At 56.6% G+C, this 57,671-nt stretch carries 44 protein-coding genes (2 of these 44 only partly in view); 23 read left to right on the forward strand and 21 right to left on the reverse strand.

What is annotated here, in order from left to right:
* Window positions 1-224, reverse strand: the 5' portion of a protein-coding gene (locus tag JYB84_RS02985; protein WP_207321975.1) for a S41 family peptidase. It extends 1,345 nt beyond the left edge of the window; only the first 224 of its 1,569 coding nucleotides appear in the window; its start codon is at window positions 222-224; the stop codon falls past the left edge of the window.
* Window positions 225-240: 16 nt separating this feature from the next.
* The gene (locus JYB84_RS02990; protein ID WP_407696024.1) at window positions 241-1,083 is read right to left on the reverse strand and encodes a phospholipase A; all 843 of its coding nucleotides are present in this window, start codon (window positions 1,081-1,083) and stop codon (window positions 241-243) included.
* A gap of 402 nt (window positions 1,084-1,485) precedes the next feature.
* Here JYB84_RS02990 and cobA point away from each other — a divergent pair, with 402 nt between their 5' ends.
* The 9 genes from cobA (at window position 1,486) to JYB84_RS03035 (ending at window position 10,755) form a co-directional block, all read left to right on the forward strand.
* The gene (cobA, locus tag JYB84_RS02995; RefSeq protein WP_207321977.1) at window positions 1,486-2,295 is read left to right on the forward strand and encodes a uroporphyrinogen-III C-methyltransferase; all 810 of its coding nucleotides are present in this window, start codon (window positions 1,486-1,488) and stop codon (window positions 2,293-2,295) included.
* Between the two features lie 41 nt (window positions 2,296-2,336).
* Window positions 2,337-3,245, forward strand: a complete 909-nt coding sequence (gene cysD / locus JYB84_RS03000) for a sulfate adenylyltransferase subunit CysD (RefSeq protein WP_207321978.1) — start codon at window positions 2,337-2,339, stop codon at window positions 3,243-3,245.
* Window positions 3,245-4,651 (forward strand): sulfate adenylyltransferase subunit CysN, encoded by a 1,407-nt coding sequence (gene cysN, locus JYB84_RS03005; protein ID WP_207321979.1) that lies wholly within the window; start codon window positions 3,245-3,247, stop codon window positions 4,649-4,651. Before cysD ends, cysN begins: the two co-directional genes overlap by 1 nt.
* A gap of 65 nt (window positions 4,652-4,716) precedes the next feature.
* Window positions 4,717-6,456, forward strand: coding sequence for an SLC13 family permease (locus JYB84_RS03010; RefSeq protein WP_207321980.1), 1,740 nt, complete (start codon window positions 4,717-4,719; stop codon window positions 6,454-6,456).
* A 16-nt stretch (window positions 6,457-6,472) separates the two neighbouring features.
* Window positions 6,473-7,069 (forward strand): adenylyl-sulfate kinase, encoded by a 597-nt coding sequence (gene cysC, locus JYB84_RS03015; RefSeq protein ID WP_207321981.1) that lies wholly within the window; start codon window positions 6,473-6,475, stop codon window positions 7,067-7,069.
* A 581-nt stretch (window positions 7,070-7,650) separates the two neighbouring features.
* Window positions 7,651-8,187, forward strand: coding sequence for a uracil-DNA glycosylase family protein (locus tag JYB84_RS03020; RefSeq protein ID WP_207321982.1), 537 nt, complete (start codon window positions 7,651-7,653; stop codon window positions 8,185-8,187).
* Window positions 8,188-8,298: 111 nt separating this feature from the next.
* Window positions 8,299-9,657 (forward strand): transglycosylase domain-containing protein, encoded by a 1,359-nt coding sequence (locus JYB84_RS03025; RefSeq protein WP_228290864.1) that lies wholly within the window; start codon window positions 8,299-8,301, stop codon window positions 9,655-9,657.
* Between the two features lie 82 nt (window positions 9,658-9,739).
* A complete protein-coding gene (locus JYB84_RS03030) occupies window positions 9,740-10,084 on the forward strand; it encodes a hypothetical protein (RefSeq protein ID WP_207321983.1) in 345 nt (114 codons plus the stop codon).
* Window positions 10,085-10,170: 86 nt separating this feature from the next.
* A complete protein-coding gene (locus JYB84_RS03035) occupies window positions 10,171-10,755 on the forward strand; it encodes a hypothetical protein (RefSeq protein WP_207321984.1) in 585 nt (194 codons plus the stop codon).
* 469 nt (window positions 10,756-11,224) lie between these two features.
* Here the strand turns inward: JYB84_RS03035 and JYB84_RS03040 are convergent, their stop codons facing one another.
* From JYB84_RS03040 to JYB84_RS03070, 7 genes are all read right to left on the reverse strand, one after another.
* Complete coding sequence (locus tag JYB84_RS03040) at window positions 11,225-12,067, reverse strand: TIGR03899 family protein (protein WP_207321985.1); 843 nt, start codon at window positions 12,065-12,067, stop codon at window positions 11,225-11,227.
* A complete protein-coding gene (locus JYB84_RS03045; RefSeq protein ID WP_207321986.1) occupies window positions 12,060-13,268 on the reverse strand; it encodes an MFS transporter in 1,209 nt (402 codons plus the stop codon). Before JYB84_RS03045 ends, JYB84_RS03040 begins: the two co-directional genes overlap by 8 nt.
* 121 nt (window positions 13,269-13,389) lie before the next feature.
* The gene (gene lpoB, locus JYB84_RS03050; RefSeq protein ID WP_207321987.1) at window positions 13,390-13,983 is read right to left on the reverse strand and encodes a penicillin-binding protein activator LpoB; all 594 of its coding nucleotides are present in this window, start codon (window positions 13,981-13,983) and stop codon (window positions 13,390-13,392) included.
* 22 nt (window positions 13,984-14,005) lie between these two features.
* Window positions 14,006-15,385, reverse strand: coding sequence for a COG3014 family protein (locus JYB84_RS03055; protein ID WP_207321988.1), 1,380 nt, complete (start codon window positions 15,383-15,385; stop codon window positions 14,006-14,008).
* Window positions 15,382-15,930 carry a peptide deformylase gene (gene def / locus JYB84_RS03060; protein WP_207321989.1) on the reverse strand — a complete coding sequence of 183 codons (549 nt, stop codon included), beginning with the start codon at window positions 15,928-15,930 and terminating at the stop codon, window positions 15,382-15,384. The genes JYB84_RS03055 and def overlap by 4 nt, the downstream gene beginning before the upstream one ends.
* A gap of 17 nt (window positions 15,931-15,947) precedes the next feature.
* Window positions 15,948-16,166: a SlyX family protein gene (locus tag JYB84_RS03065; RefSeq protein ID WP_207321990.1), complete on the reverse strand. Its 219-nt coding sequence runs from the start codon at window positions 16,164-16,166 to the stop codon at window positions 15,948-15,950.
* Window positions 16,167-16,185: 19 nt separating this feature from the next.
* The gene (locus JYB84_RS03070; RefSeq protein WP_207321991.1) at window positions 16,186-17,139 is read right to left on the reverse strand and encodes a WD40 repeat domain-containing protein; all 954 of its coding nucleotides are present in this window, start codon (window positions 17,137-17,139) and stop codon (window positions 16,186-16,188) included.
* A 158-nt stretch (window positions 17,140-17,297) separates the two neighbouring features.
* Here JYB84_RS03070 and fkpA point away from each other — a divergent pair, with 158 nt between their 5' ends.
* The 4 genes from fkpA to JYB84_RS03090 all read left to right on the forward strand — a co-directional run bounded on the left by fkpA (window position 17,298) and on the right by JYB84_RS03090 (window position 22,135).
* The gene (gene fkpA, locus JYB84_RS03075) at window positions 17,298-18,068 is read left to right on the forward strand and encodes an FKBP-type peptidyl-prolyl cis-trans isomerase (RefSeq protein WP_207321992.1); all 771 of its coding nucleotides are present in this window, start codon (window positions 17,298-17,300) and stop codon (window positions 18,066-18,068) included.
* 169 nt (window positions 18,069-18,237) lie between these two features.
* A complete protein-coding gene (locus JYB84_RS03080; RefSeq protein ID WP_207321993.1) occupies window positions 18,238-19,680 on the forward strand; it encodes a methyl-accepting chemotaxis protein in 1,443 nt (480 codons plus the stop codon).
* A gap of 1,470 nt (window positions 19,681-21,150) precedes the next feature.
* A complete protein-coding gene (locus JYB84_RS03085) occupies window positions 21,151-21,522 on the forward strand; it encodes a hypothetical protein (RefSeq protein WP_207321994.1) in 372 nt (123 codons plus the stop codon).
* Window positions 21,523-21,547: 25 nt separating this feature from the next.
* Window positions 21,548-22,135 carry a hypothetical protein gene (locus tag JYB84_RS03090; protein ID WP_207321995.1) on the forward strand — a complete coding sequence of 196 codons (588 nt, stop codon included), beginning with the start codon at window positions 21,548-21,550 and terminating at the stop codon, window positions 22,133-22,135.
* Window positions 22,136-22,364: 229 nt separating this feature from the next.
* On the opposite strand, the gene pepN is transcribed toward JYB84_RS03090, so the two are convergent.
* The 6 genes from pepN to JYB84_RS03120 all read right to left on the reverse strand — a co-directional run bounded on the left by pepN (window position 22,365) and on the right by JYB84_RS03120 (window position 31,567).
* A complete protein-coding gene (gene pepN / locus JYB84_RS03095; RefSeq protein ID WP_207321996.1) occupies window positions 22,365-24,992 on the reverse strand; it encodes an aminopeptidase N in 2,628 nt (875 codons plus the stop codon).
* A gap of 90 nt (window positions 24,993-25,082) precedes the next feature.
* Entirely contained in the window at window positions 25,083-26,102 is a 1,020-nt protein-coding gene (locus JYB84_RS03100; RefSeq protein ID WP_207321997.1) for a sensor domain-containing diguanylate cyclase, read from the reverse strand.
* A gap of 113 nt (window positions 26,103-26,215) precedes the next feature.
* On the reverse strand, window positions 26,216-27,334 hold the full coding sequence (locus JYB84_RS03105) for a lipocalin-like domain-containing protein (protein WP_207321998.1): 1,119 nt from the start codon (window positions 27,332-27,334) through the stop codon (window positions 26,216-26,218).
* The gene (locus JYB84_RS03110) at window positions 27,334-29,898 is read right to left on the reverse strand and encodes an FtsX-like permease family protein (RefSeq protein WP_207321999.1); all 2,565 of its coding nucleotides are present in this window, start codon (window positions 29,896-29,898) and stop codon (window positions 27,334-27,336) included. Before JYB84_RS03110 ends, JYB84_RS03105 begins: the two co-directional genes overlap by 1 nt.
* Window positions 29,891-30,622 carry an ABC transporter ATP-binding protein gene (locus JYB84_RS03115; protein WP_207322000.1) on the reverse strand — a complete coding sequence of 244 codons (732 nt, stop codon included), beginning with the start codon at window positions 30,620-30,622 and terminating at the stop codon, window positions 29,891-29,893. The genes JYB84_RS03110 and JYB84_RS03115 overlap by 8 nt, the downstream gene beginning before the upstream one ends.
* Window positions 30,623-30,679: 57 nt before the next feature.
* On the reverse strand, window positions 30,680-31,567 hold the full coding sequence (locus JYB84_RS03120; RefSeq protein ID WP_207322001.1) for a LysR substrate-binding domain-containing protein: 888 nt from the start codon (window positions 31,565-31,567) through the stop codon (window positions 30,680-30,682).
* A 492-nt stretch (window positions 31,568-32,059) separates the two neighbouring features.
* Here JYB84_RS03120 and JYB84_RS03125 point away from each other — a divergent pair, with 492 nt between their 5' ends.
* Window positions 32,060-37,357 carry a PAS domain S-box protein gene (locus JYB84_RS03125; protein WP_207323075.1) on the forward strand — a complete coding sequence of 1,766 codons (5,298 nt, stop codon included), beginning with the start codon at window positions 32,060-32,062 and terminating at the stop codon, window positions 37,355-37,357.
* The gene (locus JYB84_RS03130; protein WP_207322002.1) at window positions 37,344-38,375 is read left to right on the forward strand and encodes a response regulator; all 1,032 of its coding nucleotides are present in this window, start codon (window positions 37,344-37,346) and stop codon (window positions 38,373-38,375) included. The genes JYB84_RS03125 and JYB84_RS03130 overlap by 14 nt, the downstream gene beginning before the upstream one ends.
* Window positions 38,376-38,433: 58 nt before the next feature.
* Here the strand turns inward: JYB84_RS03130 and ygfZ are convergent, their stop codons facing one another.
* Both ygfZ and serA read right to left on the reverse strand, forming a co-directional pair.
* Window positions 38,434-39,396: a tRNA-modifying protein YgfZ gene (gene ygfZ / locus JYB84_RS03135; protein ID WP_207322003.1), complete on the reverse strand. Its 963-nt coding sequence runs from the start codon at window positions 39,394-39,396 to the stop codon at window positions 38,434-38,436.
* A gap of 140 nt (window positions 39,397-39,536) precedes the next feature.
* A complete protein-coding gene (gene serA, locus JYB84_RS03140) occupies window positions 39,537-40,766 on the reverse strand; it encodes a phosphoglycerate dehydrogenase (protein ID WP_207322004.1) in 1,230 nt (409 codons plus the stop codon).
* A gap of 162 nt (window positions 40,767-40,928) precedes the next feature.
* Here serA and JYB84_RS03145 point away from each other — a divergent pair, with 162 nt between their 5' ends.
* From JYB84_RS03145 to exeM, 3 genes are all read left to right on the forward strand, one after another.
* Window positions 40,929-41,528 carry a DUF2238 domain-containing protein gene (locus JYB84_RS03145; RefSeq protein ID WP_207322005.1) on the forward strand — a complete coding sequence of 200 codons (600 nt, stop codon included), beginning with the start codon at window positions 40,929-40,931 and terminating at the stop codon, window positions 41,526-41,528.
* A gap of 252 nt (window positions 41,529-41,780) precedes the next feature.
* Complete coding sequence (locus tag JYB84_RS03150; RefSeq protein WP_207322006.1) at window positions 41,781-42,440, forward strand: helix-turn-helix transcriptional regulator; 660 nt, start codon at window positions 41,781-41,783, stop codon at window positions 42,438-42,440.
* A 400-nt stretch (window positions 42,441-42,840) separates the two neighbouring features.
* On the forward strand, window positions 42,841-45,456 hold the full coding sequence (exeM, locus tag JYB84_RS03155) for an extracellular exonuclease ExeM (RefSeq protein ID WP_207322007.1): 2,616 nt from the start codon (window positions 42,841-42,843) through the stop codon (window positions 45,454-45,456).
* 137 nt (window positions 45,457-45,593) lie between these two features.
* On the opposite strand, the gene pntB is transcribed toward exeM, so the two are convergent.
* Window positions 45,594-47,036 carry a Re/Si-specific NAD(P)(+) transhydrogenase subunit beta gene (gene pntB, locus JYB84_RS03160; RefSeq protein ID WP_207322008.1) on the reverse strand — a complete coding sequence of 481 codons (1,443 nt, stop codon included), beginning with the start codon at window positions 47,034-47,036 and terminating at the stop codon, window positions 45,594-45,596.
* 11 nt (window positions 47,037-47,047) lie between these two features.
* Window positions 47,048-48,571 carry a Re/Si-specific NAD(P)(+) transhydrogenase subunit alpha gene (locus JYB84_RS03165; RefSeq protein WP_207322009.1) on the reverse strand — a complete coding sequence of 508 codons (1,524 nt, stop codon included), beginning with the start codon at window positions 48,569-48,571 and terminating at the stop codon, window positions 47,048-47,050.
* Between the two features lie 357 nt (window positions 48,572-48,928).
* On the opposite strand from JYB84_RS03165, the gene JYB84_RS03170 reads away from it, so the two are divergent.
* The 3 genes from JYB84_RS03170 to JYB84_RS03180 all read left to right on the forward strand — a co-directional run bounded on the left by JYB84_RS03170 (window position 48,929) and on the right by JYB84_RS03180 (window position 53,278).
* On the forward strand, window positions 48,929-50,737 hold the full coding sequence (locus JYB84_RS03170) for an assimilatory sulfite reductase (NADPH) flavoprotein subunit (protein WP_207322010.1): 1,809 nt from the start codon (window positions 48,929-48,931) through the stop codon (window positions 50,735-50,737).
* A complete protein-coding gene (gene cysI, locus JYB84_RS03175) occupies window positions 50,737-52,452 on the forward strand; it encodes an assimilatory sulfite reductase (NADPH) hemoprotein subunit (RefSeq protein WP_207322011.1) in 1,716 nt (571 codons plus the stop codon). The genes JYB84_RS03170 and cysI overlap by 1 nt, the downstream gene beginning before the upstream one ends.
* Window positions 52,453-52,549: 97 nt before the next feature.
* On the forward strand, window positions 52,550-53,278 hold the full coding sequence (locus JYB84_RS03180; protein WP_207322012.1) for a phosphoadenylyl-sulfate reductase: 729 nt from the start codon (window positions 52,550-52,552) through the stop codon (window positions 53,276-53,278).
* A 129-nt stretch (window positions 53,279-53,407) separates the two neighbouring features.
* Here the strand turns inward: JYB84_RS03180 and ccoG are convergent, their stop codons facing one another.
* Both ccoG and JYB84_RS03190 read right to left on the reverse strand, forming a co-directional pair.
* Entirely contained in the window at window positions 53,408-54,811 is a 1,404-nt protein-coding gene (gene ccoG / locus JYB84_RS03185) for a cytochrome c oxidase accessory protein CcoG (RefSeq protein WP_207322013.1), read from the reverse strand.
* Between the two features lie 162 nt (window positions 54,812-54,973).
* The gene (locus JYB84_RS03190) at window positions 54,974-56,389 is read right to left on the reverse strand and encodes a sigma-54 interaction domain-containing protein (protein ID WP_207323076.1); all 1,416 of its coding nucleotides are present in this window, start codon (window positions 56,387-56,389) and stop codon (window positions 54,974-54,976) included.
* A gap of 211 nt (window positions 56,390-56,600) precedes the next feature.
* Here JYB84_RS03190 and JYB84_RS03195 point away from each other — a divergent pair, with 211 nt between their 5' ends.
* Both JYB84_RS03195 and ung read left to right on the forward strand, forming a co-directional pair.
* Window positions 56,601-57,224 carry a LysE family translocator gene (locus JYB84_RS03195; protein WP_207322014.1) on the forward strand — a complete coding sequence of 208 codons (624 nt, stop codon included), beginning with the start codon at window positions 56,601-56,603 and terminating at the stop codon, window positions 57,222-57,224.
* Between the two features lie 139 nt (window positions 57,225-57,363).
* A protein-coding gene (gene ung / locus JYB84_RS03200; RefSeq protein ID WP_207322015.1) for a uracil-DNA glycosylase crosses the window boundary here: on the forward strand, window positions 57,364-57,671 show its beginning. 373 nt of this gene lie beyond the right edge of the window; 308 of the gene's 681 nt are visible here — the first part of the coding sequence; it begins with the start codon at window positions 57,364-57,366; the stop codon falls past the right edge of the window.

Raw genomic sequence — 57,671 nt, forward strand, 5'->3', positions numbered from 1 at the left:
CCATGGAGTGCCAGAAAGGCCGAGTGTCTGGTCAATTTTTGCTGCAGCAGATAGAGATCTTCGGCTATGTCGGCGCTTGTCAGTTGCTGCGGTTTGGCCGGCTCAGGCCAGCTGAGCTGCAGCAGGGCAAGGGTGCTCAGGGTGATCAGCAGGCACAGGCAAGCGGTAACGCCCCGAAAACTCAGGGGGCGTGGGTCTTGCACCGGTTCACTGCTTCCCGCCATCACGACTCCGGTCTGCCTAGAGAATATCGTTGAGGGACACGCCCAGGCCGATGCGCTGGGTGTGGGCGTTGTAATCTATCAAACTTTCGCCGTAGCCATTGAAGTATTGCGCATAGAACCTCAGATTGCCCACCAGGGGATAACTCCAGGTCAGCTCCACTGCGCCGCGGTTGGGGTTGTCGAGATTGTTGCGCAGCAACAGGGTGTAGCGCTGTTCATTGAGGCCATAGACGGCATGGAGCTCAAAATTGCCCAGATAATCTTCGATATCCGGATTGTCGTCACCGCGGGGATCGCCCTCATATTCCTTTTCGCTTTCGGGTATGCGCCACCACACCCTGGCCGCCAGTGCCAGTGGGCCAGAATCAAACACCATGGTGCCATAAACCCTGTTCCAGCTGCGGGACATGTCTCCGGCCTTGCCGTTGGACTGGTGGACAGCACCAAAGCCCCAGAGCGAATTGGTCATGCCAAACAGCTTCCAGTCGTTGTTGAACAGCATAAACAGCTCGGGCTCATGGTTGGTCTCGCGGAACGGAGACGATATGTCCTGGTTGTACACCTGCCAGTAGGACTGATTGGTATAGGCGAAAAACAGATGACCATTGTCACCAAAGACATTGTACCAAAGCGGAAACTTGAAGCTTATCTGAAACTTGGCTTCGGCATTATCCAGTGTGGCCCCATGTTCGCGGGCCTCGTCCTCGAAGGGGGCCATATTGGGGGAACTGTTGTAGGTAAAGGGCAACAGGTAGTTGACCTTGTGCGGGGTGATCACAAAGGGTTTGTCCGAAGTGGCCAGTTCTTCCTTGACCCTGTCTTTTACCAGCGAGTCTTCGGCCTGGGCATGGATGGCCATGAGGCTACACAGGCAAGTCAAAAGTGTTCGGATCCGCATCTTGCTGTCCCTGTAGTAATGATTGCGGCCCCAAGCTTACCCCAGTGGCCACCTGCTTGACCAGTTAAGGAGCGAGAGCAACGCGCGCGCGCCACCATGGCTAGATTTTTTTGCCATATCTTATAGTAGTGACAGTGCCGAAATCTGCTCCAAGTGCTTGAATGAAAGCAGCCTTGACAAGTTTGAGTGCTTAAGAGTCAATGGATTAAGCACTTTTCCCCCAAGTTTGTTATGCCGTTGCGGGGATAAGTCCTGGTGTCCTGCCGGTAAATAACTATTGGTTATAAAAACTAACTATTTACTATTTATTATGGAATATGAGTGCCGCTATATTGCCAACATAGCAGATAGAGGGGAACGGGTATGGACATAGTGACACTGCCGGGGCAACAAACGGCGGGCAAGGTATGGTTGGTGGGCGCAGGACCCGGCGACGTGGACCTGCTCACTCTCAAGGCCGCCCGGGTGCTGGCCGCTGCCGATGTCGTATTGTACGACGCCCTGGTCAGCGATGACATACTGGCGCTGATCCCGGCCTCGGCGGAAAAGATCGCCGTAGGCAAAAGGGCCGGTGCCCACAGCGCCCGCCAGGAAGAAATCAATCAATTGTTGGTGACCAAGGCCTTTACCCGCCGCAATGTGGTGCGCCTCAAGGGCGGCGACCCCTTTATCTTCGGCCGCGGTGGTGAAGAGCTGCAGACCCTGGCGGAAGCCGGGGTGCAATTTGAAGTGATCCCCGGGATCACCGCCGCCAGCGGCACCTCGGCCTATGCCGGCATTCCTTTGACCCACAGGGATCATGCCCAGGGCGTGACCTTTATTACCGGCCATTGCCAACTGGACAGCCGCCCCATGGATTGGCAGGGCTATGCCAACCCGGCCAACACCCTGGTGGTGTACATGGGCATACTCAACGCTGGCCTTATCCAGCGTGAACTGATTAATCATGGCCGCAGTGCCGACACCCCGGTGGCAATAGTATCCAGAGCCACCACGGCCCAGCAGCAGAAGGTTATTGGTACCCTGGGTGCCCTCGAAGCCCTGGCCAAAGATCCCAGGGTGGTGATGCCGGCGCTGATGATAGTGGGCGAGGTGGTCAGCCTGGCCGACAGCCTGAACTGGTTTGAACCCGCCGCCGTCAGCGAGACGCCGGCCAAACAGCTTGTGAAATAAGCCGGCCCTTGGCCGTAAACAGAAAGAATCGGAGAAATATGATGTCAGGGCCCGTCCTCAGTCATTTGCAACAGTTGGAAGCGGAGAGCATTCAAATCTTCCGTGAAGTTGCCGCGGAGTTTGATAACCCTGTGATGCTGTATTCCATCGGCAAGGATTCATCCGTGCTGCTGCACCTTGCGCGCAAGGCCTTTTATCCGGGCAAGATCCCTTTCCCGCTGCTGCACGTGGATACCGACTGGAAATTCCGCGACATGATCACGTTCCGGGATGAGGTGGCCAGGAAATACGGTTTTGACCTGCTGGTGCACAAGAATCCCGAAGGTATTGCCATGGGTATGAATCCCTTCACCTTTGGCTCTTCCAAGCACACAGACGTGATGAAGACCGAGGGCCTGAAGCAGGCGCTCAACAAGTATGGCTTTGATGCCGCTTTCGGTGGTGCCCGCCGCGACGAGGAAAAATCCCGCGCCAAGGAGCGGGTCTATTCCTTCCGCGATCAGCATCATCGCTGGGATCCCAAGAACCAGCGCCCGGAGCTGTGGCACACCTATAACGGCCAGGTGAACAAGGGCGAGAGCATCCGGGTCTTCCCGCTGTCGAACTGGACCGAGCTGGATATCTGGCAATACATCTATCAGGAAAACATCGACATAGTACCCCTGTACTTTGCCGATTACCGCCCCGTGGTGGAGCGCAACGGCACCCTGATCATGGTGGATGACGAGCGTATGCCACTCAATGAGGGCGAAGTGCCTGAGCTGAAGCGGGTGCGCTTCCGCACTTTGGGCTGCTATCCGCTGACCGGCGCCATAGAGTCCAGCGCCTCCTCCCTGACCGAGATCATTGAGGAAATGCTGCTGTCCCGCTCCAGCGAACGTCAGGGGCGGGTGATAGATCATGACTCATCCGGGTCAATGGAAAAGAAAAAACGTGAGGGCTATTTCTGATGTCAGTCGCACTGCAAGTCAAAGATCTGGGTATTGAACAGTACCTGGAAAAGCAACAGCACAAGTCTTTGCTGAAGTTCCTGACCTGTGGCTCGGTGGACGACGGTAAATCCACCCTCATAGGCCGTTTGCTGCACGACAGCGCCCAGATCTATGAAGATCAGCTGGCGGCGCTGCACAAGGACTCCAAGTCCCACGGCACCACAGGCGAAGCCATCGACCTGGCGCTGCTGGTGGACGGTCTGCAGGCGGAGCGCGAGCAGGGTATCACCATAGATGTGGCCTACCGCTATTTCTCCACCGAGAAGCGCAAGTTCATCATTGCCGATACCCCGGGTCACGAGCAGTACACCCGCAACATGGCCACAGGCGCTTCCAACTGCGATCTGGCCATTATCCTGATTGATGCCCGCCACGGGGTGCAGGTGCAAACCCGTCGTCACAGCTTTATCTGTGCCTTGCTGGGTATCAAGCAGTTCGTGGTGGCGGTCAACAAGATGGATCTGCTGGGCTTCGACGAGGCCCGCTTTGAAGAGATCAAGCGCGACTACCTGGCCTTTGCGGCCCAGCTGCAGGTGCCGGACATTCGCTTTGTGCCCCTGTCGGCACTGGAAGGTGACAACCTGGTGAACCGCTCCGAGCGCAGCCCCTGGTATCAGGGCCCAACCCTGCTGGAGCTGCTGGAGCAGGCGCCCGTAACCGGCTTCAATCACGGCTTTGAGGCCCGTTTGCCGGTGCAGTACGTCAATCGCCCCAACCTGGATTTCCGTGGCTTTGCCGGCACCATAGCGTCCGGCAGTTTCAGGGCCGGGGATGAGGTCAAGGTGCTGCCCTCCGGCAAAAGCTCGCGCATCAAGAGCATAGTGACCTTTGATGGCGAGTTGCCCGAGGCCTTTGCCGGCCAGGCGGTGACCCTGACCCTCAATGATGAAATCGATATCAGCCGTGGCGACGTGATAGTGCCTGCCGACAGCCGGGCGACTGTGTCGAACCGCCTGCTGGCCAAGGTGGTGTGGATGCACGAGCAGCCTTTGGTTGTCGGTCGTCAGTACAACATTAAGCTCGGCACCAAAAAGGTGCCCGGTACGGTCAAGCACCTGGTGCACGGCATAGATGTGAACAGCCTGGCGGAAACCAGCCTGAGTGAATTGCCGCTCAATGGCATAGCCCTGGTGGAGCTGGAACTGAACGAGTCGGTGGTGTTTGACGCCTACCGCGACAACCGCGACACGGGTGGTTTCATCTTTATCGACCGTCTGAGCAATATCACTGTCGGTGCCGGTATGGTGGAAAGCGCCCTGGAAGCCAAGGCGCAGAAGACGGATTTCAGCGAGTTTGAACTTGAACTCAATGCGCTGATCCGCAAGCACTTCCCGCACTGGCAAGCGCTGGATATCAGCAAGTGACCCCGGCCGGTCCAGGCAGGACCGGCAGTGCTTTGATAACTTTGATTGGCTAAAAGGATAAGCAGATGACGCTGGAGCAATATTGGGTGTTGGGACTGGTGCTGGGCCTGGTGGGCCTGCTCAGCTGCACCCGGCTGCCGGCCTCCTGGGCTTTTGCCAGCGTCGCTTTGCTGTCCTATGTGAGCAACTCACTGAGTCTCAATGAGTTGTCATCTTCCTTTACCGACTCATCCCTGCTGACCCTGGTGCTGCTGTTGCTGTCATCGGTGGCGCTGGAGAAGACCCGGCTGATAAGCTGGGTGGGGCTGCAGCTGAGCCGTGGCGGTCTGCGCTCGGTGCTCACCAAGCTGTGGGTGTCCACCTCGGTATTGTCTTCCTTTACCGCCAACACCGCCGTGGTGGCCAGCCTCATTGGTGCCATCAAGCGCAATCAGCGTTATGCGCCCTCCAAGCTGATGCTGCCCATGGCCTTTGCCGCCACCTTTGGCGGTACCCTGACCCTGATTGGCACCTCTACCAATTTGGTGATCAACAGCTTTCTCGACCGGGCCGGTTTGCCGCTGCTGCACTTTTTCAGTACCACTGGGGTGGCGTTGGGGGTAGTGCTGGCGGGTATGTTGATGCTGTGGCTGATTGCCGATCGCCTGCCCATCACCGAAAAGCCCGATGAGGAAGGGGCCTTGCCCTATTTTCTCGAGGCCAGGATCAAGGCCGGTTCCAGCCTGATTGGCAAGACGGTGGCGGAGGCGGGGCTAAGGCATCTGCGCAAGCTGTTCCTGGCGGAAATCCAGCGCGGGGATGACACTATCATCCCCGTCACTCCTGAGACGGTGCTGCAGCAGGACGATATCTTGCTGTTTGCCGGCGACATGGAGTCGGTAGCCGTGCTGCAGGAAATCGAGGGCCTCAGCCTCTACGGCCACCACACAATGAACGGTCAGAGCCTGGCGGAAGCCATCATCAGCCACTCCTCGTCACTCAATGGCATGAGCCTCAAGGATGCCCGCTTTCGCGAGCGCTTTGATGCCGTGGTGGTGGCGGTGCGCCGCGGTCACGAACGGCTGCAGGGCGGTCTGGGCTCCATAGTGCTGCAGGCCGGTGATGCCCTGTTGCTGGTGCCGGGCAAGCAATTTTGCAGCCGCCAGCAGGTGCTGGAAAAAGAATTTTTGTTGGTCAACGGTGTGGACTCGGCCACCCGTCTGTCTTCCCGTCGCAGCGGCTGGGTCTTGGCCGGCTTTGCCACCGTGGTGGGGCTGGCCATGTTCGAGCAGCTGCCGCTGCTCAAGGGCCTGACCCTGTTTGTGACCGGTCTGCTGCTGACCGGTGTGGTCAGCCTGTCGGAGCTCAAGCGCCGCTTCCCCATAGACATAGTGCTGATTGTCGGTGGCGCCCTGGCTCTGTCCCAGGCCATGGGCAACAGCGGCATCTCGGCGCTGCTGGCGAAAGAAATGGTGCTGGGCTTCTCCGGAGTGCAACTGACCCTGGTGGTGTCAGGTATTTACCTCTTGACCCTGCTGCTGACGGAACTGATGTCGAACAATGCTGCCGCGGCCCTGGTGTGCCCAATCGCCATCAGCCTGGCCCAGGGCCTTGGCATAGATCCCATGCCCTTTATCATGGCGGTGCTGTTCGGTGCCAGCGCCAGTTTTATCAGCCCCTGGGGCTACCAGACCAACCTCTTGGTATTTACCGTGGGCAATTACCGCTTGCGCCAATACGTGGGTGTGGGTATACCCATGGCCATAGCCTACAGCCTGGCGGTGCTGGTGCTGATCCCACTGTTGTTCCCGTTTCAGCCTTTGTGAGCGGGCAAGGAGAATTATGAATAATATCGTTTGGCACCAGCATGCCGTCACCCGGGAACTCAGGGCCGGCCACAAGGGCCACAGGGGCGCCATTCTCTGGTTTACCGGTCTGTCCGGTGCCGGCAAGAGCACCCTGGCGGGGGCTTTGGAAAGCGCGCTCCATGAGCGCGGGGTGCACTCCTATCTGCTTGACGGTGACAACGTCCGTCATGGTCTGTGCAAGGACCTGGGGTTTTCCGCCGACGACAGGCGCGAGAACATTCGCCGGGTCGGCGAGGTGGCCAAGCTGATGCTGGACGCCGGGCTGATAGTGCTGAGCGCCTTTGTGTCACCCCAGCGGGCAGAGCGGGAGCTGGTGCGCGAGCTTGTGGCCGACGGGGAGTTTATCGAGGTACATGTGGCAACGCCGCTTGAGGTGTGCGAAAGCCGAGATCCAAAGGGCCTTTACCAGAAGGCCCGGGCCGGTGAGATTAAGGACTTTACCGGGATTTCCGCGCCCTATGAGGCACCTGTCGGTGCTGAGTTGGTGATAGACACCAGTGAAGGGGACCTGGAAGCCCAGGTCGGCAGGCTGTTGGATTATCTTGCCAGCGGTGGGTATATTCCCGCCTGATTGGGCTTTTAGGCTTTTGCCTGTGTGTCAGTGTACCACTGGCAGTAGTGGGTTAGCTGACACCGGAAATCTTAGTTAAAACCTTGCGGTTTTGTCGCTTTGCAAGCGACTCAAGTCGTGGGGTTTCACCCCACACCCGAGGAAAGGGGGTCGTTTCGACAGACCCCCTTGTCCAATCCCCCTGCGACCCGCGACGAAGCGGACGACTCCTTCGGTCTTATGCTGAAAATTGGCTAACGCGCCAGACGCTCATCCCTGATTCGACTGGCGCTGCTTCGGCATCCATGCCTCGCCACGCCATTTTCAGCAACACCCTCAGCCGCTTCGAGCGGGACATAGCACCGCGCAACCTTCAGCCAAAGAGTTATGGCTATCCTCTCTATCCCCGACAACCCAGCATCGTTGCAACGCAAACCTACTACCATCTCAAGCTTTTGAATAAAATGGTAAATATCCTACAGACGACAACAAAAAGCTGTGTTAGCTTTCTCAATATAAGAAGTGTGTAGAGCCATGCTTGTAAAATTGGGTTACCTTGAAAGGCCGCACTATTAAAATGTTAGCCAATAAAAGGAAGTCTTGTGAATACAATAGTTTTTGACCCATGGATTGGGAGTAGATACGAATCAGAAAACCATTTTGGGCGTAGAGTTTTGGTGTTAGGTGAATCACATTATGGTGATGTATCTGAAATAAGGCCTACCTTTACTAAAGAAATTATTAAAAGACTAGGGCAAGATGAGAGATGCGCTTTTTTTACGAAAGTCTCTAAGGTCTTGCTTGATTTCGATGCCGATACGTATATCAGTGATAGCCAGCGTTCTGACATTTGGGAGGACGTTGCTTTTTATAACTATATTCCAAGTTTTGTGAGTGAGGATGCTAGAGTTCGGCCAAACTCAGAACAATGGGCATCTGCACAAATGCCCTTTAAACAGGTTATAGATATTCTTAAGCCGCAATTTATATTGGTGTTGGGCAAAGAGTTAGGTGCGCAAATCCCTAAAGTCGATCCGTCTATTCAGGTATGTGTAATTCAACACCCATCGACAGGATTTAGCTACGAGGAGTGGAATCCAGTATTTCAAAAAGCTTTGTCAGTTGCAGTTAACGGCTAAAAAACCAAGCCAGTTCGCAACTATGTTGCTGGAAAAATTTAATGCGCTTAGTGCTAAAAAGCAGATTTTCCCCTGATTAGAGGTGTTAAGCAATAGTATGGAAGTCAAAAATTGATCGTAGAAGACTATAAACAAGGATGGCGTCAGCACTTTCCAACTTACCATTTTGATAATCGCGATATCGCTTTGGAAGAGTACAAGGTCGCAGCCAAAAACTTAGAATCTGAAGAAAGAGTTTTCCTAAATGCTTCAAACGTGACGCTTGTTTCTTCAGCCGCGTTAGGATCTTTGTTGGTTGGCTCATCAGGCCAACTAATGACTGTATTTGGTGGCATAATTCCTTCATATATTATTTCATTAATTCTACTATCTATAATTATTGGATTTTCATTTATCAGCTTAAAGTATTTTTCTGATCGACAGAGAGCAATAATATTTGCGGGAAGAAAAGTTATTATTTTGAGACGAATGCTGGGGTTAAGCTACGGAAATATCCAACTCCTTCTACCTAACTGGAGGGTCGAAGGCGCGGATCAACCTCTGGCCTTAAAATTATTTCCTGGGTGGCTAACATATGCAGCATATCCATTTTGGATTATCTCGATTATTTCAAGTTCCGTAATATTGTTTTTGAGTACCAATTTTATAAAGCAAAACCCTGATATCATTCCAACAGAATATAATGTTGTTTTTATTTTTCTAATGGGATTAGTTTGGTTTATGTCTTCAATGATAACCTATCGTTCATCATTGCTAGATACTCATGAAACGTCTCGTCTAATATTTTATAAATTCATTTCTAGGATTATAGGTTTGCCTGTAATTGAGAATGTTGAATATATTATTTATCGCGCCAAGCTGGCCGTTTATGAAACAGATAGACTTAAAGTTTCTACAGAAAATATTAAGAAGTTTCTTATATTTATCGAAGACAGAGATTTTTACAATCACTCTGGAATTAGCTATAAGTCACTTATAAGAAGCGTGTTGGGTTTAGTGAAAATAAAGCCAAGATCTGGTGGCTCAACCATTGTGCAGCAGCTTATAAGAACACTATTTATAACAAATTTAAGAAAGACAAAACGACGAAAGTTTATAGAATTGTCATTAGCGCCCTGGCTTACAAAAGTGATCGGCAAGGATTTAATTCTAGATATCTATATTTCCTCTGTGCGCTTCGAGATTCGACGATTTGGTGTCATCGAAGCGATGGAGCACTTTTGGGGCCGGGTTGAGAATAATCCAAATAATGCCCAAAGCTTTTTTCTTATAGAAAGAGTTAGCAATATTAGATCTAAACTACTCGTTAACAAAATAGTTGAAACTGTTCGGTCTGCAAAGGAAAGAGGGCTACTAAGTGATGATGATGTAAATAGCCTTATTGATATATATGTGGACGCTGTAAAAAGCGAAAAAATCATATCGGATCAAACTGAGCTACTTAAATTAACTGAGGGTGTAAATGCATAACAAATCGATCAACTTCGCGCCTTTGTCGCCGTACGCAGCAAAGCTCTGTCGGTTATTTAGGTGCTAAGCACTAAGGAAAGTCATGAATCAAATCTTATACATTGAGTTACAAAGGTTAGCCAGAGCTCAGATTTTGGCTGCATACAGTGACGTAGCATCACTAGTGGGTCTATCTATGGATAACGACGCTGACCGTAATGAAATTGCCCGCCTACTAGGAGAAATCGCCATTCATGAAAATAGCGAAGGTCGTCCAATGCTTACAGCTCTGATCGTACACCGGGGGCATGACAACAACCCTGGTGAGGGTTTCTTTGCTATTGCTCAAGAACTTGGCCACTTTGATGGGACACGAGATCAAATTGCAAGGCTTACATTCTGGGCAAACCAAGTCACTCAAGTTCACAACTATTGGGCAGATGTATAGCAAGTCAAAGCAGCATACCACTTCGTGGCTGGATCCGCTAACGCAGCGCAGCTGCTTGACGCGTTATGTACTATGGAGAAGAATAAATGTTCATTGGTTTGGAAAAAGAGATTCGTAAGCAGTTATTGGGTGCCCGCTGTGGTAAATACATACTTCTCTTAATTTTATTAATACTAAGTATGAGTATTACGTTGTTTGGCTTGTATGTTGCTCAGTTTGCAGAGCAATCTCTCAAGCTAGTTGCTGATTCTATGATTCAAATAGCTCAGGCTACAGGAAAAACTCCAGGCGAATTAAGTTCCCCTGAAAAAATAGCTGGTCTTGTTGGAAACAATACTATGTGGGTACCTATCGTAGGTGGCATCACATTGTCCTTTTTAGCAATAGTATATCTATTTAGAATTTGTACGGTTCGTGTCCGCTTATGTGAGGATCGTCTATTACTTTTGCTAATTTATCGAGAAATGTTAGCGCAACCTGAGATTGATAAAGACATTAAAATCTCAATCTTAGCCCAATTATCAGGATTTCCTTTTTCTGCTAACGAAAATCCATCATTAATACCGACAGTAGAACTTGCTGAAAAAAGCATAGACAGTTTAAGTAATGTAGTTTCAAAAGCAACTGTGCTTTCTAGTAAGCTTCGGGGACGCACGCAACAAACGGCTTGAGAGGGACTGTCAATGAGTGGCGTTTCGAGTTCCTTTAAATAATTTTCACAAATACAACTCGGTACTTGCGGATTGCACCAGAGCTCCCCATCGAAGCCGCTTTGGCGGTTGGGCTGAGTGAAACGGGTAAGCCGAGGCATGGATGCCGAGGCAGTGACCGTCGAGCTGGGAGCGAGTCGGTCACGGTGGCCGTTTTCAGCCCAAAAGCCAAAGCGCTTGGCTTCGTCGGGGGCGTCCTTTGGGATGCAAGGGGCTTTGGACGAGCAAAGCCCCTTGCCCGGAGGCGGGCTGGAAGGCCGCGATTTTAAGTCGCTTGCAAAGCGACTAACCCACAGGGTTAAGCCAAGCGCAGCTTGGCGTTATTCAAACATCACCCCCGAATTTTGGGGCTTACTTGGTGGGCTTGGCAGCACTTTGGCTATCTTCCCAGCGGGGCTGGACTTGGGCTGACCGGCCAATTAACTGCCGACTAGTTAAGTTCAAAGTCCCTGGCAAACACGGCCTTGAGACCGGAGACAAAGGCCCCATCCTGGCGGGGTTTCACCAACTGCGCCAGCTCATCCCCCACCGGGGTGAAGCGGTAGTAGGTCAGCAGCAGGTGGCTGTGCTTGGGGGTCAGGGTAAGCTCGGATTCCGGCAGGGCGAACCTCAGTCCCTGACGCGGTGCCAGCTCGCCGGTTTCAAATTCACTGCCGTGTAAAATCCCGGCTTCCACCAAGGTCAAAATCGCCGAGTAGGGCAGGCCGAACTGCGACAGCGGCAGGCTGATGGCAGTGCTCTTGCGAAAGTATTGTCCCAGGCCGCCGGTGAGGCGGTAGCCGCTGACCAGTTTCAGGCGGGTATCACCGTTGATCTGGGCCGACAGCCCCAGGGCCTTTTCCAGCACCAGGGCTTCGCGCCAGGTGAGGCGCTTGAGGGTTTCCAGACTGCGGAGGCTGAAGTTGCCGGGATTGGTCAGCTCGTGGGCCAGGATCCGGGCCCACAGCTCCTGCATGCGGCGGTTATGAATTTGCTCCGCCATGGCGAAAAATTGGTAAATCCAATCGGGGTCGGGATCGTTGCCGACCACATCGGATGGGGTGTACTTGAGCGCCAGGGCATAGATGGTTTCCACGTTGGCCTGGCATTGGGCCGCCTGTTTGCGGGCCCTGTGCTCGGCGCGCTCGGCCAGGCTTTGGCTGGCGGGGCTGTAGTTTTGCTCACTGGCGAGTCCCAGCAGTCGGCCGAGCAGCAGCGCCTTTTTACGGGCCGACACATCCTTGTCGCGACCGGAATCCAGCTGTTCTATGACGACTTCCTGCTCTTCACTCATGGGCTTTACCCCTTGGCCAGAGCACCTCTTGGCCCGGTGCCGGGACAGCCGGAACATTGAGGGACAACAGCAGGGAGCAGACCGCCATGGCGGCACCGATAAAGAATACCGCCGCCGGTGAGCTGAGCCAGAGGATCCCCAACAGTGCCGGGATGATCACCGCCGCTATGTGGTTGATGGTGAAGCTGACCGACATGGTGGCGGCAATGTCCGGACGGTCGGCAATTTTCTGGAAATAGGTCTTCATGGCGATGGCCATGGCAAACAGCAGGTGATCGAGCACATAAAGGCCGGCGGCCACGTGGCCATCCTGCACCAGGGCATAGCTGCAGAAAATGGCGATGAGTCCCAGGTATTCCAAAATCAGTGCCCGCCGTTCACCTATGCGGCCGATAAAACGGCCAATGGCGGGGGCAAACAGCAGGTTAACCAGGTAGTTGATCAGGAACAGGGAGGTGATTTCGCTGACGCTGTAGCCGAATTTCTCCACCATCATAAAACCGGCGAACACCACGAAAATCTGTCGCCGGGCGCCGGAGAAAAAGGTCAGCAGATAGTAGAGCCAATAACGGCGCCTGAGTATGACCTTCTTGTGCTGCATTTCGCCGGTATCAAAGCTGGGGTAATACAGGCTCAGGCTCAGCACCATAATGGCGCCCAGGGTCCCTATCAGGGCATACATCCACCGGTAGTCGAGCTTGAGCCAGGTCATCACCAGCCAGATGCTGCCGTAACCCGCCAGGGCGGCGCCGGAGCGCCAGGCCAGGGCCTTGCCCATAAAGCCGGCGGTGTTTTCCTTGTCGACCCACTGCAGCGTCAGGGATTGATTGAGGGTTTCATAGTAATGAAAGCCAATCGACATCATGACAGTGGTCAGATACAGGCCCAATGCCGAGGGGAAAAAGCCTGTGATACCAACGCCTATGGCGAGCACCAGCAGGGACAGCAGGGCGAAGCTTTGCTCCTTCAGCAGCAAAAGTACGAAAATGGCGGTAAAGGCCAAAAAGCCCGGCACTTCCCGCAGGCTTTGGAGTATGCCAATTTCGGCGCCGGTGAAGGCGGCGCGTTCGATGACAAAGTTGTTCAGCAGTGCCTGCCAGACGGCAAATATCAGTGACATCACAAAGGTCATCCACAGCAGCAATTGCTGGGCTTGGCGGGCGGGCAGCTTTTCCGTGGGCAGGGCAGTGGTGGCGGTCATGGGCTCGTCTGTTTGCATTGGTTGGCTTACGCTGGCTTTCTTGTATCAGGTTTTGTGAATGTTACTCCCTGGAACCGGTGAGAACCAGAGTAAAACGCCGGCACTGGGCCGGCGTCTTTATTTACAGTCCGAGGAAGGACTTGGACTTGGTTTTGCGGATCTCTTTTTCATCGGACCATTCAATCAGGCCGGTTTCCAGATCCATCAGGCGCATGGTCATCTTGTAGTAGACGTCCTTGGTGCTGCCATCCTGTTTGACTATGCTCGACAGGTTGCCGTACAGCATAAACTGGGCGCCGATCTGGCGGCCGAAGTTGATGGCGCTGGAGGGGTCAACCATGCCGGCATTGTTCTGGTAATCCAGCTGTTTACGCACCGCGTCTACCTTGGTCATGTCGATAAAGCGGAATTTGCCGGAACGCAGCAGCTTGTTACTGATGGAGTCTGTGACCGATTCTGTGTCTATATGCTCAGAGGTCTTGTTTTTGATCTTGTCGACAAAGATCACCGGCCTGTCCTTGACCGTCATGGCAACGACGGTTGGGAAAGACATCATGTCGTCCACCATCTTGGCGGTGATGGCCTGCAGATCGCTGGAGCCGAAGTTCTCGTTGACGGTTTCCACTTCGGTGGCATCACCGTACTCCACCTTGGATTGACAGGCACCCAGGCCCATGGCGGCCGCCAGCACTAAGATCAGTTTGATGTGTTTCATAGTCAGTTCCATTTGTTGATTACTATAGGATTATTGAATAAAACCGCAGCAAATTACCAGTTTCCACTGCCCATACCAGGGTAGTTTTTCCCGCCTCTATGCTGACGGACTGGCCAGTATGGTTTGCCAGAGCCAGGGAATAGTCCCCCGGATTGACAAAACGTCTGGCCAATAAGGCCTGCCTTGGCAGGGTCAGCCAGCTGCGGCGGTCGGCCTGCTCGGTCACCAGGTTGAAAATTTGCATGGCAATGACGCCGCCATCGAAGCCGCCATTGGCCTTCTTGCGTTCGCTTTGAATACTGCTGGCCATTTCGGCCTTGGTGACCACCCGGGCCACCTGACGCAGCAGCATCAGTGGCAGGTCTTCCTTGAGGGCGTTGATGGCCAGGGCGTCAATGTCCGCCAACGGCGCCATGGTCAGGGGCTCGCCAAGACCTGTTACCTGCACCTCGGGCAAGGGCAGAGGCACGCCTGGATAGGTAGCCAGTGACACGGACTGCCAGTTGCCATTGATGGTAAAGGGGACGGTCAGGGCCTGCTTCTCAGGCACCAGACCGCGCTCCAGCATAAGTACCAGCTGGCCCTGACCTGACTGTGGCATTTCAGCCTGACCAAACTGGCGCTCGAATTCTTCCAGCTGTGGCATCTCCAGTTCTCGGGCGAGGCGCAGCAGATCCTGCTCCAGGTAGGGATTGCCGGGGCTTATCTGTGCGGCCTTACGGTAATCGATAAAGGCGTCGTTGCCGTTACCGAGAAGCTCGTGCAGCAGACCTGTGGTGTAATAGCTGTAGGCATTGAGGAAGGAGCTGCTGACCGAGCCTGCCGCCTGACCCAGACGCGCTTGCTCGGCATTGACTGTGCCATTGGCCATGTCGCGGACCTCAGTAGAGGACTTCTCGTATCTCGCCTGCTCCAATGCCTGCAATTCGTTGGCCCGGCGCACTTCCACCAGAGCCCCGTCCAGCTGCTTTTGCATCAGGAAATTCAGTGCCTGGTATTGGTGCACCAGGATGCGCTCGAATCCCGGACCGCGGTAGGGGATCACATTGTCGTTGAGCACCAGGGCGCCGGCATTGGCCCCAAGCTGTGAGGCGCTGAGGGTTGCTTTGGCATCGAAGGCCTCGTAGGCGGCGATGGCGCTGGCGTAAAACCCCTGGCTGGCGGCAAAATCGCCGCTGATTTGCGCGACCCGCCCCGCCTCCTGGGCATAGAGCAGGCCGTCATTGCCGTGGATATTGTCACCGAGATCCTTGAGGTGCTCGGCGGGATTATTGGAGGCCAGGGATTGGCGTACCGGCGCCAGCTGGCTGGGGTAGTTGATAAACAGGCTGTTGAAGGCGCAGCCACTCAGCAGGCTGCACCCGAGCACACCGCATCCCAGTAAGCCGGCAAGGCGCCTCATTGGAGGCCGTCCTCTTGTTGAATGGTCGCGTCCCGCTGATCTGCCATGGTGCAGCGCTCCAGCAGTGTGATGCCATGGAGATGGTCGAGTTCATGCTGGAACACCCGGGCGATGAATCCGCTCAGCCTTTGCTGTTGCCAATTGCCGTCGAGGTCCTGCCAACGGGCATCGACCCACAGGTGACGGCGAATTTGCTGCCGCCGCTCCGGCACCGACAGGCAGCCTTCCTCGCCCCAGTGCATCTCATTCGAGCGCGCCAGGATTTCCGGATTGGCCATGACCATAGGCTCCATGGCCGGCGCATCCGGATAGCGGATATTGGGTCGGGACGCCACTATGCACAGGGCCAGGCTTTCGGCTATCTGGGGCGCGGCAATGCCGACGCCACAGGCCTGTTCCATGGTGGCGAGCAAAGTCAGGGCCAGAGACTTGAGTCCCTCATCAAAGCGGGTCACTTTGAGTGCTGCCCTGGTCAACAGGGGATCGCCCACCTGGATTATGGCGGCGACATCTGAAGCGGGCCTGGTTGGCGCTGTCTCTGGCATGGCGGCTCCCGTTGGGGTCAATAGTGTGGCGGTGGTGTCTCTTCCGCCTGAGTGGCGATATTGCTTGGCTCAATGGCCTGCAACTTTCCGACAATCAAATGCATCCTGTGTTCCTGATGAGCCAGCAAATCATTGAGTTTGATGACCTGCTGGTTGAGTTCCTCCAGGCTCATTTCCTGGAAGGCGAGTTTGGTTTCCAGCTCTTCGATACGCTGAATAAGTTCCTGCTGTTGCATGTGTTTCCTCTGCCCGGGGCTATTGCCAGAACTCCACCAGGCCATTACTGCTGATACTGATAAATTGTTGGCTGCGGGCCAGGGGGCCCGCTACCGAGTATACAACGGCGCTCTTGATATTGGGCTTGGGAGACGCCGCCACTTGCCATTGATTAACCAACTTGCCCTCGACGCTGTCCCACACCTGCACCTCCCTGGCCGGGGTGCCGGTCATCAACAGGGTATTATCGGCGCTGAAGCGGGCGCTGGAGAAGGTCATCTGCCGCCTTTTAATCGCCAACTTGCTGAGCAGGGCGCCGCTCTGGTTATCCCAGATAATGGCATTGGCCGTGCTGTCCGAGGCAAAACCCAGGGTGCCATCGGGGCTCAGGGCTACCATCAGCACCCTGGAGTCCATCTCTATGCTGCGCAGTGGCTGGCCGGTGGCCGTTTGCCACAATATGGCCTGGCCGTCATTGCCGGCGGATAGGGCCAGGCTGCCATTGGCGGTCAGGGCCACTGCATTGATTTTTTCGCTGTGGCCCAGAAACTGGATCAGGGATTTCTGCCCCGGTGCCATGGACATCACTGAGCCATCGCTGAGCCCCACCAACAGGGTGCCATTGTCTGCCACCGCCAGCGCCTGCCCCGCAGAGGGCAGTGACCACCAACCGACGGCGCTGCCATCGCTGAGACGCCACAGGGCCACGGATTCGCGGCTGAGGGAAGCGGCATAACCGGCATTGTCCGACAGCGCCGTGGCGATCACCGCGTTGCTGTCACTGTCCTGTTGCCACTGGTATTTGAGACTGAGGGGGGCCAGCTGCCACAGCTGCACCCCGTTCTTGTCGGTGCTGACCATGGCCAGTTTGCCATCGGCCGACAGGGTAGCGCTGTAACTGGGCCCCTGGGTCAGGGTCATGGCCGCCTCGGGACCGGAATCACAGCCACTCAGCAGCAGAGTACAAAAAAGCAGCATTAAAATGTGATGCATGAACTTACTCTACTCTTCCTTGTCACAAAACGGGTCCATTGCAGCCAGCTACTGGCCTGTCATTTCGCCATTGGAATCCCGGACACACTAGTATAAAGTGGTTCGGCTTTAGGATAACAAGGTTATTGTAACCACTTGAGGATGCTGAGGAAGCTTTAATGAAATCAATTTATAAATATTCGCTGGTCGCCCTGGCCGTAGTTGGTCTATCTGCTTGTAATCAAGAACAAAAAGTAAAAGAAGAAGCAGCGCCTGCAACCGTGCTGACCACAGATGCCCAAAAAGAAGCCTACAGCGTAGGTGCCTCCATTGGCCGCTACATGGCCGGTCACATCAAGGAGCAGGAAGAACTGGGTATGCCGGTTGACCGCGCCCTGATCGTGGAAGGTTTCAGCAATGGTCTGAACGGCGAGCTCAAACTGAACGAAGAAGAAATCCAGACAGTACTGCAAAACCTGGACAAGAAGCTGAATGACAAGCGTACCGAGCAAGCTCAGGCGCTGGCAGCCAAGAACCTGGAAGAAAGCAAGAAATTCCTGGAAACCAACAAGGCCAAAGAAGGCGTAACCACCACTGAATCCGGTCTGCAGTACGAAGTGCTGACCGCCGGTACCGGTGACAAGCCCGCCGCCGAAGACACGGTTGAAGTGCACTATGTGGGCACGCTGATCGACGGCACCGAATTTGACAGCTCTTACAAGCGTGGCGAAACCGCCAAGTTCCCGCTGAACCGCGTGATTGCCGGCTGGACCGAAGGTGTGCAACTGATGCCTGTAGGTTCCAAGTACCGTTTCGTGATCCCAGCCGAGTTGGCCTACGGCGAGCGTGACACAGGCACCATCCCTGCCAACTCTACCCTGATCTTCGAAGTGGAGCTGATCTCCATCGAGAAGGCCCAGGCCGCTGCCACCGATGGCGCTGCCAAATAAGGCTTAAATCTGAATCACTCAGGTTAAAAAAAGGACGCTTAGGCGTCCTTTTTTGTTTTACCGTTCACTTTACCGTAAAAATGACCCGTGCAGCATTGTGCAAACCCTTGTATCAGGAGTAATAATAACTGAGTTCTCCTTTTACTAATCCCAAGGCACCGGAGTCACCATGAGAGAAGTCGAGTTCCGTTCCATAGACAAACTCTTCATCAAGATGTCCATCAACGACAAGATGTGGGTCATCTTTTTGCTGTTTTTACTGTCACTGGGAGTGACAGCCGGATTGAGATATTCCGACGCCCTGGATGGCATAGAACACACCTCGGCCATTGCCGCCGAATACCGTCTGCGGGGGGTGCTCGAAACCCTGGAAGCCAATGGTCAGTTGGAGCAGGCCGAAGCCCATAACCTGAGACGCCAATCCAGTCTGAGCGAGCCGATTTTCGGCAGGGACAGTGTTACCGTCAGCCTGCGCGCCGGCAACGGTGAGGTCTATGCCCTGACGGAAAACGTCCGCGGATTGGAGGCATCGGCCCGCAGCACCGCCATGACCGGCTTTTGGCTGACCTTCCTGTGGGTGTTGCCCTTTGCCCTGTTTCTTTATTGGGTGGCTACCTTTATCGGCGGGGCTCTGTGGGTGCTCTATACCACCACGGAGAAGATTGGCTCAGGGGATTTGACCTCGCGCCTGGGTTTTCACCCCGGCCGGGATGAGTTCGGCACCATAGGTTGTGCCCTCGACAAGGCCATGGACACGCTCACCGAGCTGGTGAAGGTGGTCAAGCAAAACGCCGATACCCTGGGGCAGACCTCGGGTTCGTTCGAGCGCGAAATGAAGCAGAGCCAACAGCAAATTAACCGCCAGTACACCTCGCTGGACTCGGTGGCCACCGCCATGGAAGAAATGACAGCTTCCGCCCAGGAGGTGTCCAATATCTCCCGCCAGGCCTCGGCCCAGGCCGAGCAGGACGCTTCCCAGGTGCAGGCCAGCTTCCAGCGGGTGCAGAAGGCGATTCATGACGTGAACCAGCTGTCGCAACTGATAGAGCAGGCCTCCAGCTCGGTGGCCAGCCTCAACGTCAACACCACCCAGATTAACGAAGTGATCACCACGATCAACGCCATTTCCGAGCAGACCAACCTGCTGGCACTGAACGCCGCCATCGAGGCGGCCCGCGCCGGTGAACAGGGACGGGGCTTTGCCGTGGTGGCCGATGAGGTGCGTACCCTGGCGAGCCGCACCCAGGCAGCCACGGTGGAAATTCAGGCCATGATTGAGAAATTGCAGGCCGAGAGTCGCAATATTGCCGGGATCACAGAGAAAACCGTCAGCCAGGCCCAGGCCAGCAGCGGCGTGATAGCCGAAATCGGCAAGGACGTGACCGCCATCGCCGACTCGGCCCGCACCATCAATGATATGAGCGTGCAGATTTCCACCTCAGCGGAGGAGCAAAGCAGCGTCGCCAACAGCATAGCCGCGGAGCTGAGCGATATCCGCAGCCAGTCCAATACCATCAGGGAAGTGGCCGAACAGTCGGCGACCGGCGTCGCTCGCCTGTCCGAGGCCTCGCGATCTCTGGGCAAGATCCTCGCCCGTTATCGCACCAACTGAGCCACAGGCAAGGAAAAAGGACGCCCCGGCGTCCTTTTTTTTTGGCTTTCCAAGCAAACCTCATCTGCGTGGGGGCTGGCTGGATGCCCACGATTTTAGCCGCTGGCAAAGCGGCTATCTTTTGTTGCTGCAAAACATCAACCATCTGATGCCATTAATCACTTGCAGTGGGCTTTCGCACTGCTACCCCAGTGACACGCTGTAAACCCTTCCCTGGGCGCTCAGCGGCGACTTCCCTGTCGCCGATGGTCACTGGTGCAGCAGTGCCTAAGTGGGTGTTCCACTACAGCCAATACGGTACTGGCGAAGAATTTCGAAGGTGTATGGAATGCTTGAAGATTGCACCCGCATCTTCCCCCCTTCGGAGCCGCTGACGACTGCATGGATGCAGGAGTTAGGACGAAGCAGGAGCCAGAGTCGAGGACGTTGCTGAAAATGGCGTGGCGAGGGCGAATGCTTGCCTGCGGCAAGCGTGCTTATGAGCGCGAGGCATGGATGCCGAGCTGGCAGTTGTCCATGGATGGATTTGGATACCGAAGCTGTAGCATGACCAAGCTCAAGAGACCCACGACTATCTGCCGCTGGTACAGCGGCTATCTTTTGCTTTGTCATAGCATCCGACATTGGATGCAATCAATCACCTGCGGTGGGCTTTCGCACTGCTACCCCAGTGACACGGCGACTCTTGGCTTAAAAAGAAGCGTCCCTGGAGCCTCCCCTCACCATCCATGGCTCGGACGGTCACTGGTGCAGCAGTGCCTAAGTGGGTGTTCCACTCCAGCCAATACGGAACTTGCTAAGAATTTTGAAGATGTAACATAAAGCCTGAAAATTACACCTGCATCTTCCCCCCTTCGGAGCCGCCGAGGACGTTGCTGAAAATGGCGTGGCGAGGCTTGGATGCCGAAGCAGCGCCAGTCGAATCAGGGATGAGCGTCTGGCGCGTTAGCCAATTTTCAGCATAAGGCTGAGGGGCTGTCGGCTCCGTCGGGGGGCGGCAGGGAGATCCAAGAGGGGCTTGCTGTTGAGCCCCTTTTGGCCGGGTGTGGGTTGGAGACCCACGACTTTCAGCCGCTGGCACAGCGGCTATCTTTTGCTGCTGCACAACATCAACCATCTGATGCCATTAATCACTTGCAGTGGGCTTTCGCACTGCTACCCCAGTGACACGCTGTAAACCCTTCCCTGGGCGCTCAGCGGCGACTTCCCTGTCGCCGATAGTCACTGGTGCAGCAGTGCCCAAATAGGTGTTCCTCTCGGGCTTTAGAGTTGCATTTAACTAAAAGAATCAATGCACATCATTTTTCTCTAAGCTTTTGAATGCTCCGACAAAGCGAACAGCATACGCCAGAGAGTCTCAGTGAGCGGCCGGTGACATGCTTTGCTTTAAGGCTAGGAATAGATTCAGCTTACCTATAAACTTGGCTCTAATTTTGAAATTATCCCATACGTCATTAACGAAATAGTAATATGAAAAATCCATATGAGAATACCGATCATGTTGGACCTTATTTTTTTGTAAAGGCGGGTGTTATGCCGATCGCATCAATGCACGCGGGGCTTTTTTTTATGCTTAGCGGTCATTTGATTGCTGCGGGTGTTTGCTCACTGATATTTTTATTGTTTTTCTCAAGCAGTGATGAGATTAAACTTCTTAAATATGATAGTGATTTCAGAGAGTCTTTTGCTTACACATACATATCAAGTGGTCTGTATACTTTGTTAGTGGCTTGGTTAGATTTATTTTATGCAATGGGATTGCTGATGATAGTTGATGTATTCTGGGCTATTCATTTATATGATGTTTATGAGAGAGTGTATTTCGAAGCCAATAAAAAGTAGTCAGCAAAAATTTATGGGTATGGTAATGGATAGAGCAGTAATTTCATTGTTCCTTTTATTTTCAACCTTTAAGGCTATTGCATGTAGCAGCATTGATGATATTAATAATTTAGTTAGTGAAGCTAAAGTTATTATTGAACCTGCAGAAGATTTGTTAGCCGAGTTGGATTTGAAACTGTATGAGGGGCCAGGAAAGGTAAACGCATATGGTTTCTCTAAAACGGATATTGATTCATTGGAAAACTGGCACAATATGGCAAACTTTTATGCCACTACCGTTAGAGCTAATGTCAGCCGTCAGAAGTACAAAAAAAGAACGTACATTATAGAGGAAGACGTTGATATTGGAGTTAGTCTTAATGAATTTTTTGCCAAAGCTGCTTCTAATATTTTGGAGGGTGATGCTGAAGAAATATGTGACATCCTAATGTATTTTCCTAATTTTATGCTTCATCTTAATAAAGAGGTTTATATCTCAAAGAATAATCAAGATGTTATTGTTATAAAGTTTATAAAACAGCCGTTGATGATTGGTGTAATAACAAGAAAGGCTAATGGTAAATACAGCATAGAGCAAATCATTGAGACTGAGCTAAATGAAGTTGGTGAGTAAATCTATTCTTGAATGATGTGATGCTAGATAACACTCGAATTGATGATTATAAAAGACTTGATGCCCAGTGAATCACCTTATTCAATAAATTCACAGCCAATAAATAGTATTGACCTGAGTGACTGAGACAAACGTTAACAGATTCCCCTGTCAATAAAAAAGCCACTTCCTTTTGGAGGTGGCTTTTTTGTTGGGGAAGGGGAAAGGGGCTGACCTCAGCCCCGGGTCCTCAACCTTGGGGTAAGCCCCGCCTGATCATCAGGCAACGCTCTTCTTGCTGGCGGGTGTTGAGCAGGGCGCGACGCAGGCCGCTGGACAGGTTGGTTTTACTGTCCAGCACTTGGCTCAACTGATCTATACCTTCGCGGCTGCACTGGGTCGGGATCAGCTGCACATAGCTGCGCATAAACACAGGGCCGCGCTTGTCCATTTCCGTCAGTTGCGACAGGCGCTCGTCGGCGCTGGCCTGGCTCAGCAGTTGTTGCTCCGGCGGGTACAGGGCGCCCATGGCGGGTCTGAGCTTGGGGAAGGGCTCGCTGCCGAGGTGAATTTTCTGCAGCCAGCGGCGCTTGATGGCGGCCTCCGGGCGCTGGGCCTCGGCGCTGATGGCGGCCTTTTGGCCGGCATCTGAGGGATCCCGCGTCAGTTCGTCCTGGATCAAGGTGGCGCTGTCGGGGGCATCGAGGCGATTGAGGCGGGCGATAATGGCCCAGCGCAGGTCCTGGTCCAGTGTCAGCCCGAGAATACTGGCGCGGCCTTCCAGCAGCTGACGCAGATGCTCGCTGGCGTCCTTGCCATAGGCCAGTTCAATCCAGGCCTCGAACCAGCTGCGCTGCAGATCATGCTGGCCCTTGCTCTCCATGGTTTTGCGCAGGCTCATTTGCGACAGGGCCAGCAGGGCGTTGCGGCTATAGTGGCCATCGTTGACCGATGCCTGCAGGTAGTCGGCGGATCGCAGCAGACTGGAGATGATCTGGGCCGACAACTGTTCATCCTGCTCCGCCGGGGCGTTGACCAGGGCGGTGGCTATGTATTGATCCAGACCCAGCTGGCCGTCGTTGACGCTGTCCCACAGGCTTTGCCACAGCATGGCCCGCAGCATGGGATCTTCAACCTTGCCCAGGGCCTGTTTGGCGGTGGCAAAGGAGCGATCGTTGAGCACCACCTTGACGAAGCCCCAGTCACCGTAGTTGGGATAGACCAGATCCGGGCAGGGCAGGCCTTCCAGGGCCGGCACCCGGGTACGCTCGCCCTTGTAAGTGACCTGCTGCAACTGGGTGCGTTCCAGCTCGCGGCGGTTGGCCTGGAACAGCGCCACCTGCACCTTTTGCTCCCTGAGTGTAGGCAGGTCAGCGGGGGCGCTCTGGGTCAGGCTGAAAAAGCTGATTTTGCCGGACTCACACACCAGTTCGGTTTTGAGGTTGTTCACTCCGGCGCTGTAGAGCCAGTCGCGGGTCCATTGGCTCAGGTCGCGACCTGCGGCCTGGCCCAGGCTGGCAATAAAGTCATCCAGGGTGGCATTTTGCCAGGCATAGGTTTGCAGATACTGGGACACACCGCGGCGGAAGGTCTCTTCCCCCAGCAGGTGGCGCAGCTGTTTCAGTACAGAGGCACCTTTTTGGTAGGTGATGGCGTCTATGTTGTCGAAGGCATTGGCCGTGGTGGCCACAGGTACTTCTATGGGGTGGGTGGTCACCAGGCTGTCCTGCTCATAGGCGCGCTGCTTGCCCTTGGCATAGAAGCTTTGCCAGGCGTGTTTGAATTCGGTGGACTCGGCCAGGGCCAGGGTGCCCATAAAGGAGGCAAAGCTTTCGTTCAGCCACAGGCCATTCCACCACTTCATGGTGACCAGATCGCCAAACCACTGGTGGGCCATCTCGTGCATTATCACCCCGGCGAGGCTCTGCTTCTGGTCGCTGCTCATGGCCGAGCTGGACAGGAAGTGACCCTCGGCGAAGGTGATGGCCCCGGCGTTTTCCATGGCGCCGTAGAGGAAGTCGGGCACCAGCAGTTGATCGTACTTGCCAAAGGGATAGGCAATGCCGAAGTAATCATCGAAAAATTTGAGCCCGGCGCTGGTGTAGCTGAACCAATCCTCGGGATTGACCTGGGCCGCCACCGACTGACGGGCAAACAGGCGCATGGGGTAGGGGCCGCGGCTATCTTCCCATACCCGGTAAGGACCGGCGTGCATGGAGAAGTTGTAAGGGCTGAGTTTGGCCGTGGCCGGGAAGTGCCAGCGGCGGCGCTCACCCTGATCTTCAATCTGCTGCTCGCGGGTGGCACTGACCACCTGCCAGTCGGCGGGGGCCGTGACAGTCAGTTGGTAGCTGGCCTTGAGATCCGGCTGGTCAAACAGGGCAAACATCTGCTGGGCGGCAGCAGGTTCGAAATGGGAGTAGAGGTACACCTTGCCATCGACCGGATCGACAAAGCGATGCAGGCCCTCGCCATTGGTACTGTGCTTGCGGCTGAACTGCACCTCAATGCTGTTTTCGCCCTTATTGAGCAGCTTGCCGCTGATCTCAAAATAGCTGCCGTTGTACTTGGGGTAGAGCTTGTTGCCGTTGATGCTGAAACTTTTGACCTGGGCCTGATTGAGATCCAGGGTCAGAAAGCCCTCAGTGTCCGCCAACTCGAAGCTGACCTTGCTGATGGCATTGAAGCTTTCAGCGCCCGTGAGGTCAAAATCCAGCTCGTAGCGGACATTGCTGACGCGCGCCGAGCGCTCGGCGGCCTGCTCTGCGCTGATAAAGGCGCTGCCATCGCGCTTGGTGGGATCAAAATGTGGGGTAACGGCACAGGAAAACAGGTTGCCAAGTGCCAGCGCCAGCACAGCGGTCTTAAACAGCTTCACGTTGGGGATCCTTGAGTTCGGGATTATTTTTTGGCGCTTACACTACCCCAAGCCAAGGGGCTTTGCCAGCCCCTTACCGTCGCTGTGGCCTCAGCTGTTGAGGGCTATGTGCAGACCGCCCCCCGGCAGCGACCGTGAGATGTTCTTTATCTGGTACATGCGGTTGTCGGCCGTATCCATCAGGCTGTTGATATCCAGCCCATCGCCGGGGAAAAAGGCCACCCCTATGCTGGCCCTGAGCTGATGGCTTTCTCCCTCGAAAGTGAAAGGCTTGGCAATGGTCTGTTGCAGACGCTCCAATATCGAATGGATCTCATGATCCTGGGCCAGGGGGGTAAGCAGTATACCGAATTCGTCACCACCTAGGCGCGCCACAGTGTCCGTGGTGCGGGCGGCTGTCTGCAACCTGTGGGCAAATTCTATCAATATGGCGTCACCGGTTCTGTGGCCGAAATTGTCGTTGATGGCCTTGAGGCCATCCATGTCCACCATAAAGATGGCGGCGGGCCGGGGGGGAGTGCGGCTGTTGCGGGTGAGTTGTCTCAGCCTGTCCATAAACACCGAGCGGTTGGCGAGGTCGGTCATGCTGTCATGGGTGGCGCGAAAATAGAGATCGCTCTCATGGTACTCGCTGGCATGGTACATGGCAGCGCTTATCACGTCGGACAGCATGCCCAGCAGCTCTGTGTCGGACTGACTGAAATGCCTGGGCGTGGCCGAATAGGCCTTGATAACCCCGACATTGCGACCCTCGTGATTCAGCGGCATCACCAGCATGGAGCAGACCCCGACCTTGCGGCAGGCTTCGCGATCGACCCTGTCGTCGGTTTCGCTGTCGCTGCACATCAAAATTTCACCGGTGCGGACGCTGAGGCCGGAGAAACTGCTGTTCAGCGCCAGCCTCAGTCCCAGATGTTTGCTGGCGCTACCGGCGGCGGCTCTGTAAACCATCTCGTCACCTTCCACCAATTCGACCACGGCGCCGTCCGAGTTGATCAGTGACAGGACGGATTCCACCACGCAGTCCATGACGTTTGCCAATTCAAATCCCTGTTTGGCGAGTGCAGATTGGATCCCGATTATCTGCAAAAGTTGGGCTTTGCTTGGCATGGGAGCCTCATGTTGCAATTGTTATTGCTAAAGTGTGTACCGGGACGGCGGCGAACTCAACCCGACATGCCTGTTGAATAAGCCGCCCACTTGGAATGAGAGACCCAATTGCATCAGTGGCCGCGGTAGCCCGTCAGCTCCATATAGCCCTGGCCGCTGACTTTCTCACCCCGTGCCTTGCCCTCCAGCTGCACAGGTCCTTCCCAGTAGGGCAGGCTGAGGGCCATTTCGGCGTCGGGGTTGAGGGGGCTGAGGCTCAGGAACAGGTCGTATTGGGGCAACTCCAGGCGCCAGCGCAGTGGCCTGTCTCCCCTGTGCGCCAACTCGGTCAGGTCTATGTCCGTCAAGGTCTCGCCGTGGCCATCGGGCCACATGCGCCGACCACTGATATAGAAGCTGCCGTCCCGGCTTCGCAGACGAAACAGCATCAGCGCCGAGCCGTCATCCAGGTGCAGACCGAACCAGTCCCAGCCCTGCTGCTCCGGGCCAAGGAAATTACTGCTCCACTCCCTATCCAGCCAGCCCTGGCCGTTCACCTCTTGCCAGTCGCCGTCCTTGCCGCTGCGGATCTGGCCCTCAATATGGATAAAGGGCTGGGAATAGTAATAGGAGGCCAGTTCGCCGTCGGCCTGCTTGCGGCTGAAGCCGCCGTCGCCCTGCAATTGCAGCGGCGCCAGGGCCCTGAGTCTGAGCCGATATGCAAATTCCTCTGTGTCCACTTCCAGGGTGGCGGGTAAGACGTCCGGCCCGAGCCCCTGCCAGCGCCAGTTATCGAGATAGACACTGAAAGGCGAAGCTGCAACACCGGCAAGGGCCGGGTGGCCCCGGGACCACTTCTCGGCGCTGTGATGAAAATCGCTCCGGGTCAGGGCCGCGTGGGCAAAATACAACTGCCCTGTGGCCCAAGAATTCGGGCTCCGGGAATCTGCCGGGTTGGGGGAGGCCGCTTGCTGTGGCGCCAGCGCCACCCTGAACTGGGTCCATTGCAGTCCCAAAGGCTCGCCCGTCAACGTTTGCAGGTTGGCGGTGAAATACCACCATTCCTGGCGAAAATCCCCGTGGGCCAGATGATCTTGGGGAAACGTCAGGGGGTGTCCGGGCTTGACCTCCGCAAAGCCCTGGCTGTCGCCGCCCATCAGGCTGCCCATGGAGGGCGCCTCCGGCGCAGGTTCGCAGCCGCCAAGTGCCGGCAGCATCAGGCAAATGGCTAAGGCTAAGAATAGGGCCCGCATCAGATATCCTCCCGTTGCAGGCCATAGACCAGGGGCCGGCGCGCCTGGCGATACAGGGGCCAGGCCAAAGCCAGCGCCGCGGCCAGCAGGGCCGTCAGTACCGCCTTGGCGGCAGCAAGCCATTGCCATTCCATCACCAGACTCCAGCCAAAGGACAAGAGGATCATCTTGTGGATCAGTACCCAGCCCAGCAGGGCCGCCACCGGCAGCGCCAACAGGGAGGTAATAAGCACCATAAGCAACATCTGGGCGGCACAGATAGCGAGGATCTCGCCGCGACTGAGGCCAAGGGCGTAGAGGCGGGCGAGGGCGGTTTCGCGGGCGTTGCCGAGCATCGACAGGGCTGAGAACAGGCCCACGGCCGCCACCAACAGGGTCAGGCTGCCGAGCACGGCGGTGATATCGAAGGTGCGGCCGAACATGGCCAGAGCGCCGGCCTTGATGTCCTGCTGGCTGTAGATCTGGGCTTGGTTAAGGCGCAGCTGCCGGGCCAGTTCGGGTACCAGCCCGGCGGCATCGCAGTCACAATCCAGCGCCAGGCTGTAGGGTGTGGCTATCAGCCCCAGCTTGTGCCACAGGGCTTCGCTTATCAACAGCTGGTGCTGCTGATTGCCGTGATCGTAATAGATTCCGGCAATGGTGAGCCCGAACTCTTGGCCGGCCAGCTGCAGTCGCAGCAGATCCCCAGACGCCAAGCCCAGTGCCAGCGCCATGGGTTCATTGACCAGCACCAGAGCCTCGGTGTTTTGAGTCGAGGGCCCGGACTGAGGCATGGGCTGGGGCAAGGCTTGGGCCAACATGGTCTGCCACAGGTCGTCGTCGGCTTGCTTGAGGGTGCTGGTGACCGCCAGCGATACCTTGTCCCGGGCCAGCAGCTCGACCGGCAGGCTCTTGTCACCGACTCTTACTGCCAGATCCGAAACCCATTGACGATAGACTTGTTTGACCCTGGGATCAGCACCCAGTTGCTCCATCACCTGCGCCATCTGGCTGCCGCTGGGCCTTAAATAAATATCGGCGTGCAGGCGCTGCTCCAGCCAGCGGGTCAGGGTGGATTCAAAGCTGCCCACCAGGGTGGCCATGGCGATATTGGCGGACAGCGCCAGAAACAGCGCCATCATGGCCAGGGACATGGCGGGGGCCAGCTCGCTGCTCTCGGCGAGGGCATAATGGGCTCGTCCGCGGTATTTGAGCCGGGCGGCGAGCGCGCGGGGCAAACGGGCCAGCAGGGCCGGCAATAACAGCGGGGTGCTGATGGCCAACAGGCCCAGCAGTAACAGGCTTTGCATCGCCCCGCTGACAAAGGGCGCAAACAGCGCGGCCAGCACCAACAGGGCCACTGCCAGCTTGAGTTGCAGGCCATGAACCCGGCCGTGGTACCCCAGTTCGCTGCTCTGATGGCGGGAGTGGGATAAGGGGGCCCACAAGAGCCGGTAGTAAAGGGGGCCGCAGGCCGCGAGGCTGGCCACCGCCGTCAGCCCCAGAGCCTGCCACAGCCAGCTTGCCTGCCAGTGCCCCGGCAGCAGTCTGGCGCCGTAAACCTGTTCCAGGGTCATGGCCACCAGGGGCTGCAAAAATTGGCTCAGTTGCAGTCCGATAACAAAGCCAAGAATCGAGCCCAGCAGCACCATCAACAGCAGCTCAAGTCCCAGCGCCGCCATCAGCTCCCGCCGCCTCAGGCCCAACTGCTGCAACTGCACCAAGAGGGCGGTGCGTTTCATCAGGCTGTAGCGTACTCCGTTGTAGGCGATAAAGAGCCCGACCACGAAGGCCAGCAGGCTCATGGCCCTGAGGCTCAGGTGAAAACTGCCGGTAAGTTGCGTGAGGGCCTCGCCCCTGTCCTGCACATTGATGCTGACCTCGGCCTCGGTGATCCCATGCTGGGCCAGCGCCTGCTTAAGTTGCGCTTCCTCCCATGGGCCCAGCAAGACTATGGCAGACAGCCGCCCCGGCATATTCAGCAGACGCTGGGCCAGACCGATATCGGCCACTATGGTACTGCCAAGGCCGAGATCTTCATCCAGGGCCAGCACTTCCAGAGATCCACCGCTGAGCCTGAGCCGGCCATCGCCGGCCAGTTTCTTCGCCTGACTGCGGCTCATCAGCAGCAATGGCTCACCGCCGAGCAGCCGTGCCAGGGGCAATCCCCGTGGCAGCCTCGGGTTGGCAGTCCCGCTTTCTTGGGTACTGAGCGTTCGCCCTGTGACCGCTGCCAGCAGATCCGTGCCGTGCAGGTATATGGGGGGGCCATTTTCCCTGGTTAATGGGCCCGAAAGTTCCGCCAGTGCCGGGCCAAGTCCGGCCCGGCGCAGTCGGAAATACAGGGCTTCATCCAAAGTGGTGGCGCCACCTGCCGGCAGCAGCAAAGCCCCGGCACGGCCCGACAGGGGTTCGGTGGCTTCGTGGTAGCTGCGCAGGGCATTGTCATTGATGGCCTTGACCCCGACGAGCAGGCATACCGCCAGCGCAATTCCCAGCAGTATGGCTCCGGCCTGCAGCGGCGAGCGGCGATAATGGCCGGCAAACACCCGCAGACAGCTGCGCAGGGGGGCCAGTTCAGCCATGGTCTGTTTCCTGTGCCTGGGTTGGGTCTGCGCTGCGGTATTCGCTGATGCGGCCACGGCTCAGATGCCAGCGTCGCTGCATAAAGCCGGCACAGGTTTCTGAGTGGGTGACCATAAGCACGGCCGTCCCGCCTTCCCGCGCCAGCTCACACAGCAGCGCCATTACCTCCAGCCCGGCCTGCTCATCGAGGTTGCCGGTGGGCTCGTCGGCCAGCAGCAGTTGCGGCCTGTGGGCCAGGGCCCGGGCTATGGCAACCCGCTGTTGCTGGCCGCCGGAAAGGCTGTCGACGGCACGGGATAACAGGGGATTCAGTCCCAGCCGGTCGCAGAGATGCTCACACCAGGCCGACCAGGGTTGGCGGTTGAGGGCGAGGGGAAAGCCAATATTGTCCCTGACATTGAGTGGGGTGAGCAGGTTGAATTGCTGGAATACCATGCCCAGTTGCTTGCGGCGAAATCCGGCCCAGTCGGCACTGGAAAAACCGCTGCTGGGCCGGCCCAGCAGGGACAGGGCGCCGCTATCCGGGCTGTCGAAGCCGGCGATAAGATTAAGCAGGGTGCTCTTGCCGCTGCCGCTTGGCCCGGTGAGGGCGACAGTATCCCCCTGGTGCAGTGTCAGGGTCACGCCATCGAGCACCCTGTGCTGCTCATGTCCATCGATAAAGCTTTTGCTTATTCCGTCCAGAGCGACAATCTGCTGCACCTTGAACCCATCCTTTTGCATTCGGCCCGAGCCTCCCAAGCATAACCCATTCACTGTCGGCTGGGCATGCCACTGTATTCAGCTGGCAAAGCGCTCGAGCAGCCAGTTTTCGAACAATTGGATCCGCGCCAGCCTGGGGGACTGGGGATCGTGCAGCAGGCTGTAGCGGATCCCCGACGGCAGCGCCAGATTGATGGGGTTGACCAGGCTGCCGGCCTCGATAAAGGCGCGGGCCATGCGGCGCGAGCCCAGAAACACCCCGTGACCGGACAGGGCCGTGCTCAGGGCCATATCCAGGTTGCTGACACTGATCCATTTGAAATCACGGGGCTGCATGTCGATACCGGCACAGGCGAACCAGGCCGGCCAGTCGCGGCCCGTGGTTTGGGTGCTGTCGATAAGCCAGCAGTGCCGCAGTGCCGCGGCATTGGTCAGTTGACCATCGCGGCACAGTGCCGGTGAGCACAGGGGCACCAGCTCATCCTCGAGCAGGGTACGCTGGGAAAGCCCAGCGTACTCGGTGAAGCCGTAACGTATGGCCACATCCATGCTGCCGTGGTGCAGATCTTCCATGGCCGTCGAGGCCCACACCTTCAGCTGCACCTCGGGATAGCGGCGGTTGAAGTCGCCGAGGGCCGGCGACAACATCATGGTGGCGAAGGATTGGGTGGTGGTGATATTCAGCTCACCTTCAAGGGGTTCACATTTAAGCCGTTTCACCGCCTCGCCTATGGTCGCAAACCCCTGACTGAGCTGTTCCGCCAGCTGTTGGCCCTTGGCCGTCGGCTGCATCTGTCGCCCCTGACGCACAAACAGCTTAATCCCGAGCCAGGCTTCCACCTGACGTACCTGCTGACTGATGGCGGCCTGGGTCACAAACAGCTCCGCCGCAGCCAGGGTATAGCTGCGATGGCGGGCTGCGGCTTCTATGGCCCTGAGGCTGTTGAGATGGTTCAATGGATTCATAAGTTCAACTTATAGTTCCTGTAAGGGAATATCGTTGGTTTATTGACCGGGGCCCGGAAATAATCAGCGCCATGGCAACAGCAGAGGGAGTGGCTATCATGGCTGAATGTGTTCGCGTAACCAAGGTTGATTTTACTGATAATGCAGAAGCTTGTTCTACAAGTCCAGCCCCGGGCCTGCTGGCGCGCTGGTGGCGGGGCTGGCTCAGGTTTTCCGCCCTGGCGGGGTTGGAGTATCAGTCAAGGATGAAATAATACCTTCTTATGATGTGACGGCCGGAAGTACCTCTGGTGCTTCCCGGCCGCTGATTTAAAAAACTGCGTTTGGGTGCTTGCCTGCACCTGTAGCGAATGCTTAAATGAACTGTTGAATTTCAATTTTATTCAACGATTTGCATGCATTCGAGTGCCTTGGCCGCGTCAGGTCGGCGGGGCAGGTATCCGGGCATGATGCCCTCCGGCTCCTGGCCGGTTCAGTAGAGACGCAGTTATGATGGACACCGGCAAACTCCGCAGCTTTCGCAGTAAGATCCTGAGCCAGATCGCCGTGCCCCTGACCCTGATCATGATTGTGGTCTACGGGATCACCGGCTGGTTCCACTATCACGAGAAAGAGCAACAGTTCTTTACCGACCTCTCGGTCAGGGCCGATTTTGGTGCCAAACGGCTGGAATACATCTTGTCACTGGCCCAGCGCGATACCCAGACCCTGGCCTATAACCTGGGTAACCTGGAATTTGCCGCCACCCTGCGCGACCGCAGCGAGCTGGAACAGATGCTGACCCGGCGCCTGGAGCGCAATCCCGAATTTTATGGCTCGGCCATCGCCTTTCGGCCCGATTTTATCGGCACCCAAACCCGCTTTGCTCCCTATGCCTTTCGCCAGGATCTCGGCATTGCCACCCTGGATATAGGCAAGGAGGCCTATGACTACACAGACGGCAGCTGGGAATGGTGGACCGGCGCCCTGAACTCCCCCGACGGGGTGTGGACCGCACCCTATTTTGACGAGGGCGCCGGCAATACCCTGATGATCACCTTCTCTCAACCCTTTGGTGAGCCGAGCCAGCCCCTGGGGGTGGTGACCACGGATCTGGCCCTGTCCAGTCTGCCGCTTCGACTGGGGATGGATCCCAAGACCCTGTTGGTGGTTAACCGGGAAGGCAAGCTTATCTATCACCCAGACAACAACCTGTCCCGGGATGCCGGACTGAAGGATTGGCTGGCAGGGGGCGAGCGCCGCGATGCATTGCAGCGAATTTTCAGCGATCGCAGCCAGGTGGATCTGCAGGATCTCAACGGGGTGCATTTTCTGGCCTCCATCGCCGCCATCCCCAGCCTGGACTGGCGCTTGCTGGTGATCACCCCGCAGCAGCAACTGGTGGATGCCTTTGCCGCCGATTTTGCCGCCCTGAGTATGAACCTGCTGTTGCTGGCCCTGGCGCTGCTGCTGATCAGTTACTGGACCGCCAAGCGCCTCACCCAGCCTTTGGAGCATTTGGAGTCCGGCATTGAGGAGTTTGGTCTGGGCAAGATCCAGCGCCTCGACGCCCCCGAGGGCGCGGTGCGGGAAATCGCCACCCTCAGCAATAAATTCAATGAGATGGCGCAGATGCTTGCGGAGCGGGAGCAGGCCTTGCTGGATTCCCGCGGCAACAGGTTTGCCCGTCTTATCGACGGCATGAGCGACAAGTCGTTTTATTGTTCCATGGATCCCGAGGGCCAGCTGGTGCAGATCAGTTCCGGGGTCGAGAAGGTGCTGGGGTTGGCGCCGGAGCTGCTGAAACGCAAATACCAGCGGCTGTTTTCCAGCAACCCCATCAACGAGGCCAACTGGCGTTACATGGAGCAGGCGCTGCAGGGGCAGAATGTGCCGCCGCATCAGGTGGAAATGTACGACACCGAGGGCCGGGTAAGGCGATTGGATCTCTTTATGCAGCCGCTGTTGGATGATCAGGACAAGCTTATTTCGGTGGAAATGCTGTTCAACGACGTCACCGAGCAGTTTTCGGCGGCGGCCTGGTCCAATGCGGTATTGGAAGCCGCACCCGAAGCCATGCTGATAGTGGATGAAGAGGGCCGTCTGGTGTTCAGCAACAGCCGCTGCCAGCAATTGTTCGGTTATGACGCGACCCGCATGTTGAGCCTTACTGTTGAGCAACTGATGCCCGAGCAGTGGCGCGGGGCTCATCCAGACTTGCGGCGCAGCTTTATCGCCGCCGGGGTCGATCGGGCCATGGGCAAGGTGGATGGGCTACGGGCGCTCAAGGCCGACGGCAGCAGTTTTCCGGTGCAGATAGGGCTCAGTTTATTGCCTGCGGATCATCAGGGCCGCCGCCAGGTGGCGGCCTCCATTCGCGATCTCACCGAGCAACAGGCGGTGGAGCGGCAGATCCGTGAAAGCGAAAGCCGTTTCCGTGGCCTGGTATCCAATGTGCCCGGCGCCGTGTACCGCACCCGGCTCGGTGATGAATGGGTAATGGAATATGTCAGCGACAATATTACCGAGATCACCGGCTTCCCGGCGTGGCACTTTATCGAATCGAAACAGCGCAGTTTCGGCTCGCTGATCCTGGCGGAGGACAGTGAACGTTGCCATCATGTCATTGCCACCGCCATTGCCGAGCAGCAGGCGTTCGAGGTGGAATACCGCATTCATCACAGGGATGGCAGCGTGCGCTGGATCCATGAAAAGGGCAAGGCCAGCTATGACGAGGAGGGCCGGCCACTGTGGTTTGACGGCAGTCTCAACGACGTTACCGATCGCAAGTTGGCGCAGGAAACCCTGGAACAGTCGCGTCAGCAACTGGAGACCATCACAGAATCCCTGCCAAGCACTGTGTATCAGCTGGCCTGGCATGGGGAGCGGCGCCGTCGCTTTACCTTTCTGTCCAGTGCCGCCATCGGCACCCTGGGGATCCACAGGGATCAGATCCTGGAAAATTTCGAGCTGGTGGCCGAACGCATAGTGGAGGAAGACAGGCCCCTGGTGGTCGGGGCGCTCTCCGGTGCCGACGGCCTGCAATGGATGCACGAATTCCGCTACCACCATCCCTCCGGGGATGTGCGCTGGCTGCAGGCCGGGGCTCGGGGGATCCGCCAGGCCGGTGGTCTGCTGTGGAACGGTTATCTGATGGACATCAGCGCCCGCAAGCATATGGAAGCCGACTTGGCCCAGAGCGAGGCCCACTTCCGTGCCCTGTTCGACACCGCCGGCATAGGCATAGTCAATCTGGATCACCGCGGCTGCATCATCGACTGCAACGAGCAGTTCTGCCACTACCTGGGGCTCGATCGCCAGAGCCTGAGCCACAGGATGTTCTCCGAGCTGCTGCACCCCGACGACAGGGTCAGCGCAGCCCAGCTGTTTGCCGAACTGACCGCCGCCGGTCAGGCCAAGCTGACCACTGAGCGGCGTCTGCTGGCGGCCAATGGCGCAATTTTGTGGATGAACATCAATGCCACCGCGCTCTCGGAAGGGGAGGCGGGCGAAATCAGCTCCGCCGTGCTCAGCATGGCCGATATCACCGAACTCAAATTAATGTCAGGGGAATTGCTGCAGGCCAAGGATGAAGCCGATGCCGCCAGCAAGGCCAAGAGCGACTTTTTGGCCAATATGTCCCATGAGATCCGCACCCCCATGAATGCCATCATAGGCATGTCACAGCTGTGTCTGCAGACGGCGCTGGACCGCAAACAGCGCAATTACGTGGAGAAAATCGAGCGCGCTTCCAAGTCCTTGCTCGGCATCATCAACGACATTCTGGACTTCTCCAAGATTGAAGCCGGCAAAATGGATATAGAGGCCATCCCGTTCCAACTTGATACCCTGCTGGAGGACCTGGCGGACATGTTCGCCGCCAAGGTGGCCGACAAGCAGCTGGAACTCTTGTTCAGCGTCGCCCCCAGCGTGCCGACCCATTTGATTGGGGATCCGCTGCGGCTGGGGCAGGTGCTTAACAACCTGATGAACAATGCCATCAAGTTCACCGAGCGCGGCGAGATCATGCTGACAGTCACCGACCTGGCCCAGCAGGACGATGAGCTGGTGCTCAGGTTTACCGTGCGCGACAGCGGCATAGGCCTGACGGCCGAGCAGCAGGCCAAGCTGTTCAAATCCTTCAGCCAGGCCGACTCCTCCACCACCCGCAAATACGGCGGCACCGGCCTGGGGCTGGCCATCTGCAAGCAGCTGGTGGAACTGATGGGCGGCGAGATTGGGGTCGAGAGTCAGTATGGCAATGGCAGCAGCTTCCATTTCAGCGTCCGCCTAAAGATCAGGGATCAGTCCCGGCTGAAGGTGGAGCAGGAACTGGAGGGGATGAAACTGCTTGTGGTGGATGACAACGGCACCGCCCGGGACATAATGCGCACCACCTTGGAAAGCATGGGCTTCAAGGTCGACAGCGCCCGCAGCGGCATAGAGGCGGTGGACAAGTGTAGCCGTGAGCAATACCGCATCGCCCTTATCGACTGGAAGATGCCGGAGCTCGACGGGGTGGAAACTGCCGCCAGGATCAAGGCCCTGCCCGGTGAACCGCCGCTGCTGCTGATGGTGTCGGCCCACGCCAATGCGGACTTTATCGGTGAAATTGAGCAGTTGGGCCTCAGTGGTTATATCACCAAGCCGGTCAGCGCTTCGCGCCTGCTGGATGCCATCATGTCGGCCCTTGGCAAGCAGGGGCACAAGGGGGTTCGCCGCGGCAGGGACCACAGCCTGGCAGAGCCACTGCTGGCCCAGCTCAAGGGCAAACGCATACTGCTGGTGGAAGACAACGAGATGAACCAGGAGGTGGCGACCGAGTTCCTGGAGCAAGTTGGGATTGAGCTGTCGCTGGCGGAAAATGGCCAGATAGCCCTGGAAAAACTGGGGCAGCAGCATTTTGATCTGGTGCTGATGGACTGCCAGATGCCGGTGATGGACGGATACCAGGCCACGGCGGCGCTGCGCAAGCTGCCAGGCCTCGACAACTTGCCTGTGATAGCCATGACCGCCAATGCCATGGCCGGTGACAGGGAGATGTGCCTGCGGGCCGGCATGAACGATCACATACCCAAGCCCATAGAGGTGGGGCTCTTGTACCGCACCCTGCTGCGCTATCTGGGGGATGGCAGCGAACCTGTCCCCGGGGTGATGGAGATGGATACGCCCACTCTCACCAGCTGGCCCGAGCATGCTGAACTCGACATAGACAGAGGCTTGCAGCTGGTGCAGCACTCGGAGCGCCTGTACCGGCGCATCTTCGAGCGCTTTATTGAGTCCCAGGCCGATGTGGGCGCGCGGATCCGCACCGCCATGGCGGCAGAAAAGCAGGAGGAGGCGGTGCGCTTGGCCCATACTCTGAAAGGTCTGGCGGGCAATCTGAGCTCGGCGGCCCTGGCGGAGCAGGCACGGGAGCTGGAGGCGCAGCTGGCGGCCAACGGCGACTGGCAGGCTGTGCTGGCGACACTCGAACCCCTGGTGGCGGATATCTGCGCCGCCATAGGCCTGTGGCAGGGGGAAACTGTGGTCGCAGAGCAGCCACAAGCAACAGCGGCCTTATTGACCGGTGCCGAACTGCAGCAGGCGCTGACGACCTTGCTGACGGCCCTGGAAGAGGCCGATGCCACGGCTCTGCCCCAGGTGGAAGCCATAGCCGGACGGGTCGATAAGGCCCTTGAACAACAACTTAAACCCGTGGTCAGGATGACCGCCAATTATCAATTCGATGAGGCCGCAGAACTTATTCAGGATCTGCTGGCAAAGATGGCAACAGCCCCGGAGGCAGGAGAAGTGCATGGAGCAGGCTAGCATTCTGGTGGTGGACGACACCCCGGAAAATATCGACATTCTGGTGGGAATATTGGGGGATGAGTACAAGGTCAAGGTGGCCATTGACGGCCCCCGGGCCCTGGCATTGGCGCAGAAAGCGCTGCCGGATCTGATCCTGCTGGATGTGATGATGCCGGGCATGAACGGTTACGAAGTCTGTCGGCGTCTGAAGCAGGAGCCGCTCACCAGCCATATCCCGGTGATCTTTGTCACCGCCCTGTCGGAGGTGGAGGATGAAACCCAGGGGTTTGCCCTCGGGGCCGTGGACTATATCACCAAGCCGGTCAGTGCCCCCATAGTCAAGGCCCGGGTGCGCAACCATCTGGCGCTGTACGATCAAAAGCGGCTGCTGGAGCAACAGGTGGCCGAGCGCACCCGCGAGCTGGAGCAGACCCGCTTTGAGATCATCCGCCGTCTGGGGCGGGCTGCCGAATACAAGGACAATGAAACCGGCCTGCACGTGGTGCGCATGAGCCACTACGCCCGCCTGTTGGCTGAGCAGCTGGGCTTGCCGCCCAAGTATTGCGAGCTCTTGTACAACGCCGCACCGATGCACGACATAGGCAAGATAGGCACCCCGGATGCGGTGCTGAAGAAGCCCGCCAAGTTGGAAGCCGACGAGTGGCAGGTGATGCAGCAACACGCCGAAATCGGTGCCGAGATCATAGGTGAACATGACGATCCCTTGCTGGAAATGTCACGCCGTATCGCCCTGACCCATCACGAAAAGTGGGATGGCAGCGGTTATCCCAAGGGTCTCAAGGGCACGGACATCCCCATCGAAGGGCGCATAGTGGCCATTGCCGATGTGTTTGATGCCCTGACCTCCATCCGCCCCTATAAGCAGGCCTGGAGCATAGAGGACACCATGGCACTGCTGGAGCGCGAGGCGGGCAAACACTTCGATCCCGAGTTGGTGGCCCAGTTCAAGCTGATCCTCGATAAGGTGATAGCCGTACGGGACAAGTATATGGAGACGGATGGCGGGCCTGAGTAATCCTTAGCTGAAATAAACAAGGCGCCCGTGGGCGCCTTGTTTTTTCGAGTTTGCCGCGTTAGGCCTGCTCAAGGCTGTAGGGCAGGGGCAGGGGACGCAGCTCGGCACCGAGGTCGTCCGCCAGGCGCAGCAGGGCATCGGCCGGGGTGTCGTTGGCCAGCACGGCCGTCAGCAGCACCTGGTTGTCGCGCTGTACCACTTCTATGATGTTACCCGCCTTGCGATGGCCCCCTTCAACGGCGATTTCCAGTGTGCTCTCCAGGCGCACCTTGGTGGCTGCCGTGCCCGACAGCACGTACAGGGCGCGCTTGTTGCCACCGCGGTAATGGGTGCGGGCCACGGTTTCCTGGCCCATATAGCAGCCCTTGGTAAAGCTGATGCCATCCAGCGCCTGCAGGTTGCACATCTGCGGTATGTACTCGTTGGCATGGTTGGCCGCCAGGTTGGGGTAACCGTCGCGGATCTCCAGCGCCTGCCAGGCACTGGCGTCATAGAGAGGCTGACCGCTGCCGGCCACCAGGGCCTCGGCATCGGCCTTGGGCAATACCAGGATGTAGCGCGCCTTGTCCCGGATGACGGCGCCTTGCTCCAGGGCGGTCAAGGCCGAGTCACAGGGGCCGAATTTGGCTTCGACAAAGGCCTTGGCCTCGCTGCCCATCACCCCGAGCAGGGTCCAGTCGCCACTGGCATCCACCAGTTCGGCCTTGCTGAACACGGCGTATTTCTTCAGTTGCGGCAGGTCTATTTCCAGGGCGCTGCGGGGCATCATCAGCGCCAGGGCATCGCCCAGAGAAAAGGCGCGGAAACTGGCCAGCATGCGACCCTTGGGATCGCAATGGGCACCCCAGCACCAGGCGTCGCTGGCCAGAGAGCTGATGTCGGCGGTCACCTGACCGTGAATAAAGCTGCGGCCCTGCTCGCCGCTGATGCGGATAAGCCCCAGGTGGTTAAGCAGGCACAGCCCCAGGGCTGGGCCCTGGCTGTCCAGTGACCATTGGGGTTGGGATACTGTGAAGGTCATTGCGGATTCCTTTGGAAATAACGGCAAGTATGCCCGGATTGTAGCGGATTAAGCGTCTGACATTAAAGGGGCAGAAGCAAAGAGCGGCGGCAAAAACAAAAGGGGCACCATTGGCGCCCCTTTTAACCATGCCCAGCTTATCAGTACAACAGGCGGGTACGGATTGTGCCTTCGATGGCCTTCATTTGTTCCAGGGCCTCTTCGGCCTGGTGAGTGTCCACTTCCATTACCACGTAACCTATCTCGGCGGTGGTTTGCAGGTACTGGGCCGAGATGTTGATGCTCTTCTCGGAGAAGGCCTGGTTAATCTTGATCAGAATACCGGGGCGGTTTTTATGTATGTGCAGCAGACGCGAGGTGCCCTTGTGCAGCGGCAGGGAAACCTCGGGGAAGTTCACCGCAGACACTGTACTGCCGTTGTCCGAGTACTTGGCCAGCTTGCCGGCCACTTCGATGCCTATGTTTTCCTGGGCTTCTTCTGTGCTGCCACCCACGTGCGGGGTGAGGATCACATTGTCGAGGCCGCGCAGGGGGCTGATGAATTCGTCGGTGTTGGACTTGGGCTCCACCGGGAACACGTCGATGGCGGCACCGGCCAGATGCTCTTCCTTGAGGGCGGCGGTCAGGGCATCAATGTCGACCACAGTGCCGCGGGAAGCGTTGATCAAAATGCTGCCCTTGCGCATGGTGGCCAGCTCTTCGGGGCCGATCATGTTCTTGGTCTGTGGGGTCTCGGGTACGTGCAGGCTGACCACGTCGGCCTGGGCCAGCAGTTGCTCCATGGAGTGAATTTGCTGGGCATTACCCAGCGGCAGCTTGTCTTCGATATCGAAGAACACCACCCGCATACCCAGGGTTTCCGCCAGGATCCCCAGTTGGGTACCTATGTGGCCATAGCCAATCACACCCAGGGTCTTGCCGCGCACTTCGAAGCTGCCGTTGGCGCTCTTGAGCCAGCCACCGCGGTGGGCCAGGGCGTTACGCTGGGGTATGCCGCGCATCAGCATAATGATCTCACCCAGTACCAGCTCGGCAACGCTGCGGGTGTTGGAGAAGGGGGCGTTGAACACAGGGACACCGGCCAGTTCGGCGGCCTTGAGGTCCACCTGGTTGGTACCGATACAGAAGCAGCCTATGCCCACCAGTTTCTCGGCCCTGGCCAGCACTTCGGCGCTCAGGTGGGTGCGGGAGCGGATCCCGACAAAGTGGGCATCTTTAATCGAAGCGATCAGCTCATCCTCCGCCAGGGAGGCCTTGTGATACTCGATATTGGTGTAACCTGCGCGCTCGAATACATTCACCGCAGACTGGTGGACGCCTTCCAACAACAGGATCTTGATTTTATCCTTGTCCAGCGAGTGTTTCGCCATCTGTTGATACCCTCTTCGTTTTAGGAATTATGCTTATGCTATGTGCTATGCTGACTGCCAACTGCCAGCACAAATTAGCATTTTTTTAACCTGCTGTGGAGGGCTGGACGGCTAAAGTGTTTATTCCAATTTTAGAACAATATCGTATAAGAGGTCCGTTCTTTGTATAAACCCTTAATATGGCTGGGCAGCTACCTGGCAATCTTGCTCTGGTCCCTTTACCAACCCCACGATGGTTTTACCTGGTTTTTAGAAGCGGTACCTGCACTCGTCGCCCTGCCGCTGCTGGCCCTGACCCGCAAACGCTTTCCTCTGACGCCCCTGGCCTATGTGTTGGTGTTGCTGCACTGCAGCATATTGTTTGTAGGTGCCCACTATACCTATGCCGAGGTGCCGCTGTTTGACAGCCTGGCCCAGTGGATGGGGAGCGAACGCAACAATTACGACAAGCTGGGGCACCTGGCCCAGGGCTTTGTACCCGTAATACTGGCGCGGGAAATCATGCTGCGAAAGCAGGCGGTGAAACCCGGGGCCTGGTGTCATTTCCTGTGTCTGTGTTTTGTGCTGGCCCTGTCGGCCTTCTATGAACTTATCGAATGGTGGGTGGCGGTAGCCACCGGGGACAGTGCCGAGGCGTTTCTCGGCACCCAGGGTTATGTCTGGGACACCCAGTCCGACATGCTGATGGCGCTGCTCGGTGGCATGCTGGCATTGCTGCTGTTTAACCGTATGCATGACCGTCAGTTGCAAAAAATTACCTAATATTATCAATTGCTTCTATTGTGACAGTTCAAATAAAATCCAACTAGTGATTGTGATTCAACGGCTTAGCCTTTGGGTGTTTATCAAGCTCGTCAGAATCATACTTTGGACTGATGGAGTTATGCTTTGCCGGCAGCACAATCTAGCCCGAGTAACAGAATTAACTATAAAGGCCAGAACATGGAATGTTGGCCACAGAATTACCTGAGTAATGCCACAAAACCATAAGAGACTTTTCAGGGAGAAAAGCAGATGAGTAACATCAATGAGCTAATTTTTGTTCATCAGGTCGCAGCCCCTTGCCATCTGGCCATGCTGGCCGAGTCCATAGGTTTGAAGACCCGGGTGGTACGTCACGCCGCTGAGCTGGAGCCCAGCGGTAATCCCAATGCGTTTTATCTGATAGCCCAAAAAGGGTCGGCACTGGATAACCAGGGCATTCCCTTGCTGGCCAGTCGCCTGGTTCAGCATGTACCCGTGGCCCTGTATCACGTGGACCGTAGTGCCCTGGAGCCCGAGGCCGCCCTCTTGATGGGGATCCGTGGTCTGCTGTATGCGGATCAGCGTCTCGACCTTATGCTCACCGGGCTGCGCAAGATGGTGGCCGATGAGCTGTGGTTCGAGCGGCCGCTTATCAGCAAGGTGTTCCGGCAGTTGGTTAAAAAGCTCGATAGCCGCGAATCCCAGACCCACGACAGCCTGGCGGCGCTGCAGTCCCTTACCAATCGCGAGCGCACCATAATCCAGTTGGTGTCCAGCGGTGCCCGCAACAGGGAAATCGCCGATAACCTGTGTATCAGCGAGCACACGGTCAAGGCCCATATTTCCTCGATTTTCAAAAAGACCGAATCCCGTAACAGGGTAGAGTTATTGCGCTGGGCCCAGAATCACCAGCAATATTTCAGTCTCTGATTTAATCGCATTGTGTACCATGAAATCGACAAGTTTATGGTGCACAATGCTATTTAAATACCGTATTTAATTCCGTTATTTGTTGATTAAAATACCGGCGTTTGAATTTGCCCGTGTGAATCTAATTTACCATGCTGGATATATTAAGTCGGCTATTAAGATTATATCGCGTCTTGGCTGTTTTCTGCTTAATTTATGTTTTTATTGGTTTTCATCTTTAAGTCTTGATTTGACTGTTCTTTTATCTGTAAAAAAGATCATATTTATCCGTGTGTTATACGCTTTAATTCCATTGATGAACTGTGATCTTTCCCCTTCTTTTAGTTGATTATCTTTGGGACAATCCCGCCGCTCGTTAATTAAGAATAACGACAATATTATAAATACAGGGGTTGAAAATATGGATAACGTTAACAAGCTGACAGCCATAGCGCTGGCAGTGGCTTCGGCTTTGCCTGTGATGGCCAATGCCGATGTGATGATCACCGAATATGTCGAAGGCAGTTCCAATAACAAGGCCATCGAACTCTATAACAGCGGCGATGCCGCCGTGGATCTGACCGGCTATAAGCTGGTGCGCTACAAAGACGGCGCCACAGATCCGCTGGACATGGTGTTGCTGGACGGCAAGAGCCTGGCACCCAAGGCCATCAAGGTCATATTGCACCCAAGCGCGGCCATTACCCTGCCGGCCGGCACCGACTCCATGACTGGCGATCTCTACTTCAACGGTGGTGACGCCGTGGGCCTGCTGAAAGACGGCGTGGTGGTGGATCTGGTGGGCGCAGTACCTACACCCCTGGATTGGGGCAAGGACATCACCCTGGCCCGCAAGAGCACGGCCCTGAGCGCCAGCGCCAGCTTCAACGCCGCCAACTGGGACAGCCTGCCTAATGACAGCTTCGCCGGCCTTGGCAGCCTCGAAGGTGCAGCCGCCCCTGAGGTACCCGCATTCAGCTGCGCCGGTGCCAAACTGACACCCATCTATGATATCCAGGGCGCAGGCGCTTCCAGCCCCCTGGTGCCCGAAGGCAAGTTTGAGTCCGACAACGAAGTCACGGTTCGCGGTGTGGTCAGTGCCCGCGGTGAAAGCCTGTTCAAGGGCTTCTACCTGACCGACGTAAAGGGCGACAACTCGCCCTACACCTCTGATGGCATATTTGTATTCCTCGGTGAAGCCGCCCCGGAAGCCATTCAGCCCGGCGTTGAGGTGTGTGTTCAGGGTAAGGTGAAGGAATACTTCGGTCTGACCCAGCTGGACATCAAGGCCGACAAGAAATTTGAACTGGGCGCCGCCGGTGATGTTCCTGCGGCCGTGCCTTTCTATGTGGCCGATGGCGAAGGACTGGAGCAAGCGCTGGAGCGCTACGAGGGCATGAAAGTGGTACTGGATGCCGGCAGTGACATCAAGGTCAGCCGTACCTTCAGCTACGACTATGCGGCCCGTCGCAACAACATCATGCTGTCCCACAAGGCGCCGCTGATGAAGCCGACCCAGGTTTACCCCGCCCTGACCGAAGAGGCCATGGCGCTGGAAAAAGCCAACCGCGCCAATGAGCTGTTCCTGGAATCCGACTATAAGGCCGCCAACGGCGTGGTGCCTTATATGCCGGACTTCAATGCCGAAACCGGTTATATCCGGGTGGGCGATCAACTGACCCACCTTGAAGGCATGGTGGGTTACAGCTACAACGAGTACCGCCTGGTGGCCACCAATACCATCAGCGCCGGTGACATACTGCGTGGCGACGACCGCACCCAGGCCCCGAGTGTTGCCACCAAGGGTGATATCCGGGTCGCCAGCTTCAACGTGCTCAACTTCTTCAACGACGTGGTGGGCGGCGATGCCAACCCGACGGGCAGTAACCGCGGTGCCCTGACCGAAGAAGAAATGCTGCTGCAACGCACCAAGATAGTGAATGCCATCAGTGCCATGAATGCCGATATCGTCGGCCTGATGGAAATCGGCAACAACGGCTTTGGTGAGCTGAGCGCCATCCGCAACCTGGTGGATGCCCTCAACGCGCAGCAGGATACCGGCAACCAATACAGCTTCGTTGAAATCGCCGATGCCGACAAATATGACGGCAAGTATTTCGCTGAAGATGCCATTACCGTGGGCATGCTGTACCGCGCCGCCCGGGTGACCCCAGAGGGGGATGCCTTTGTGATTGTCACCCCGGAGCAGCACGCCGCCGCCGGTGTCGCCACCCGCCAAAGTGGTGAGACAGTGGAAACCAGTCCTGCCCAGGACAAGTACCAGCGTCACAGCCTGGGACAGCGCTTCAAGATCCACGATGACTCCCTGACCGTGGTGGTAAACCACCTCAAGTCCAAGGGCTCGGGCTGTCTGGAAGACTGGCTGAACTTTGAAGACAAGGTCGATCCCGCCCACCTGCAGGGCAAGTGCAACGACTTCCGCGTCTCCGCCGCCAAGGTGATCGGTGAGGCCCTGAAGGATGTGGACGGCGACCTGCTGGTGATAGGCGATCTCAATGCCTACGGTCTGGAAGATCCTGTGCGGGTGCTGACAGACTATGATGCGGCGAACTCGGATCGCGCCATCAAGACGGCATCCTGGACCACGCTCAATGGCAAGGTGTACGAGCGTGAGGGCTCAGTGGTTGAAAAGGGTTATGGCCTGATCAACCTCAACACCCAGGCTCACGGCGCCGATACCTATTCCTACAGCTACAATGGTGAGCTTGGCAATCTGGACCACGCCCTGGCCAACGCCAGCCTGGCCAAGCGCCTGGTGGACATAGAGGATTGGCACATCAACTCGGTTGAATCCAACCTGTTTGAATATGGCAAGAAATTCACCGGTGAACTGGCCAAATCCGAGAACGCCTTCTCGGCTTCCGACCATGACCCTGTGATTGTGGCCCTGAGCTATCCGGCCCCGGTTGAGCCAGTCACCCCCGAGCCCGTGGCACCGGCAGACAAGGGCGGTGCCCTAGGCGGTCTGGCCCTGGCCATGCTGTCACTGCTGGGACTGCGTCGCCGCGTGCGCTGATGCGTCTTGACTGATGTAGCTTGATTGAGCAAACGCCCTGCAATGCAGGGCGTTTTTATTTCTGCCCTTTGGCTTTACCACCAGAGACAGGGCAATAAAAAGGGAGCCCTTGGGCTCCCTTTTTAACTTTCATTGGCTTACAGGGCCTTCAGGATGGCCTCAACGCTGGCCTTGGCATCGCCAAACAGCATCTGGGTGTTGTCCTTGAAGAACAGCGGATTCTGCACCCCGGCGTAGCCGGTATTCATGGAGCGTTTGAAGCCGATAACTGTATGGGCCTTCCACACTTCCAGCACAGGCATACCGGCGATGGGGCTGCCCGGATCTTCCATCGCCGCCGGGTTGACCGTGTCATTGGCGCCAATCACCAGCACAGTGTCTGTCTCTTCGAAATCCTCGTTGATCTCGTCCATCTCCAACACTATGTCGTAGGGTACCTTGGCTTCCGCCAGCAACACGTTCATGTGCCCCGGCAGGCGACCGGCCACCGGGTGGATACCAAAGCGTACCTTGACCCCAAGATTGCGCAGCTTCTGGGTGATTTCCGCCACAGGATACTGGGCCTGGGCCACCGCCATGCCGTAGCCTGGGGTGATGATCACCGAGCTTGAGCCCTTGAGCAGCTCGGCCACTTCCTCGGCATTGGTCTCGCGGTATTCGCCCATTTCCTCACTGCTGGCGGAACTGCTGCTGTCGCTGCCAAAGCCACCGGCAATCACAGAAATGAAGGAGCGGTTCATGGCCTTACACATGATGTAAGACAGAATGGCACCCGAGCTGCCCACCAGAGCGCCTGTGACAATCAGCAGATCGTTGGACAGCATAAAGCCCGCCGCTGCGGCTGCCCAGCCAGAGTAGGAGTTGAGCATGGACACCACCACCGGCATGTCGGCGCCGCCTATGCTGGCAACCAGGTGCCAGCCGAAGGCAAAGGCGATAAGGGTCATGATCATCAGCGGCCAGAAGGCGCCACCCACATGGACAAACTGCAGCATCAGACCTATGGACACCAGGGCCGCCAGCAGGTTCAGCTTGTGGCGGTGTGGCAGCATCAAAGGTTTGGAGGAGATGATGCCGCGCAGCTTGCCAAAGGCCACCACTGAGCCGGTAAAGGTCACGGCGCCGATAAAGACCCCGAGGAAGACTTCCACCAGGTGGATATTGAGCATGGCGCCATCGAGGCTGTGCTTGCCGAGGTTGGCGAAGGCTTCAAGCTCATGTTTGCCGAAAAGTTCGTTCACCGCCTGGGGATGCAGGTCGATAAAGCTGCTCCAGCCCACCAACACGGCCGCCATACCCACAAAGCTGTGCAGTATGGCCACCAGTTCCGGCATCTCGGTCATTTCCACCTTGAGTGCCAGACGCACGCCGATGGCGCCGCCTATGACCATGGCGAGAATGATCCACTCGACCCCGGCGGTATTCGGGTTGAATATGGTGGCGGCCAGCGCCAGTCCCATACCTATGATGCCGAACAGGTTACCGTGTTTGGCGCTTTCTTGTTTGGACAAACCCGCCAGGCTCAAAATAAAGCACACGGCGGCAATAATATAGGCTGCTGTTACCAGTCCTTGAGACACGATAAACCCCCTTAATCCTTACGGAACATCTTCAGCATGCGCTGAGTGACGGTGAAACCGCCGAAGATGTTGATACTGGCAATGAGCACGGCAATAAAGGCCAGCGCGGTAATGAGCGTTGAGCCCTGACCTATCTGCAACAGGGCGCCGACCACGATAATGCCGGAGATGGCATTGGTGACCGACATCAGCGGTGTGTGCAGCGCATGGGTCACGTTCCACACCACGTAGTAGCCCACCACGCAGGCGAGTACGAATACGGTAAAGTGGGACAGAAACTCCGGCGGGGCCACGGAGGCCACGGCGCCGAAACCGGCGATGCCGAGGGCGGCGAGGACAAACTTGAGCTTGGACGGCTTGGCCTCGGCCTTCTTGTGGGGCACCTTGGCAGCAGGTTTCGCCGGTGCCGCGGACACAGAGATTGGCGGTGGCGGGAAGCTGATTTCACCGGCCTTGATCACCGACATGTTGCGCAGCACCACGTCGTCATAGTCGAGTACGGCATTGCCATCTTTTTCTTTGCACACCAGCTTCATCAGGTTCACCAGGTTGGTGCCGTAGAGCTGGGAAGACTGGGCCGGCAGGCGGCCGGGCAGGTCGGTATAACCTATGACCTTGACGCCGTTGTCGGTGACAAAGAGTTCACCGGGTTTGGTGTATTCGCAGTTACCGCCGGTGGCCGCCGCCATATCGACTATCACAGAGCCGCTCTTCATGCTGTCCACCATTTCCTTGGTGATGAGACGCGGCGCGGGTTTACCCGGGATCAGGGCGGTGGTGATTATGATGTCCACTTCCTTGGCCTGCTGGGCAAACAGCTCCATTTCGGCCTTGATAAATTCGTCCGACATCACCTTGGCATAGCCGTCGGCTGAGGAGCCGTCTTCGCCACCGAAATCCAGCTTGAGGAATTCGCCCCCCATGGATTCAATCTGCTCCGCCACTTCCAGGCGAGTATCGAAGGCGCGCACTATGGCACCAAGGGAACCGGCGGTGCCAATGGCGGCCAGACCGGCCACACCTGCGCCTATCACCAGCACCTTGGCCGGTGGCACCTTACCTGCGGCGGTGATCTGTCCGGTAAAGAAACGGCCGAATTCGTGGGCGGCTTCCACCACGGCGCGGTAACCACCTATGTTGGCCATGGAAGACAGGGCATCGAGGGCCTGGGCCCGGGAAATGCGCGGTACCATGTCCATGGCCAGCACATTGATGTTGCGGCTCGACAGCTGGCTCAGCAGTTCGGGATTTTGGGCCGGCCAAATAAAGCTGACCAGAGTAGCGCCATCTTTGACCTTGGCGATTTCCTGCTCCGTCGGCGCGTTGACCTTGAAAATCAGGTCGGCCTGCCAGACATCATCCAGCACCTTGGCGCCGGCGGCCTCAAAGGCGGCATCGCCGAAGCTGGCCAGCTTGCCGGCGCCTCGCTCTACCACCACTTCAAAGCCGAGTTTCCTCAGTTGCTCGACCGTTGCCGGGGTCGCAGCGACCCGGGTCTCGGCGGCGAGACTTTCTCTCGGTATTCCAATCTGCATGACAAATCCCTGATGAATTATTAGATGTTGGGCACAGTGTCCTGGGGCGGGCCGCTTGTTTCCGGGGAGCGGCGCCTGTTCTTCTTGGGGCGTCCAGGCTCTCCGGGCAAGCTTATTTGCGCCCCGACAGGCAAAAGCCATTGTGGCAAGTCTGTATTGTTACACAAGTGTATTTTGTTCATGTGACGAGCTAAGCCACTGGTCGGAGCAAATTTTTTGCGACAGGACACACTTTTGTAGCCTAAATTTTCCACTCTGCATATTCCTAAAACGAATTAAAAATTAATATTTATTCTTTTTTGCTTGAGCTAAAGGGCACTAAGCTAGCATGCAATAAAATGTCACTGGGTCGTCCTCATGCTGTTAAAAGAATTATCCTCTCTCGCGTCTCCGCTCAGTGCCGAGCAGGTCGACAAGCTCAAGAATCTGACCTTTGAGCTCAATGCCGTGCAATTGGCCTGGGTCAGTGGTTATCTGGCGGCAAGCGCGCAATCTGCCGCTGGGGGGGCTTTTGCTGCAGCACCAGCTGCCCAGGAAGCCGCGACTTTAACGGTGCTTTACGCATCGCAGACCGGCAATGCCAAAGGCGTGGCCAGTAAAATCAAAGCGGCGGCAGAAGGCCGTGGCTTAGCTGTGCAGTTACAAGATATTGCCTCGTATAAAACGAATGCGTTGGCAAAAGAAACATTCCTGATAATTGTTGCCTCGACCTATGGCGAGGGCGAGCCACCCGAGAGCGCTGTTAGTTTCTATAAGTTCCTGTTTGGTAAAAAAGCACCGAAGTTACCGCAGCTGCAATTTGCCGTGTTGGGCCTTGGCGATACCAGCTATGAGTTTTTCTGCAAAACCGCCACTGACTTTGACAGCCAACTGGCTGCATTAGGTGCAAAACGCTTGTATGAGCCAGCCCTGCTTGACGTCGATTATGCCGAGGGTGCGAAAAACTGGCAGGAAGCAGCCTTAGATGTGTTTACACCGCTGCTTAAAGCATCAGGCGCCGGTAGCGAGCGAGTGATTGCATGGCCAGGTGCGACTGGCACCGCGGCTAGCCACAGCCAGTATGATAAGGAAAACCCAGCGACAGCTGAGTTAAGTGTTAATCAAAAGATCACGGCGCGTAATTCCACCAAAGACGTGCGTCATATTGAGATCTCGCTGGAAGGCTCCGGCCTGACCTATCAGCCGGGTGATGCTTTAGGGGTATATTTCCGCAATGCACCGGAGCTTGTCGCCAGCGTGCTGGCCGCCACAGGTTTAACTGGCAGCGAGCAAGTTGAACTGTCTGGCCAGACATTAACCCTGCAAGCGGCGTTAACCGACGAGCTGGAGCTCACCCAGGCTTACCCGTCGCTGGTGACCAAGTACGCAGAGGCGAGCAACAATGCCGAATTGCAGGCGCTTGGCGCAGACAAGGACGCGCTGCGCGCTTATCTGGCCGATAAACAAAGTGCCGATGTGATTGTGCAAAACCCTGCCAACATCAGCGCACAGCAGCTGGTGGACAGCCTGCGCAAAGTGCAGCCACGCTTGTATTCCATCGCCTCAAGCCAAGCCGAAGTGGGCGAAGAAGTGCATTTAACCGTTGGTGTGGTGCGTTACGATGCTTTTGGCAGCACCCATTTAGGCGGTGCCTCTGGCTTCTTGGCTGAGCGCTTAGCCGAAGGTGAGCCGGTGAAAGTCTTTGTTGAACACAACGACAACTTCCGCCTGCCAAGCCCCGATACGCCAGTGTTGATGATTGGCCCCGGCACCGGTATTGCGCCGTTTCGGGCGTTCTTGCAAGAGCGTGATAACGCAGGTGCGACCGGCCAAAACTGGCTGTTCTTTGGCAACCCGCATTTCACCCGTGATTTCTTATATCAGGTGGAGCTTCAAGACTACTTGAAGCGTGGCGTGTTAACCCACCTGGATGTGGCATTTAGCCGCGACCAAGCACAAAAAGTGTATGTGCAGGATAAACTGGCAGCCAAAGGCGCCGAAGTGTGGTCTTGGCTGCAACAAGGTGCGCACTTATATATTTGTGGTGACGGCAACCGGATGGCGAAAGATGTACATCAGGCGTTATTACAAATTGCCCAAACCCACGGTGGCTTGTCTGACGAAGCAGCAGACGAGTATTTTGAAGAGTTACGCGCGAGCAAACGTTATCAGAAGGATGTTTATTAATGAGCCAATATCCAATTAAACCTGAGCTGCAGGTGCAGGGCCAGCTGTCTGATAACGAGCGTCTGAAGGCTGAAAGCAACCATTTGCGTGGCACTATCACCACAGATTTAAAAGACGAAATTACCGGTGGTTTTACCGGTGATAACTTCATGTTGGTGCGTTTTCACGGCATGTATCAGCAGGATGACCGCGATTTACGTGCTGAGCGCGCGGAGCAAAAGCTGGAGCCGCTGCATAATGTGATGCTGCGGGCGCGCATGCCCGGCGGGATTATCAAGCCTGAGCAATGGCTGGCGATTGATGAATTTGCCCGCGAGCACACCATGTATGGCTCAATTCGGTTAACCACCCGCCAGACCTTCCAGTTCCACGGCGTGTTTAAACCGGATATCAAGCCGATGCACCAGATGCTGAATAAAATTGGCATCGACTCGATTGCCACCGCCGGTGACGTAAACCGCAACGTGCTGTGTACCTCAAACCCTGTGGAATCGGTGTTGCACCAGCAAGCTTATGAGTGGGCTGCAAAAATCTCTGAACATTTGCTGCCAAAAACCCGCGCCTATGCCGAGATTTGGCTGGGCGAAGAAAAAGTAGAAACCACGGAAACTGAGCCGGTGCTGGGTGATACCTACCTGCCGCGTAAGTTTAAAACCACTGTGGTGATCCCACCGCATAACGATGTCGATGTCCACGCCAACGACTTGAACTTTGTCGCTATCGCTGAAAATGGCCAACTGGTTGGTTTTAACGTGTTGGTTGGTGGCGGCCTTGCGATGACCCATGGCGATAAAGCGACTTATCCGCGCCGGGCAGAAGATTTGGGCTTTATCGGTCTTGAGCATGTGCTGAAAGTCGCAGAGCACGTGGTCACAGTGCAGCGTGACTACGGCGATCGGGTTAACCGGAAAAATGCCAAAACCAAATACACCATAGATCGTATCGGCGTTGACGCTTTCAAAGCAGAAGTGGAACAACGGGTTGGCGTGGCCTTTGGCCCAAGCCGTCCTTATGAATTTACCCACCGTGGCGATCGCTTTGGTTGGGTGGAAGGCATTGATGGTAAGCACCATTTAACACTCTTTATCGAAAACGGCCGTCTGCTCGATTACCCGGGTAAGCCGCTGAAAACGGGCGTTGCTGAAATTGCCAAAGTGCATAAAGGCGATTTTCGCATGACGGCAAACCAGAACCTGATCATCGCAGGGGTTGCTGCCGAAGATAAAGCGCAGATTGAGCAGCTTGCGCGCAATCATGGTTTGTTGGATAACGTGACCACCCAGCGTAAAAACTCGATGGCTTGCGTGTCACTGCCAACTTGTCCGCTGGCGATGGCAGAAGCCGAACGTTACCTGCCAACGCTGGTCACCCACGTTGAAGGGATCTTGAGCAAGCACGGCATTGCGGACGACCATATCATCCTGCGCGTCGTGGGTTGCCCGAATGGCTGCGGCCGCGCCATGTTGGCAGAAGCCGGTTTAGTGGGCCGTGGTCCTGGCAAATACAACCTGTATCTGGGCGGTAACACTGCGGGTACCCGTATTCCGAAATTGTATTTGGATAACGTAGCCGAAGCGGAAATTCTGGCTGCACTGGATACCTTGATTGGCCGCTGGTCAGTTGAGCGTAACCCAGGTGAATGTTTTGGTGATTTTGTTATTCGGGTGGGTGTTGTTGCCGAAGTGAAAGTCAGTAAAACCGACTTCCACGCCTGAGACCAGTCAGGGGGAAGCAAAGCTTCCCCCGTTTGTTTTGGCGGCCCGATGGCCGGTGCCAAGACGTGTAGCGACGCCAGAACCCTTGGAGATAAGCATGAATTATCACGATTTACTTAGTCTGGACGCAGCCGAGCAAGCGGCCGCGCTTGCGGACATCAATCTACAGCTGGCCAAGGCCACGCCTGCCGAGCGGGTTGAATTTGCACTGCGTGAATTACCCGGCGAGCATATTGTAAGCTCCAGTTTTGGTATCCAGGCGGCGGTAATGCTGCATTTGGTGACGCAGGTAAAAAGCGATGTTCCTGTGGTGCTGACCGATACCGGGTATTTGTTCCCGGAAACCTACCGCTTTATCGATGAACTGACCGAGCGCCTTAAGCTTAACCTTAAGGTGTACCGCGCCCCGATGACGGCGGCCTGGCAGGAAGCGCGCTTCGGCAAGCTGTGGGAACAGGGACTCGACGGGCTTGAGCAATACAACAGGCTCAACAAGGTGGAACCCATGCAGCGGGCCCTCAATGAGCTTGAAGTGGGCACCTGGTTTGCCGGGCTGCGCCGCAGTCAGGCCTCCACCCGGGAAGCCCTGCCTGTGTTGGCCATCCACGGCAAGCGTTACAAGCTGTTGCCCATCATAGAGTGGAGCAACAAAGACGTGCATCAGTATCTGACCAGGTATGAACTGCCATATCATCCACTGTGGGAGCAGGGCTATGTATCTGTGGGCGATACCCATTCCACCAAGCCGCTGGAGCTTGGGATGACCGAAGAAGAAACCCGCTTCAACGGCCTCAAGCGCGAATGCGGTCTGCACTACGATATCTAGTTGCATATGAATCACTTAAAGTTAAAAAAACGCCGGCTATCGCCGGCGTTTTTATTGGCACTTACTCCATGTTTATCGCAACTCATTCCCTAAGGCTTTGGCACGGCTCCCCCGCCGTTCCGGCACTGCTCAATGGCTGAAAAAAACCGATGTCTGGCCGACCGTCTGGTGTGTATCAAGGCTGTCCGTCACCACAAAACGCAGCTGATAGCTTGGCTGCTGAATGGGCGGTTTCACCCTTACCGTCAGCGGCAATTCCAGTTGTTCCCCGGCGGCAATAAACACCTCTTGCTGTGACAGGGTCAGCGGCAGGTTGGCCTCAGCGGCGATGCTGTAGTGTCTGTCCTGCTGGGTCTTATTACGGATCTTCAGCACATAACTGTTCTCCACACTGTCATCGTCCATCACCCGGTACAGGCTCTGGCGATCGCGGATTACGTTGAGGTCGATCAGCTCGCGGGTCTGAAGATCCAGTACCAGCATGGCCAGCACGACCAATAGCGCCAGGCCGTAGCCCAGGAAACGTTTGCGTTGCCACAGAGGCTGACTCCGACCCTTAAGCGCGGTATCACTGGTATAGGAAATCAAATTGGGGCGATAGCCGAATTTGTCCATGGTCTGGTTGCAGGCATCGACACAGGCGCCGCAGTTGATGCACTCGTATTGCAGGCCGTTACGTATATCTATGCCGGTGGGGCAAACCTCTACGCAAAGGTTGCAGTCGACGCAGTCACCCAGTTCGGTCGCCTGTTTACGCTTGCGTGGGCCACGGGCTTCGCCGCGGGCGGCATCGTAGGTGACCGTCTGGGTAAAGTCATCAAACATGGCAGACTGAAACCGGGCGTAGGGGCAGCAGTGCAGGCACATCATTTCCCGCATCCAGCCGGCATTGAGGTAGGTACACAGGGCGAAAAACCACACCCAGGCCGTATCCCAAAAGGCAGCGCTGAAGCTGAATATGGCTGTGTACAGCTCCCTGGCCGGCACGAAATAGGCCACGAAGCCACAGCCCGTCAGCAGGGAGAGCAGCAACCAGACACTGTGTTTGCCGGCGCGTTTTCCGGCCTTGCCGAGGCTCATGGGCGCCTTGTCCAGCGCAATACGTTGGTTGCGGCTGCCTTCAAACTTTTCTTCCACCCAGACGAACATAAAGGTCCAGGCGGTTTGCGGACATAAAAAACCGCACCAGACCCTGCCCCAGAACAGGGTCACGAAGAAGAGGGCGAAGGCGGCGGCGATAAAAACCCAGGCCAGCAGGGTAAAGTCCTGGGGCCAGAGGCTGGCACCAAAGAGGTAAAATTGCTGATTGGCCAAATCAAACCAGATGGCCTGTCGACCCTGGTAGTTGATTAGGGGCAAAAGAAAAAACAGCCCAATCAACAGGGTATTGAGCCCCCATCGCCAGCGGTTGAAGCGCCCGCTCTGGCTGCGAAAGTGAAGTTTTGTATTGCGCTGGGCCGGGGCGGTTTGCGGTGCTGTGGGTATGTGAATGACCGGAATGGATTCCGTGATTGGACTGTACTGCTTGACCATGGGACTTCCTGATTAACTTTGGATGCCCCCTCATAAGGCAAGTGACGTGCCAGGAAATCTCGCTATTTAAGTTATTGTTTAATATTAAAAACTTGCTTGGTGATGGCTTGAGTTGTCACGACATATCGTGATTAAGGCGATATATCGTGACTTGGTGGCGGTTCAGGGGCGACGGATCTTGAGTTTTTGCATCCGCGATCTCAGAGTGCTTGGCGGCAATCCCAGCGCGGCCGCCGCTCCCATGGGGCCCGATATGCGCCACTGGCACGCTTGCAGTGTGGCCTGAATGTGCGCCGCTTCCACCTCGGCCAGGGTTTGCCCTGGTCGGGGGCCGGAGGAGGACTGGGTCAAGGGCGCCAGGCTGATAATGGGACTGTGGGTCAGAATGGCTTCCCGCTCCAGCAGATTTTGCAGCTCGCGCACATTGCCGGGCCAGGAATAATGCATCAGTTGCTGCAGGCTGTCGCCGTCGACTCCGGCCAAGGGTTTGCCGAGTTTTTGTGACAGGCTTTTGAGCATTTGCTGCACCAACTCGGGAATGTCTTCCCGCCGCTCCCTCAGTGCCGGCACTCTGAGGGGGAAGACATTGAGGCGATAATACAGATCCATGCGGAACAGCCCCTGTTCCACCCGTTTTTGCAGATCGTGATGGGTGGCGGCAATCAGCCGTATGTCCACCTTGATGCTGTCACTGCCGCCGACCCGCTCAAATTCCTGCTCCTGAATGACCCTGAGTAGTTTTGACTGGGCTTCGAGACTCAGCTCCGCCACCTCATCGAGAAACAGGGTGCCTTTGTGGGCCAGCTCAAAGCGGCCCTTGCGTCTTTGGCTGGCTCCTGTGAAGGCACCTTTTTCGTGACCGAACAGCTCACTTTCGAGCAGGGACGCCGAAAAGGCGGCGCAGTTGACACTGATCATGGGTTTATCCCGGCGGGCGCTGAGACGGTGCAGCTGACGGGCAACCAGTTCTTTACCAGTACCATTCTCACCCTGGATCAGTACTGTACTGTCGGTATTGGCCACCAGGCGCAGCTGTTTCAGCAGCTGCTGGATTGCGCTGCTGTTGCCACTGATCTGCTGATGACCGGTTTTGTCCTCAAGCTCGGCCTGTAACCAGGAATTTTCCGAGGCCAGCTGCTCCGACAGCGCCTGCACCTGTTCCAAGGCCTGCCGCAGCGACAGTTCGGTTTGTTTTTGCAGACTGATGTCACGAAATATCGCGACTACGCCCTTAAGCTTGCCATCCTGCCACACTGGGGTGGAGTTGTAGTGCACGGGAAAGCAGCTGCCATCCTTACGCCAGAACACTTCGGAGCTGATTTCCCTGGGTTTGCCATCCTTCAGGGTTTGATAGATGGGGCACTCCTCGTGGGGGTAGGGGTTGCCATCGGCGTGGCTGTGATGGTGAAAGTCGTGAATTTTGCGCCCCAAGAGTTCGTCGGCGCTCCAGCCGGTCATGCGCTCGGCGGCCGGGTTTATAAACACGGCGTTGCCTTTAAGATCAAAGCCATAGATACCTTCGCTGACGGCGTTGAGCAGCAGGCGGTTTTCTGGCAGGAAACTGTCGGTTTGGGACATAAGCAAAGGGCAGGCATTCAGGCGTAATAATAGGCCGAGTATAGGCAGCAGGACCGTGGCTGTCACCCTTGGCGGCTTCATGGTCGCGAAATATCGTGATTCGATATCCGGAGCAAACAAGCGCTTCATTGCCGCCGAGGCTCTGGGGTATAGTGGCCGCTCTCTAGGTGCGGATTAAGACACCGACAGCAGCAAGTTTACAGGGGCGTGTATGAGTTTCAGTATTTGGTTGGGGTTATTGGCCATTTGTTGTCTGGGGGCCATGTCACCCGGCCCCAGTCTGGCCATGGTGGTGCGTCATACCCTGGGGGGCGGCAGGTTGCACGGCATAGTCTGTGCCTGGGCCCATTCCATCGGCATTGGAGTTTACGCCCTGGTGACCCTGTTGGGCCTGGCCGTCGCCCTCAAGGAAGCGCCGCTGCTGTTTAATGGCATAGCCTTGCTCGGTGCCATGTACCTTATCTGGATGGGAATTGGTGCACTGCGCTCCAAGGGCGGTATGGCCGATAAGTTGGCTGCGGGCAAGTCGAGCTCCCTGTTGCAGGCGGCCCGTGACGGCTTGGCCATTTCCCTGTTTAATCCCAAGATCCTGCTGTTTTTCCTGGCCCTGTTCAGCCAGTTCGTATTGGCCTCCGCCGGAGGCAGTGGCAAGGCTGTGATAGTCTTGACGCCACTGCTGGTGGATGGGCTTTGGTATACCCTGGTGGCGCTGATGCTGTCCCATCCGCAATTGCTGCCGAAATTGAGGGCAAGGGCGGCTCTGATTGACCGCCTGTCGGGCGTGGTACTGATTCTGTTGGGGCTGAGGGTGATTTGGACCCAACTGCTCGGGTAACTCGGGTTACTCGGGTAAGTGGACACGTGAATTCTTGAACAAAAGGCCGCCCCGGGGCGGCTTTTTATTGCGTCAGCCAAGGGCAGTCCGTAAGCTGTGGCCGTCTTAAAGAGAGTGAATTGTGCAGCAGGAAATTCAAATGGCCCTTATTCAGGATTGGGATGCCTTGTTGGCGGAAGAAACCTCCAAGCCCTATTTTCAGCAGCTGAGCGCATTCGTTGATGCCGAGCGCGCCAGTGGCAAGCAAATTTATCCGCCCCACGATGAAGTGTTCAGTGCTTTCAGGCATACGCCCCTGGATAAGGTGCGGGTGGTGCTCCTGGGGCAGGACCCCTATCACGGCGAAGGGCAGGCCCATGGGCTGTGTTTCTCGGTTAAGCCGGGTATCAAGCCTCCGCCGTCACTGGTCAATATGTACAAGGAGTTGGCCAGCGATATTCCGGGCTT

The organism is Shewanella cyperi (genome assembly GCF_017354985.1).
GTDB lineage: Bacteria > Pseudomonadota > Gammaproteobacteria > Enterobacterales > Shewanellaceae > Shewanella > Shewanella cyperi.

What these genes read in the sequence shown, in the direction of transcription:
- JYB84_RS02990 (WP_407696024.1), bottom strand. Translation starts at nt 1,083, where the DNA reads ATGGCCATCCATGCCCAGGCCGAAGACTCGCTGGTAAAAGACAGGGTC.
- cobA (WP_207321977.1), top strand. Translation starts at nt 1,486, where the DNA reads ATGGACATAGTGACACTGCCGGGGCAACAAACGGCGGGCAAGGTATGG.
- cysD (WP_207321978.1), top strand. Translation starts at nt 2,337, where the DNA reads ATGTCAGGGCCCGTCCTCAGTCATTTGCAACAGTTGGAAGCGGAGAGC.
- cysN (WP_207321979.1), top strand. Translation starts at nt 3,245, where the DNA reads ATGTCAGTCGCACTGCAAGTCAAAGATCTGGGTATTGAACAGTACCTG.
- JYB84_RS03010 (WP_207321980.1), top strand. Translation starts at nt 4,717, where the DNA reads ATGACGCTGGAGCAATATTGGGTGTTGGGACTGGTGCTGGGCCTGGTG.
- cysC (WP_207321981.1), top strand. Translation starts at nt 6,473, where the DNA reads ATGAATAATATCGTTTGGCACCAGCATGCCGTCACCCGGGAACTCAGG.
- JYB84_RS03030 (WP_207321983.1), top strand. Translation starts at nt 9,740, where the DNA reads ATGAATCAAATCTTATACATTGAGTTACAAAGGTTAGCCAGAGCTCAG.
- JYB84_RS03035 (WP_207321984.1), top strand. Translation starts at nt 10,171, where the DNA reads ATGTTCATTGGTTTGGAAAAAGAGATTCGTAAGCAGTTATTGGGTGCC.
- JYB84_RS03040 (WP_207321985.1), bottom strand. Translation starts at nt 12,067, where the DNA reads ATGAGTGAAGAGCAGGAAGTCGTCATAGAACAGCTGGATTCCGGTCGC.
- JYB84_RS03045 (WP_207321986.1), bottom strand. Translation starts at nt 13,268, where the DNA reads ATGACCGCCACCACTGCCCTGCCCACGGAAAAGCTGCCCGCCCGCCAA.
- lpoB (WP_207321987.1), bottom strand. Translation starts at nt 13,983, where the DNA reads ATGAAACACATCAAACTGATCTTAGTGCTGGCGGCCGCCATGGGCCTG.
- JYB84_RS03055 (WP_207321988.1), bottom strand. Translation starts at nt 15,385, where the DNA reads ATGAGGCGCCTTGCCGGCTTACTGGGATGCGGTGTGCTCGGGTGCAGC.
- def (WP_207321989.1), bottom strand. Translation starts at nt 15,930, where the DNA reads ATGCCAGAGACAGCGCCAACCAGGCCCGCTTCAGATGTCGCCGCCATA.
- JYB84_RS03065 (WP_207321990.1), bottom strand. Translation starts at nt 16,166, where the DNA reads ATGCAACAGCAGGAACTTATTCAGCGTATCGAAGAGCTGGAAACCAAA.
- JYB84_RS03070 (WP_207321991.1), bottom strand. Translation starts at nt 17,139, where the DNA reads ATGCATCACATTTTAATGCTGCTTTTTTGTACTCTGCTGCTGAGTGGC.
- fkpA (WP_207321992.1), top strand. Translation starts at nt 17,298, where the DNA reads ATGAAATCAATTTATAAATATTCGCTGGTCGCCCTGGCCGTAGTTGGT.
- JYB84_RS03080 (WP_207321993.1), top strand. Translation starts at nt 18,238, where the DNA reads ATGAGAGAAGTCGAGTTCCGTTCCATAGACAAACTCTTCATCAAGATG.
- JYB84_RS03085 (WP_207321994.1), top strand. Translation starts at nt 21,151, where the DNA reads ATGAAAAATCCATATGAGAATACCGATCATGTTGGACCTTATTTTTTT.
- JYB84_RS03090 (WP_207321995.1), top strand. Translation starts at nt 21,548, where the DNA reads ATGGATAGAGCAGTAATTTCATTGTTCCTTTTATTTTCAACCTTTAAG.
- JYB84_RS03100 (WP_207321997.1), bottom strand. Translation starts at nt 26,102, where the DNA reads ATGCCAAGCAAAGCCCAACTTTTGCAGATAATCGGGATCCAATCTGCA.
- JYB84_RS03105 (WP_207321998.1), bottom strand. Translation starts at nt 27,334, where the DNA reads ATGCGGGCCCTATTCTTAGCCTTAGCCATTTGCCTGATGCTGCCGGCA.
- JYB84_RS03110 (WP_207321999.1), bottom strand. Translation starts at nt 29,898, where the DNA reads ATGGCTGAACTGGCCCCCCTGCGCAGCTGTCTGCGGGTGTTTGCCGGC.
- JYB84_RS03115 (WP_207322000.1), bottom strand. Translation starts at nt 30,622, where the DNA reads ATGCAAAAGGATGGGTTCAAGGTGCAGCAGATTGTCGCTCTGGACGGA.
- JYB84_RS03120 (WP_207322001.1), bottom strand. Translation starts at nt 31,567, where the DNA reads ATGAATCCATTGAACCATCTCAACAGCCTCAGGGCCATAGAAGCCGCA.
- JYB84_RS03125 (WP_207323075.1), top strand. Translation starts at nt 32,060, where the DNA reads ATGGACACCGGCAAACTCCGCAGCTTTCGCAGTAAGATCCTGAGCCAG.
- JYB84_RS03130 (WP_207322002.1), top strand. Translation starts at nt 37,344, where the DNA reads ATGGAGCAGGCTAGCATTCTGGTGGTGGACGACACCCCGGAAAATATC.
- ygfZ (WP_207322003.1), bottom strand. Translation starts at nt 39,396, where the DNA reads ATGACCTTCACAGTATCCCAACCCCAATGGTCACTGGACAGCCAGGGC.
- serA (WP_207322004.1), bottom strand. Translation starts at nt 40,766, where the DNA reads ATGGCGAAACACTCGCTGGACAAGGATAAAATCAAGATCCTGTTGTTG.
- JYB84_RS03150 (WP_207322006.1), top strand. Translation starts at nt 41,781, where the DNA reads ATGAGTAACATCAATGAGCTAATTTTTGTTCATCAGGTCGCAGCCCCT.
- exeM (WP_207322007.1), top strand. Translation starts at nt 42,841, where the DNA reads ATGGATAACGTTAACAAGCTGACAGCCATAGCGCTGGCAGTGGCTTCG.
- JYB84_RS03165 (WP_207322009.1), bottom strand. Translation starts at nt 48,571, where the DNA reads ATGCAGATTGGAATACCGAGAGAAAGTCTCGCCGCCGAGACCCGGGTC.
- JYB84_RS03170 (WP_207322010.1), top strand. Translation starts at nt 48,929, where the DNA reads ATGCTGTTAAAAGAATTATCCTCTCTCGCGTCTCCGCTCAGTGCCGAG.
- cysI (WP_207322011.1), top strand. Translation starts at nt 50,737, where the DNA reads ATGAGCCAATATCCAATTAAACCTGAGCTGCAGGTGCAGGGCCAGCTG.
- JYB84_RS03180 (WP_207322012.1), top strand. Translation starts at nt 52,550, where the DNA reads ATGAATTATCACGATTTACTTAGTCTGGACGCAGCCGAGCAAGCGGCC.
- ccoG (WP_207322013.1), bottom strand. Translation starts at nt 54,811, where the DNA reads ATGGTCAAGCAGTACAGTCCAATCACGGAATCCATTCCGGTCATTCAC.
- JYB84_RS03190 (WP_207323076.1), bottom strand. Translation starts at nt 56,389, where the DNA reads ATGTCCCAAACCGACAGTTTCCTGCCAGAAAACCGCCTGCTGCTCAAC.
- JYB84_RS03195 (WP_207322014.1), top strand. Translation starts at nt 56,601, where the DNA reads ATGAGTTTCAGTATTTGGTTGGGGTTATTGGCCATTTGTTGTCTGGGG.